Origin of the sequence: Pseudomonas sp. PAGU 2196 (assembly GCF_022179005.1) — a bacterium.
GTDB lineage: Bacteria > Pseudomonadota > Gammaproteobacteria > Pseudomonadales > Pseudomonadaceae > Aquipseudomonas > Aquipseudomonas kermanshahensis.
The window spans coordinates 1-56,516 of sequence record NZ_BNTL01000018.1 but is presented as its reverse complement, the minus strand read 5'-3'; the positions used below and the strand labels follow the sequence as shown (position 1 = coordinate 56,516).

Here is a 56,516-nt window from a genome sequence, read left to right as displayed (position 1 = left end):
TTGGAAATCTCATTGGCAGGCATTACGCGCAAAAGCCATGCCAGCACTGAACAGGCGCAAAATAGGGCTTTGGGCCTATTCCGGTTACTTCCCGCTGGGCATATGCTTGCCCGTCAGAGGCATTGCCTTGCCGCATGCGGCAACCATCAATACTGTCGGCAGCCCCTTGAACGGAGCGCAGTTGCTGGGCATCAGGGAGAGCGTCCATGAGTCAGGAAACCATGCCGGCACCCGCCGGCTTCAGTGAGCAGCAACTGCAGACCTTGTTCGCGTTGGTCAGTGACGGCATCTGGGATTGGAATGCCAACACTGGCTACGTCTACCGCAACCCAGGCTGGTACGCCATGCTCGGCTATGCCAGCCATTCCATGGCCAACTCGGTGCTCACCTGGGAAAGCGTGATTCACCCGGAGGACTACCCGCGGGTCATGGCGCATTTCGAGGCCTACATCAATCACCGCAACGAGCGCTACCTGATCGAGTACCGCTGCCGCTGCCAGGACGGCAGCTACCTGTGGATCGAAGACAGCGGCTACATCATCGCCCGCAACGACGACGGCTCGGTGGCCCGCATGCTTGGCGCCCACCGCAATATCGATGCCGGCAAGCGGCGGGTGGCCCAGCTTGAGCAGCAGAACCTGTCGCTGGAAGGCCTGGTGGCCGAGCGCACCCGCGAGCTGTCCTGGGTCAACCAGCAATTGCAGCGTCAGCTGGATGAAAACCGCGAACTGGCCGAGCGCGATGCGTTGACCCGCATCGCCAATCGGTACCGGCTGGAAAAGGTGTTGCAGCAAGAGTGCGAGCGCGCCCAGCGCTTCCGCCAGCCCTTGTCGCTTATTGCCATGGACGTGGATGACTTCAAGCCGATCAACGACCACTACGGCCATGCCCGTGGCGATGCGGCGTTGGTGCAGGTGGTCGACAACCTGCGCACCTGCCTGCGCGAGCATGACCTGCTGGCGCGCTGGGGCGGTGACGAATTCGTCATCGTGCTGCCGCAGACGGCGCTGGACGATGCGCTTGAAGTGGCCACACGGTTGCGTCAGGTGATGGAGCAGGTGGAGCCGGTTGGCGAGTGTTGCCTGACCATGAGCTATGGGGTGGTGCAGTGGCAGGAGGGTGAAGACCCGGATGATTTGCTGGCCCGCGCTGACAAAGCCCTGTATCGCGCCAAAGGCGTGGGCAAGAACGCGATAGCTGAGTGAGCTGACGATGGGTGAAATGGGGGGCGCTGAGCGAAAGAAAAAAGACCCGCTGCGCCTTGCGGCGCAGCGGGCCAAATCGGCCTCAGCCGCTTCAGTGTCAGATATGCAAGGCGTGGCCCAGTGCACGCAATGCAGCTTCCTGTACCGCTTCACCCAGTGTCGGGTGAGCGTGGATGGTGCCGGCAATGTCCTCAAGGCAAGCGCCCATTTCCAGCGATTGTGCAAAGGCCGTGGACAGTTCCGAGACCGCCACGCCAACCGCCTGCCAACCCAAGATCAGGTGATTGTCGCGCCGCGCCACCACGCGAACGAAGCCGGTTTTCGATTCAAGGCTCATGGCCCGGCCATTGGCCGCGAACGGGAACTGCGCGACGATGCAGTCCAGGCCTTGTTGGCTGGCTTGCTCCGGCGTCTTGCCGACCACCACGATTTCCGGGTCGGTGAAGCACACCGCGGCGATCGCATTCGGCTCGAAGCGCCGTGCCTTGCCGGCGATGATCTCGGCGACCATCTCGCCTTGGGCCATGGCCCGGTGTGCGAGCATCGGTTCACCCGCCACGTCGCCGATGGCCCAGACATTGCGCATGCTGGTCTGGCAGCGTTCGTCGATGGCGATGGCGGCGCCGTTCATCTTCAGTTCCAGCGATTCAAGGTTGAAGCCTTGAGTACGCGGGCGCCGGCCCACAGCCACCAGCACCCGGTCGGCCTCCAGGCGCAGTTGCTGGCCCTGGCCGTCACGGGCCAGCAGGCAACCGTTCTCGTAACCCTCGACGCTATGGCCCAGGTGCACGGCGATACCCAGCTTCTTCAGCGCCTCGGCCACCGGGGCGGTCAGCTCGCTGTCGTAGGTCGGCAGGATGCGTTCGCGGGCTTCCACCACGCTCACCGTCGCGCCCAGCTTGCGGTAGGCGATACCCAGCTCCAGGCCGATGTAGCCACCGCCCACCACAACCAGGTGCTGCGGCAAGGTTTCGGGTGCCAGCGCTTCAGTCGAGGAAATGATCGGCCCGCCCAGCGGCAGCATCGGCAGTTCGACGCTGTTGGAACCTGTGGCCAGCAACAGGTGCTCGCACTGGATGCGTTGGCCGTCGACGTCGACATGCTTGCCGTCGAGGACCTTCGCCCAGCCATGGATCACCTTGACCCCGTGCTTCTTCAGCAAGGCAGCCACCCCGGTGGTCAGGCGGTCGACGATGCCGTCTTTCCAGGCCACGCTGCGGGTGATGTCCAGGCGCGGTGAGCTGACACTGATGCCCAGTGCCGATGGCTCGGTGTAGCGCGAAGTCTGGTGGAACTGCTCGGCGACATGAATCAGCGCCTTGGACGGAATACAGCCAACGTTGAGGCAAGTGCCGCCCAACGCCTGGCCTTCCACCAGCACGGTGGGAATACCCAATTGCCCGGCGCGGATGGCGGCTACATAGCCGCCAGGGCCGCCGCCGATGATCAGCAGGGTGGTTTCGATAGTCTGTTGCATGCTCACTCCACGAACAGGCAGGCGGGTTGCTCAAGCAGGCCACGCACGGCCTGGATGAACAGCGCAGCATCCATGCCGTCGACCACCCGGTGGTCGAACGAGCTGGACAGGTTCATCATCTTGCGTATGACGATCTGGCCGTCGATCACCATCGGCCGCTCGACCATGCGGTTGACGCCGACGATCGCCACTTCCGGGGTGTTGACCACCGGTGTACTGACGATGCCGCCCAACGCGCCGAGGCTGGTTAGGGTGATGGTTGAGCCGGACAGTTCCTCGCGGCTGGCCTTGTTGCTGCGCGCGGCGGTCGCCAAACGGCCGATCTCGCTGGCATTGCCCCACAGGCTGCCGGCTTCGGCATGGCGCAGTACCGGTACCATCAAGCCATTGTCGCCTTGGGTGGCGATGCCCACATGCACCGCGCCATGGCGGGTGATGATTTGCGCTTCGTCGTCATAGGTGGCGTTGATCTGCGGGAAGTCGCGCAGGGCCACGACCAACGCACGGACCAAAAACGGCAGCAGGGTCAGCTTGCCGCGGCTGTCGCCGTGCTTCTGGTTGAGCTGCTGGCGCAGGGCTTCCAAGGCCGTGACGTCGATCTCTTCGACGTAGCTGAAGTGCGCGACCCGGCGCTTGGCGTCCTGCATGCGCTGGGCGATCTTGCGGCGCAGGCCGATGACTTGCACTTGCTCGCTGTCGGTACGCTTGGCGTAGCCACTGGGCGCTTGCCCGGCGGCAGTCTGTGGCTTGCTCATGAACGCATCGAGGTCTTCGTGCAGGATGCGCCCGGCTGGGCCGCTGCCATGCACGTAGCGCAGCTCGATGCCGGTATCCAGCGCACGCTTGCGCACAGCCGGGGAGGCCAGCGGCTTGTCGCCCGCCTGGCGCGGCACGATGGGCGCGGCTGTGGCGGTGGCTGCAGCCTGGCAGGCCGGTGCTGCGACTGCGGCACGCGCTGGCGGTGTGTTGGCTACAGGCGCGGCCACTGGCTCGACGGGCTTGGCTTCAGCGGGCTTGCCCTGCGGCGCGTCGACATGGTTGCCGCTGCCTTCCACTTCGATGCGGATCAGCTCGCTGCCGACCGCCATCACCTCACCCGGCTGGCCACCCAGGGCCAATACCTTGCCGCTGACCGGCGAAGGAATTTCCACGGTCGCCTTGTCGGTCATGACATCGGCCACCACCTGGTCTTCGGCGATCACGTCGCCGACCTTGACGAACCACTCGACCAACTCGACTTGCGCGATGCCTTCGCCAATGTCCGGCATCTTGATGACGTGCGTGCCCATTCAGACCTCCATGACCCGTTTCAATGCCGCACCTACCCGCGAAGGCCCTGGGAAGTAAGCCCATTCCTGTGCGTGAGGGTAGGGGGTGTCCCAACCGGTGACGCGCTCGATCGGCGCTTCGAGGTGATGGAAGCAGTGCTCCTGGACCAGTGCTACCAGCTCGGCACCGAAACCGCAGGTACGGGTAGCCTCGTGCACCACCACGCAACGGCCGGTCTTTTTCACCGACTCGACGATGGTCTCCAGGTCTAGCGGCCACAGGCTGCGCAGGTCGATGACTTCGGCATCGACGCCGGTTTCTTCGGCGGCCACTTGGGCCACGTAGACCGTGGTGCCATACGTCAGCACGGTAACGTCGCTGCCGGGGCGGGTGATTGCCGCCTTGTCCAACGGCACGGTGTAGTAGCCATCCGGCACGGCGCTGTGCGGGTGCTTGGACCACGGCGTCACGGGGCGGTCGTGGTGGCCATCGAACGGGCCGTTGTAGAGGCGTTTGGGCTCAAGGAAGATGACCGGGTCGTCGCATTCGATCGAGGCGATCAGCAGGCCCTTGGCGTCATAGGGGTTGGACGGCATGACGGTACGTAGCCCGCACACCTGGGTGAACATCGCTTCGGGGCTCTGGCTGTGCGTTTGGCCGCCATAGATGCCGCCACCGCAGGGCATGCGCAGGGTCAGCGGGGAGATGAACTCGCCGGCCGAGCGATAGCGCAGGCGGGCCATTTCCGACACGATCTGGTCGGAGGCCGGGTAGAAGTAGTCGGCAAACTGAATTTCCACCACCGGGCGCAGGCCGTAGGCGCCCATGCCCACGGCAGTGCCGACGATGCCGCTTTCCGAGATCGGGGCGTCGAACACGCGCGACTTGCCGTACTTGGTCTGCAAGCCTTCGGTGCAGCGGAACACGCCACCGAAGTAGCCGACGTCCTGGCCGTAGATCACGACATTGTCGTCACGCTCGAGCATGATATCCATGGCCGAGCGCAGGGCCTGGATCATGGTCATGGTAGTGGTGGCCATGGCGGTTTCCGGGTTGATGCTGTTGTTATGGTCGTTCATTTCAAACCCCCAGTTCCTGGCGTTGACGGCGCAGGTGTTCGGGCATTTCCTTGTACACGTCCTCGAACATCGAGGCCGCGCTCGGGATATGGCCGTTGGCCAGGGTGCCGTACTGTTCAGCTTCCTTCTGCGCGGCGATGACCGCAGCCTCGAACTCGGCGGTGACCGCCTGGTGTTCTTCCTCGGACCAATGACCGATCTTGATCAGGTGCTGCTTCAGGCGGGCGATCGGGTCGCCCAGCGGGAAGTGGCTCCAGTCATCGGCAGGGCGGTACTTGGACGGGTCGTCGGAGGTGGAGTGCGGGCCGGCACGGTAGGTGACCCATTCGATCAGGCACGGGCCCAGGCCACGGCGGGCGCGTTCGGCGGCCCAGCGCGAGGCGGCGTACACAGCGACGAAGTCGTTGCCGTCGACGCGCAGGGAGGCGATACCGCAGCCCACGCCACGGCCGGCGAAGGTGGTCGATTCACCGCCAGCAATGGCTTGGAAGGTGGAGATCGCCCATTGGTTGTTGACCACGTTGAGGATCACCGGCGCGCGGTACACGTGGGCAAAGGTCAGGGCGGTGTGGAAGTCCGACTCAGCGGTAGCGCCGTCGCCGATCCAGGCCGAGGCGATTTTGGTATCGCCCTTGATCGCCGAGGCCATGGCCCAGCCGACCGCCTGCACGAACTGGGTCGCCAGGTTGCCGCTGATGGTGAAGAAGCCGGCCTCGCGTACCGAATACATGATCGGCAGCTGGCGCCCCTTGAGCGGGTCGCGCTCGTTGGACAGCAACTGGCAGATCATCTCCACCAGCGACACGTCGCGGGCCATCAGGATGCTCTGCTGGCGGTAGGTGGGGAAGCACATGTCGGTGCGGTTCAGGGCCAGGGCCTGGGCGCTGCCGATGGCTTCCTCGCCCAGGCTCTGCATGTAGAAGGACATCTTTTTCTGGCGCTGGGCAACCACCATGCGGCTGTCGAAGATGCGCGTCTTGAGCATGGCGCGCATGCCTTGGCGCAGCACCTGCGGGTCGATGTCTTCGGCCCAGGGGCCGAGGGCGTCACCGTGCGCGTCCAATACGCGGATCAAGCTGTTGGACAGCTCTGCGGTGTCGGCAGCGTCGACGTCGATGGAAGGTTTGCGGACAACACCTGCATCGTTCAGACGCAGGTAGGAAAAATCGGTCTGGCAGCCTGGCCGGCCGGTGGGCTCGGGCACATGCAAACGCAGGGGGGCGTACTCGTTCATGCTTTTTACGCTCGCTCGAATGTTGTTTTTGTGAGCTCTGAAGCGGCCGCCGCTGAGTACCGGCTTGTGACTGGTAAGTCAGCGTCACCTACATCTTAGTGGCACGGCAGGAGAATTTTTCTCTCAAGTTGGTTGCCTTTGCTGACGGGCGCAGATAAACATTCCGCATAAACACAAAAAACCGGTGAATTTGTCTCATGCGCAAACTCGATCGTACCGATATCGGTATTCTCAACAGCCTTCAGGAAAACGCCCGCATCACCAACGCGGAGCTGGCGCGCTCGGTGAACCTGTCGCCCACCCCCTGTTTTAATCGGGTCAAAGCGATGGAAGAGCTGGGGGTGATCCGTCAGCAGGTGACCTTGTTGTCGCCGGAGGCGTTGGGGCTGGACGTGAATGTGTTCATCCATGTGAGCCTGGAAAAACAGGTCGAGCAGTCGCTGCACCGCTTCGAGGAAGAGATCGCCGAGCGCCCCGAGGTGATGGAGTGCTACCTGATGACGGGTGACCCGGATTACCTGCTGCGGGTGTTGCTGCCCAGTATTCAAGCGCTGGAGCGCTTTCTCGATTACCTGACGCGGTTGCCGGGCGTGGCGAATATCCGGTCGAGTTTTGCCTTGAAGCAGGTGCGCTATAAAACGGCGCTGCCGTTGCCCGCGAATGGGATGACCCTGCGCGAATAAGGGTTGCCCATTCCGGCCTCTTCGCGGGGCAAGCCCGCTCCCACAGATTGGACTGTACCTGTGGGAGCGGACTTGTCCCGCGAAGAGGCCGGCACTGACACCCCATCAGGTGCTTGATATTTTAAACACCCCCAGCCTATGTTGTTGCCAGCCTATAACAACAAGGACAAGCGTCATGACCACCCCAGGCCCGATCACCCTCGCCGAGCACCTCCAGGGCATCGATGAAATCGAATGCGTCACCCCCGACCTCAATGGTGTACCGCGCGGCAAGGTGATGACCGCCGAGGGCTTCCTCGAAGGCCGGCGCCTGCAGATGGCCCGCGGTGTATTGCTGCAATGCATCATGGGGGGGTACCCGCCGGCACGGTTCTATGGCAGTGATGATGGCGACCTGGCGCTGGTGGCCGAGCCCGCTCAAATTCATCGTCTGCCCTGGAGCGAAGACGGCCGGGCCTTGGCGATCTGCGATGCCAACGAACTGGATGGCAGGTCTTCTGCGTTGTCCACCCGCGGTCAGCTCAAGGCGGTCATCGCCCGCTATGCGGCGTTGGGCCTGGCACCGGTGGTGGCGACGGAGCTCGAGTTCTTCGTCTTCGCCCCCAACACCGACCCGCAGCAGCCGTTCTTGCCGCCACTGGGCAAGGATGGCCGTCGGGAGCTGGGCCATTCGGCGTTCAGTGTCAGCTCCAACAATGGCCTGCGGCCGTTCTTCAATGAGGTCTACCGCTGCATGGCGGCGCTTGGCCTGCCGCGTGACACCTTCATGCACGAGATGGGCATCAGCCAGTTCGAGATCAACCTCTTGCACGGTGACCCGCTGCTGCTGGCCGACCAGACGTTCCTGTTCAAACACCTGCTCAAGGAAGTGGCGCTCAAGCATGGGCTGACCGTGGTGTGCATGGCCAAGCCATTGGCGCATACGCCGGGCAGTTCCATGCACATCCATCAGAGCCTGGTGGACATCGACAGCGGCCGAAATGTGTTCAGCGATGACCAGGGGCAGCCGACCGAGACCTTTTACCACTTCATCGGTGGCCAGCAGGCGTGCATGGCTGATTTCACTGCGCTGTTCGCGCCCAACGTCAACTCGTATCAGCGACTCTGTCACCCCTACGCCTCGCCCAACAATGCCTGTTGGTCCGAGGACAACCGTGCCGCAGGGCTGCGCATCCCGGCCAGTGCGCCGGTGGCCCGGCGTGTGGAGAACCGCCTGCCGGGCGCCGACGCCAACCCCTACTTGGCCATCGCCGCCAGCCTGGCTGCCGGGCTGCATGGCATCGAGCAACGCCTGCAGCCGACCCCGGCGATTCAGGGTGAGTTCGCTGTGCCAGAGCACCTGAGCCTGCCATGCACGCTGCATGCGGCACTCGAACGACTGAAGCGCAGTGCTCTGGCGCGGGAACTGTTCGGGGCCGAGTTCATCGAAGGCTACGTCGCCACCAAGACCCTGGAGCTGAGCGATTTCTTCGACGAGATCACACCCTGGGAGCGGCGTGTGCTGGCGGCACAGGCCTGATCGCGACACAACCACTACTGGACGCGTCCCTCGTTGGCTATTTCGCTGGCAGGGGACTGCGCCGCGGCGAAATTGCTTTTATGCTAGCCAGCAAGCCAACGCCACCTGACCAGGGAGCCCGACGGGACGTATGCGAAACATCTGGAAGCCGTTTCAGTCGCTGTATTTCGCTGCCTTGATGATGCTTATCGGCTCGGGCCTGCTCAGTACCTACCTGGCACTGCGCCTGGCAGCCGATCATGTCGACAGCTTGTGGGTCGGTGCGTTGATGGCCGCCAACTACTTTGGCCTGGCCGTAGGCGGGAAGGTCGGTCACCGTCTGATCGGCCGGGTAGGGCACATCCGCGCCTATGCGACCTGCGCCGGCATTGTCTGTGCGGCGGTGCTTGGCCATGGCATGACCAACTGGCTGCCGGCCTGGGTCGGGCTGCGGATGGTGGTCGGCTTGGGGATGATGTGCCAGTACATGGTCATCGAGAGCTGGCTCAACGAACAGGCCGACGCCAAGCACCGAGGTGCGGTGTTCAGTGGCTACATGATCGCCTCTTACCTCGGGTTGGTACTCGGCCAACTGATCCTGGTGGTGCACCCTGAACTCGGCCCTGAACTGCTGATGCTGGTCGCCATGTGCTTTGCCCTGTGTCTGGTGCCGGTGGCAATGACCCGGCGCATCCACCCGGCGCCTTTGCGGCCGGCGCCGATGGAGCCCAAATTTTTCATCAAGCGCGTGCCGCAGTCACTCAGTACGGTGCTGGGCTCGGGCTTGATCGTCGGCTCGTTCTACGGCCTCGCGCCGCTGTACGCCTCCAGCCAGGGGTTGAGCACCGAGCAGATCGGCCTGTTCATGGGTAGCTGCATCTTTGCTGGGCTGGTGGTGCAGTGGCCATTGGGCTGGCTGTCTGACCGCTACGACCGCGCGGTGCTGATCCGCAGTGCTGCGGTGGGGCTGGCGCTGGCCTCTGCGCCCTTGGCGATCTTGCCCAGCGTGCCGCTGGAGCTGCTGTTTGGCATCGGCTTTGTCATCTCGTTGCTGCAGTTCTGCCTGTATCCGTTGGCGGTGGCGTTTTCCAATGACCATGTGGAGAGCGAGCGCCGTGTCTCGCTGACGGCCATGCTACTGGTCACCTATGGTGTCGGCGCCTGTATCGGGCCACTGGCTGCTGGGGTGCTGATGAAGGTATTGGGCGCGCAGATGCTCTATGCCTTCTTCGTGTTCTTCGCGCTGGTGCTGGTGTGGCGCATTCGGCCGAAAGCGGTCACCGGGCTGCACCAGGTGCAGGACGCACCGTTGGGCCACGTGGCGATGCCTGCGGCCGGCTCGCCGTTGTCGGCGGCGCTCGACCCGCGGGTCGATGAACAGACCGTGCAGGATGTGATGCAGACACCGGTGGCGGCCGAGGATACGGAAGAAGAGCAGGCGGCGAGTGAGCGAGGAGTCAAGCCTGAAGTCGAGGTGGACAGGTCGGTTTGAGGCAGTGTGGTCACCGATGAAGGAGCGTTGCTCGCTTCATCGGTGGGCCACGCGGCAGTCATTCAACCTTGATGTCGTGCAGGTGGAATCTCAAGATATCGCCCTCTTTATTACCGGCGTGCAAGAACCAGTTACGTAACGGTGGGCTGCTTCTTGAATAGCGTGCCTCCACTTGCGCGACTCTGTGGCCTTTTTTGTCTCGCAGGTAGAACTCGACATTCTCGGCGCTCTCCAGGTCGCCATCCCATGCGCCGAGCAATTCCATTTTCCACGTGTCCTGCAAAGCAGGCAGTCGGGCCAGCAGGCTGGGTGGGAAGATGCAGTTGGCAAGATCATCCCCCCACGCATACCCATACAAGCCCAGCCAGCCGTTTGAGTTCTGCTCGAGCCGGCCGCTGAGAAACTTTGGGCCTGTCGCGCAGTTGATTCTGTAATGGAGGCGGCCATTCGTTGCCTCGATGAAGGTGAAGGTGAATTCGATCGGCTTGAAGCTGACGGAGTCGCCGCGCTTGTAATCGGTGCACAGCCAGCCATCCTGGTCGGCGGAAAAAAACGGATGGGCCCATAAAGGCGTATCGACCACCCCGACTTGGCCGTATTGGCAATGCAGCGCGGCTGTGAATGTTGAACGAATCATAGTGTCCGGCTCCTGAAGGCGCCTGAAGTCGGCGCGGCGCAAGCCACACTATGCAGTCGGTCAAATAACGGTAACGGGGAATCCCTTCTGGCTACAGCGATGGGGCCGCGTAGCAGCCCCTTCGGCCTTCGCTGAAAGCCAGGCAGGCGGATCAGTAATCGTCTTTATCGAACCGACGCGCTTCGCGCTGCAGCTGATAGACGAAACTCTCGATCTTGCGCTGCGCCTGGCCGCTGAGGTTATGGAAGCGCACACCCGCGAAGGTGGTGTTGATACGCTCCTCGAAGTGCAGGTGGCGCAGCTCGACCATGGTGTCCACCAGGCCCAGCGGGTTGCCCGCCTTGAAGCGCTCGTACACCTGGCCCAGTTGCAGGCGATCCTCGACGTTGCCGTCGAAACGCAGTTTGCAGCCGGTGGCGGAGATGTCCAGCAGCTTGCCGCGCAGGGCGCCGTTGCCTTTGAGGTGGGTGCCGTCGAGGATGATGTCGACCAGTTGCGACAGCTTCAGCGCAGCCCGGAAGGCATTGCGGCGCTGATGGTAGGTCATTTCTTCAGGCATCGCGCCGCGGTAGCAGCGGTGGCCATCGACTTCACTGATGGTCAGTGGGGCGGTGCATTCCCAGGCGATGCGCACGCCATCGTGGAAGCCCTCGACGCGGAACGGTTCGCCGTTCTCGATGAATTTTTCGCCGTCGCGGGGGATCATCTCGTCCAGTGCCAGGGTATTGCTGTCGCGATCGACATGCACCACGTAGCTCTGGAAGCGCTGGCTGCGATCAGGGAAGGTGATGATCAGGGGGTCATGGCTTTCCTGCAGCTGTCGCAGGTTGGCCGCGATCTCCAAAGGCGTACTGAGCACCTTTGGCGGCTGCGGGGCATCGGCTTCATTGAACACGGCTAATCACTCTCCAGGCAAAAACGACACACGCAAGTAACGGCATTTTGCCAGTATGTGACGTGGCTTGATAGAAGTATCACACTTGGCTGAGGGCGCGCGGCTTGGCCAGCAGCGAGGTGCTGCCGCGGCTGTCGTAGAGCGACGGAGAGTCGCCACCCATGAGGATTCTGACCTGATTGTTGGTGATGTGTTGCTGCACCTGGATGATCCGGCCGTTGGTCTCGTTGACCTGCTGGCAGGTGTCCATCAGTTGCGAGAGCATGTCCAGCCGTTGCAACATCGCGTCGCCATGCTGTGACTGCGCGGCCACTGCCTGCACACCGGCGCGGTCGGCGCTGAGGCCGAGGCTGGTGAGCAAGTGGCTGCGCCGCTGCCCATGCTGCTCGAGCAAGATGATCAATGACTGCTTGCGGGCCAGGATCTGTTCCAGCAGCGCCATGTCGCGGCCATGCAGGGCAATCGCTTCTTTTTGAAGAAGGTCGAGCAGTTCCTGCATCGGGGCGATGTCATCTTCGATCAGTTGCAGCAAGGTGGTGTCGTGCATGGCTAACTCTTGGCTTTAGTAAGCGTCCGTGAAGTCAGCGCGCCGAACGGTCAGCGCTGGGCTTCGAAATCGAGCAGTTTGCTGGCAACCCGGCCGGCATCGACCTGGTAGCTGCCATCGGCGATGGCCTGTTTCAACTGGGCCACGCGGGCGCTGTTGACGACGGGCTGGTCGCGCAGCGTATCGCTGACCTTCTGCAACTGCTGTGCCTCTTGGCTGAGGTGTACTGCCTCTCCGCTGGCGCTGGTGCCTTTTGGCGCTTCTGGGCTGGCAGCGGCCTTTTCGGCGTTACCGGCCGCAGCATTGCCGCGAACGCCGCCCGTGACGGACGGAGAGTTATTCAAACGACTGAAGTCGATGACCATGATCAGAAACCCCTGGGTATTTGGACGCTTGCCTTGTTTTCGGCCAACCCGAAAGAAACTTTAGGCCCAATTGCGTAGCCGCCTGTCAGCAAGCCCGCGAACCCGTTTTCTGACACAGTTTAGGAAAAGCGGTTCCACACCGCCAGTACAATGCCGCTACATCGTCACCTCGACCTGGCCGGGGCCGGTCACCCTGGCCTTGATCACCCGTTTGGAATTCAGGTTGCGCACCCGGATCTGTTCGCTCAGGCCGCCCTTGCTTAACGCTTCGCCGGGCATGCGCACGCTCAGGCTGCCGCTGCGAGCGATGATCACCACCTGGTCGCCCTTGCGCACCACCTCCGCTTGCTCGAGGTGCTGCGGGGTAAGGACCTGGTCGATGACCGTGGGGCGCAGCATCTTCATGCCCACCGCCTGGTCCAGCTCACTGAGAAAACCTTGGCCGAGGGTGCCGACATCGCGCTCGCGCAGCGCCACGTCGCCTTCGCCTACCACGTTGTCCCGCTTGAGCGGGCGGGTGACCACCACCACGTCGCGGAACAGCCGCACCGTTGCCGGCACGAACACGGTCCACGGCGCGGCACTGTCGCAGCGGACCCGCACCGTGACCCGGCCCAGTGGCTGCGCGGGGCTTTCCAGCGACGCGTCCAGCGGCTGGCTGCACAACGGCATGCGCAAGCGCGGGTCAAGGGTGCTGACCTGGATCTCGTAACGGCCGGCGGTCTGGGTGCTGGCCAGATAATCTTCTACGGTGAATTCAAGAAACCCTTGGGTGACACCGATAAGCTGTTCAGGCAAGGTAAAAGCGTCCGCCAGCGTGCGAACGCCGGGCGCCAGCAGGCACAGCGTGGCCAGCGAGCCAGTCAGCAGGTGCGTCAATCGTCGGAAAAATGTCGTTTTCGTGTACATGGCGCTCAAAAAAAGCAAAGCCCGTGCCGACTCGGTACCTGAATTGCAACGAAAGGCTGAAACGTTAAGGAGTCTGGCATGGCGGGTGTTATGGATTCGGTCAACCAGCGCACTCAGCTGGTGGGGCAGAATCGACTGGAATTGTTGCTGTTTCGCCTCAATGGCGGTCAGCTCTACGGCATCAACGTGTTCAAGGTCAGAGAGGTGCTGCAGTGCCCGGCGCTGACCTTGCTGCCCAAGTCACACCCGGTGGTGCGCGGCGTGGCCAACATTCGTGGGGCGACCATCCCGATCCTCGACCTGTCGATGGCCACCGGGTTGGCGCCACTGCAGGAAGACACGCGCAACAGTTTTGTGATCATCACCGAATACAACACCAAGACCCAGGGCTTCCTGGTGCACTCGGTCGAGCGCATCGTCAACATGAACTGGGAAGAAATCCACCCGCCACCCAAGGGCACCGGCCGCGACCATTACCTGACCGCTGTCACCCGTGTGGATAACCGCATGGTCGAGATCATCGACGTGGAGAAGGTGTTGGCCGAAGTGGCGCCGTCGTCCGAACAGGTGTCTGCCGGGGTGGTCGATGCCGAGGTGCAGGACAAAGCCGTGCTGCTGCGGGTGCTGACCGTCGACGATTCGTCGGTGGCGCGCAAGCAGGTCAGCCGCTGCCTGCAAACCGTCGGTGTCGAGGTGGTGGCGCTCAACGACGGCCGCCAGGCGCTCAATTACCTGCGCCAGCTGGTGGAGGAGGGCAAGCGGCCGGAAGAAGAGTTCCTGATGATGATCTCGGACATTGAAATGCCAGAAATGGACGGCTATACGCTCACCGCAGAGATCCGCAGCGATCCGCGCATGCAAAAATTGCACATCGTCCTGCATACTTCGCTCTCCGGGGTATTCAACCAGGCGATGGTCAAAAAAGTCGGCGCCGATGATTTCCTGGCCAAGTTCAAGCCGGACGACCTGGCCCAGCGCGTGGTCGACCGGATCAAGGCAACGCATTGAAGCAGCCGGGAGCTCGCTCCCGGCACCAGCGATTGAAAAGAGGCGGCAAGAGTGTCTACGGGTAATTTGGATTTCGAACAGTTCCGGGTCTTCCTGGAGAAAGCCTGTGGCATCCTGCTGGGCGAGAATAAGCAGTACCTGGTCTCCAGCCGTCTCAACAAGCTGATGGAGCAACAGGGCATCAAGAGCCTGGGCGAGCTGGTGCAGCGCATCCAGGCCCAGCCGCGCAGCGGTTTGCGCGAACAGGTGGTCGACGCGATGACGACCAACGAAACCCTGTGGTTCCGCGATAGCTACCCCTTCGAGGTGTTGAAGAACAAGGTTATTCCCGAGTTCATCAAGAACAACCCAGGCCAGCGCCTGCGCATGTGGTCGGCGGCGTGCTCGTCGGGGCAGGAGCCTTACTCGATCTCGATGGCCATCGACGAGTTCGAGCGCAGCAACCTGGGCCAATTGAAGATGGGCGCGCAGATCGTCGCCACCGACCTGTCCGGTACCATGCTGAACAACTGCAAGACCGGCGAATACGACAGCCTGGCCATCGCCCGCGGCCTGTCGCAAGAGCGCCTGCAGCGCTACTTCGACCCCAAAGGGCCGGGGCGCTGGGCGGTCAAGCCGGCCATTCGCAGTCGCGTCGAGTTCCGCTCGTTCAACCTGCTCGACAGCTACGCGAGCCTGGGCAAGTTCGACATCGTGTTCTGCCGCAACGTGCTGATCTATTTTTCGGCCCAGGTGAAGAAGGACATCCTGCTGCGCATCCACAGCACGCTCAAGCCTGGCGGGTACCTGTTCCTCGGCGCTTCGGAGGCGCTGAACGGGTTGCCGGACCATTACCAGATGGTGCAGTGCAGCCCAGGGATCATCTACCAGGCCAAGTAAGGCCAGACGCGATTCCTGTAGGAGCAGCCTTGTGCTGCGAAGAGGCCGGTGCAAGTGCAGTAAATCTACTGTGGCTTCACCGGCCTCTTCGCAGCACAAGGCTGCTCCTACACGGGCCTGGATTCGGCCGTGATGGTCTGACGTCAATATTTTGTTTTGCCGCTTTTGCCGCCCGGCGATTGCCGCTTTTCCCTCCCCAAGCGGAAGCACTTTGCCGCTTTTCTGGCATCCCACCTGTCAGCATCCCCCTTGCAACCCCGTGTTTCCGGCCTTTAAGCCGGTTGGCACAGCCCTTGCTATACCTTGACCAACGACACTCCGGTCAACCTCCGAAGGTTTCCCCGACATGAGCATCAGTTTCGACAAGGCGCTTGGCATTCACGAGAAGGCCCTGGGCTTCCGCGCTCAGCGCGCCGAAGTGCTGGCCAACAACATCGCCAACGCCGACACCCCCAACTACAAGGCGCGTGACATGGACTTCTCTTCGGTGCTCGCCGCCGAGAGTGAAAAACAGCAAAGCGGCCGCTTCGCTCTGGATCGGACCAACAGCCGGCACATCGAGGCCGACGGCTTGGCCCTCAGTGACGAGGCGCTCAAGTACCGCACGCCGTTGCAGCCGTCGATCGACCAGAACACCGTGGATGCCCAGATCGAGCAATCGAACTACACGGAAAACGCCATCGGTTTCCAGGCCAGCTTCACCTTGCTCAACAGTAAATTCAAAGGGCTGGTTTCGGCCCTGCGCGGAGAGTAACCATGTCCCTTTCCAGTGTTTTCAACATTGCCGGCAGCGGCATGAGCGCGCAGAACACCCGCCTCAACACCGTGGCCTCGAACATCGCCAACGCCGAGACCGTGTCGTCGAGCATCGACCAGACCTACCGCGCCCGCCACCCGGTGTTCGCCACCACCTTCCAGAACGCACAGGGCGGCGCCAGCCAGTCGCTGTTCGAGGACCAGGGCGAAGCGGGGCAGGGCGTGCAGGTCAAAGGCATCGTCGAAGACCAGAGCAATCTGGAGGCGCGTTACGAGCCCAACCACCCCGCGGCGAACAAGGACGGCTACGTCTACTACCCGAACGTCAACGTGGTTGAAGAGATGGCTGACATGATCTCTGCCAGCCGTGCGTTCCAGACCAACGCCGAACTGATGAACACCGCCAAAAGCATGATGCAGAAAGTCTTGACCTTGGGTCAGTGATAGGAAGCCGACATGACCACGACCAATTCCACCAGTGACGTCGGCAGCGCGTACCTGACCTCGCTGCAAAAGCAGACCAGCAAGACCGATAGCAGCACCGGTACTGCCGGCAGTGCGCTGGGCAAGGATGCGTTCCTGCAGTTGCTGGTAACGCAGATGAAAAACCAAAACCCGCTCGACCCGCAGGAAAACGGCGAGTTCGTTGCGCAGCTGGCGCAGTTCAGCAGCCTTGAAAGTATGCAGACCCTGAACGACACCGTGAACTACATCGCCGGTTCGTTCCAGTCTTCGCAGGCGCTGCAGGCGTCGTCGCTGGTTGGGCGCAATGTGATCGTCCAGACCGACAAGGCCTTGGTCGACACCAGCAAAGAGTTGAAAGGGTCGGTCAACCTGACCTCATCGAGTACCGCCACGTCTGTCGGCATCTATGACAAAGACGACAAGCTGGTGCGCACCCTGGACCTCGGCTCCAAGGCCGCCGGCAAGGCCGACTTCACCTGGGATGGCCTGGACGACGACGGCGAGGCGTTGGAGGCGGGTACCTACACCTTCAAGGCCACCGCCAGTATCGATGGTGCGTCCACGGCAATGACCACCAACCTGCCGGCCACGGTCACCAGCGTGACCATGGGTACCAACGGCGCCGAAATGACGCTCAACCTCGCCGGGCTGGGCAGCGTCGCGCTGTCCAAAGTTCAAACCATTGGCATCTAGGGCCTAAGCTAACGACAGGAGTAGCACATGTCTTTCAATACCGGCCTTAGCGGCCTCAATGCAGCAAACAAGGCCCTGAACGTCACTGGCAACAACATTGCCAACGTCGCCACTACCGGCTTCAAAGCCTCGCGTGCCGAGTTCGCGGATCAGTACTCCAACTCCATTCGCGGCACCAGCGGCGGCAAGACGGTCGTCGGCACTGGCGTGAGAACCGCTTCGGTGTCGCAGATGTTCACGCCGGGTAACATCAACGGTACCGGCCAAGCCCTGGACATGGCGATCGACGGCAACGGCTTCTTCGCCTTGAATGACAATGGCTCGAAGATCTACACCCGTGCCGGCATGTTCTACAGCGACAAGGAAGGCAATGTCATCAACTCGTCGGGCGCCAAGCTGCAAGGTTATGGGGTTGATGGCAATGGCAATGTCGTCCCGGGCGCGCTGACCGACCTGAAGATCGACACGTCCAACCTGACGCCCAACCCTACCGGGCGCATCACTGAGACGCTCAACCTCAAGTCCAGCGATACCGCCCCGGCCGAGTCGCCGTTCGACCCGGGTAACGTCAAGACCTACAACTACACCTTCAACACCGATGTGTATGACAGCCAGGGCAACCTGCACCAGATGAACCAGTACTTCATGAAGGATGCGGGTACTAACTCCTGGACCATGTACACCACCATCGACGGCCGCAACCCAGCCGACCCGACGTCGACCACCCCGCTGGCAAACACGTTGCCATTCAAGAGTGACGGCACCTTGGATACTGCGGCAATGAACGCAGGTGCGGTGCAAGGTGGGCTCACCATCAACGCTGACAAAACCTTTAACCTGGACGGCTGGGTGCCGGCGCAGAAGACGGTTGCAGGTGTGTGGGCCGCCAACGGCGCCAACGCGCATGCCTCTGGGGTCAAGCTGGACATGATCGCCACCACGCAATACAACGCCGCGTCCGCCACGACCGCCAAGAGCGGGGATGGCTTTGCGACGGGTGAGTTGTCTGGCCTGAGCATCGATGCCAGCGGCAACATGTTCGCCAACTTCACCAACGGTGAGAACAAGGTGATCGGCCAGGTCGCACTGGTCAACTTCGCCAACCTCCAAGGCCTGACGCCGGTAGGCGGTACTGCCTGGAAAGAGTCCTACACATCGGGGGTGCCTGTTGTCGGCCAACCGGATACCGGGACGCTGGGGCAGATCACCGGCGGCGCGCTGGAAGATTCGAACGTCGACCTGACCGGCGAGCTGGTCAACCTGATCAAGGCGCAGAGCAACTACCAGGCAAACGCCAAGACCATTTCCACTGAAAGCACCATCATGCAGACCATCATCCAGATGAGCTGATGGTGGTTACTGTGGTGTGTTGTTTTCTGTAATTGGGGCTGCTTCGCAGCCCATCGCCGGCAAGCCAGCGCCTACAGGTTACGCGATCCCTGTAGGAGCTGGCTTGCCGGCGATGGGCCGCAAAGCGGCCCCAGATTTTTCAAAGGTTACCCCCATGAAAAGGCTGCTGCTACTAGCGCTTCTCCCCATCCTCGCCATGGCCCCCTTGCTCGCCGCCGCCCCCGCCCCCTTCTACCAATGGCAAAGCCTGACCACCGGCCGTTTCATGTGCTCGGCCACCAACCCAGGCGAAGGCTGGATGCGCTTTTCCGGCCCCTACAACAACGCCGGTTGCCGGACGTACTGAACGCTGCCTTGCCGCTGGCGGCAAACATCCGCCGACAAACTGACGGTTTTTGCCTCTCGGCGCGCTGCAACCCCTGAATTCATTGGTTTACGGACCTGGTTCGATTATTGCTTATCCCTGCTCAGTGACAGCGCGGCAGGTACGCGCATAGGAGATGCTGTGGACAAGATGCTTTACGTGGCCATGACCGGCGCCAGCCAGAACGCGCTGGCGCAGAAGGCCCATGCCAACAACCTGGCGAACATTTCCACCAACGGCTTCCAGCGCGACCTGGAGCAGGCGCGCTCGATGCCGGTGTTTGGCGACAGCTTTCCGGCGCGCGCCTTTGCCATGACCGAGCGCCCGGCCACCGACTTCAGCGAAGGCCCGATGGTCGAGACCGGCCGCGAGCTGGACGTGACTGTGACCGGCAAAGGTTTCATCGCTGTACAGGCACCGGATGGCAGCGAAGCCTACGTGCGCACCGGCAGCCTGAACATCGACGCCCTGGGCGTGCTGCGTGCCGGCAACGGCATGCCGGTGATCGGCAACGGCGGCCCGATTGCCATTCCGCCAGAGCAAAAAGTGGAAGTGGGTGAAGACGGCACCATCAGCATCCGCGCCATGGGCGAAGACCCGCGCATGATGGCCGAAGTCGACCGCATCAAGCTGGTCAACCCCGACATCAAAAGCCTGACCAAGGGCCTGGACGGCATGATCCACACCACCAGTGGCCAACCGGCGGATGCCGACGTCAACGTGCGCGTGGTGTCGGGCTTCCTGGAAGGCAGCAACGTCAACGCCGTCGAGGAAATGACCTCGGTGCTGGCGTTGTCCCGTCAGTTCGAACTGCACGTCAAGATGATGAACACGGCCAAGGAAGGCGACGAAGCCATGGCTCGGGTTTTGCAAATCGGCTAATCACATTTGAACGGGTGCCGTAAAACAGGCGCACGAGGAGAACAGCATGCTTCCGGCTCTTTGGGTCGCTAAAACCGGCCTGTCCGCCCAGGACACCAACCTGACGGTCATTTCCAACAACTTGGCCAACGTCTCGACCACCGGCTTCAAACGTGATCGCGCCGAATTCCAGGACCTGCTCTACCAGATCAAGCGTCAACCCGGCGCCCAGTCGACCCAAGACAGCGAGCTGCCTTCGGGCCTGCAGGTGGGTACTGGTGTGCGCATTGTCGGCACCCAGAAGAACTTCACCGCCGGCAGCCTGCAAACCACCGAAAACCCGCTGGACATGGCGGTCAACGGGCGTGGCTTCTTCCAGGTCTTGCAGCCGGATGGCACTGTTTCCTACACCCGCGACGGCACCTTCCACCTGAACTCCGATGGCCAGATCGTCACCGCCAACGGTTTCGCCCTGGAGCCTGCCATCGTCGTGCCGAACGACGCGCAAACCTTCACCGTCGGCCAGGACGGCACCGTGTCGATCACCACGGCCGGCAACCCGGCGGCGCAGGTCATCGGCAACATCCAGACCGCCGACTTCATCAACCCGACCGGCCTGCAAGCGATCGGTGACAACCTGTTCCTGGAGACCGCCGCCAGCGGCGCGCCGCAAGTCGGCACCCCGGGCCTGAACGGCTTCGGCACCACCCTGCAGCAGACTTTGGAGAACTCCAATGTCAGCACCGTGGAAGAGCTGGTGAACATGATCACCACCCAGCGTGCCTACGAGATGAACTCGAAAGTCATCTCCACCGCCGACCAGATGCTGTCGTTCGTCACCCAGCAGCTGTAAGCCCCTGATCCCGGCCCCGTAGCCCAGATACACCGTGAGGTAAGCGTCATGAATCGTCTGTTGTCCGTCTTCGCCCTGGGGGGAGCGGTGTTGTTGGCAGGTTGCGTCGGGCCGACGCCCAAGCCCAACGACCCGTACTATGCGCCGGTGTTGCCGCGCACCCCGTTGCCGGCGGCGGCCAACAACGGTTCGATCTACCAGGCCGGTTTCGAACAGAACCTGTACAGCGACCGCAAGGCCTTCCGGGTCGGTGACATCATCACCATCACCCTTAACGAGAAGACCTCGGCCAGCAAGAACGCAGGTTCGCAGATCCAGAAGAACAGCAAGGCCGACATCGGCCTGACCTCGCTGTTTGGCAGCACGCCCAACACCAACAACCCGTTCGGCGGCGGTGACCTGTCGCTGGAGGCCGGTTACAACGGCGAGCGCGCCACCAAGGGCGACAGCAAGGCCACCCAGGGCAACACCCTGACCGGCTCGATCACCGTGACCGTGGCCGAAGTGCTGCCCAACGGCATCATCGCCGTGCGCGGCGAGAAGTGGCTGACCCTGAACACCGGTGAAGAGCTGGTGCGCATTGCCGGCATGATCCGCGCCGATGACATCGCCACCGACAACACCGTGCCGTCCACCCGCGTGGCCGATGCGCGCATCACCTATTCGGGCACCGGCTCGTTTGCCGATGCCAGCCAGCCCGGGTGGCTGGACCGCTTCTTCATCAGCCCGCTTTGGCCTTTCTGAGTACAGATGACCATGTTCAACGTGAGGCAGCTGATTGCCGCAACCCTGCTACTGTCCTGCGCCTTCGCGGCCCAGGCCGAGCGCTTGAAGGACATCGCCAGCATCTCTGGCGTGCGTTCCAACCAGTTGATCGGCTATGGACTGGTGGTGGGGCTCAACGGCACGGGTGACCAGACCACCCAGACGCCGTTCACCCTGCAGACCTTCAACAACATGCTGTCGCAGTTCGGCATCAAGGTGCCGGCCGGTTCTGGCAACGTGCAGTTGAAGAACGTCGCGGCGGTGTCGGTGCATGCCGACCTGCCGGCATTCGCCAAGCCGGGCCAGGTGGTGGACATCACCGTCTCCTCGATCGGTAACTCGAAGAGCCTGCGCGGCGGCAGCTTGCTGATGACCCCGCTCAAGGGTATCGATGGCAACGTCTACGCCATCGCCCAGGGTAACCTGGTGGTGGGCGGCTTCGATGCCGAAGGGCGTGACGGTTCGAAGATCACCGTCAACGTTCCGTCGGCCGGGCGAATTCCTGGCGGCGCCAGCGTCGAGCGGTCGGTGCCGAGCGGGTTCAACCAGGGCAACAGCCTGACCCTGAACCTCAATCGCCCGGACTTCACCACGGCCAAGCGTATCGTCGACAAGGTCAACGAGCTGCTCGGCCCCGGCGTTGCCCAGGCTGTGGATGGCGGGTCGGTACGCGTCAGTGCGCCGATGGATCCGAGCCAGCGGGTGGACTACCTGTCGATTCTGGAAAACCTCGATATCGACCCAGGCCAAGCCGTGGCGAAAGTCATCATCAACTCGCGTACCGGCACCATCGTCATCGGCCAGAACGTCAAGGTTTCGCCGGCGGCGGTCACCCACGGCAGCCTGACCGTGACCATCACCGAAGACCCGATCGTCAGCCAGCCGGGCGCGTTCTCCAACGGCCAGACCGCCGTGGTGCCGCGTTCGCGAGTCAACGCCGAGCAGGAAGCCAAGCCGATGTTCAAGTTCGGCCCGGGCACCACGCTGGATGAAATCGTCCGCGCGGTGAACCAGGTCGGCGCGGCACCCGGCGACCTGATGGCGATCCTTGAAGCCCTGAAACAGGCCGGCGCCTTGCAGGCCGACCTGATCGTGATCTGAGGACGCCGCGCATGAACAGCAAAAGCCTGGTGTCTGGCAGCGCCGACAGTGGCGCCTACACCGACCTCAACCGCCTGAGTTCGCTCAAGCACGGCGACCGCGACAGCGAAGCCAACGTGCGCAAGGTGGCCCAGGAATTCGAGTCGCTGTTCATCAGCGAAATGCTCAAGGCCTCGCGCAAGGCCAGCGATGTGCTGGCCGACGACAACCCGATGAACACCGAGACGGTCAAGCAATACCGCGACATGTATGACCAGCAGTTGGCCGTGAGCATGTCCCGCGAGGGAGGCGGTATTGGCCTGCAGGATGTACTGGTGCGCCAGTTGACCAAGAGCAAGAGCACGGCTGGCGCCACCAGCCCGTTTCCGCGCAGCGAAGGCAGTGGCCCGGCGCTGTGGGGCAACAAGGTGGCTGAGCCTGCGCATGCCGCCGAGACCGGCGCAGCGCGCAATGACGTCGCGGCCCTCAATGCGCGGCGCCTGGCCTTGCCGAGCAAGCTCACCGACCGCCTGCTGGCAGGCATCGTGCCGTCGGCTGCGACCACCAACACCGCCAGCGTGCCGGCCCGTGACGGCCAGCAAGTGGCCAAGGCTTTTGCCGTGCCAGAAAACGGCCTGCGCATTGTCGGGCGTGCCGTGGCCCAGCCGCCGCTGGCGCCGAACAAGGCCTTCGCCGACAGCGACGCCTTTGTCGCCACCATGCTGCCGATGGCCGAGCAGGCCGCCAAGCGCATCGGTATCGACCCGCGTTATCTGGTCGCCCAGGCGGCCCTGGAAACGGGCTGGGGCAAGTCGGTCATGCGCAACACCGATGGCAGCAGCAGCCACAACTTGTTCGGCATCAAGGCCAGTGGCAACTGGCAGGGCGAGCAGGCGAGGGCGATCACCAGCGAGTTCCGCGATGGCCAGTTCGTCAAGGAAACCGCAGCGTTCCGTTCGTACGATTCCTACCAGGACAGCTTCCATGACCTGGTGAACCTGTTACAGGGCAATTCCCGCTATCAAGGTGCGCTGGACGCGGCCGATAACCCTGAGCAGTTTGCAAGAGAGTTGCAAAAAGCAGGTTATGCGACCGACCCGGGCTATGCGAAGAAGATCATCAGCATCGCCCAGCAAATGCAAGCAACCCCGCAATACGCCATGGCTGGCAGAACTACGAATCTATAAGGACTAAAACATGTCGAGTCTGATTTCGATCGGTCTGAGTGGCCTGGGCGCCAGCCAGGCGGCACTGTCGGTTACCAGTAACAACATTGCCAACGCCGCCACCAGTGGCTATTCGCGCCAGCAAGCGGTTCAGGTTGCGGGCCCTTCGCACAACATGGGCGCGGGCTTTTTGGGTACGGGCACCACGCTTTCGGATGTGCGCCGGATCTACAGCGCCTACCTGGACAATCAGTTGCAGACCGCGACCTCGCTGCAGGCCGACTCTGTGGCGTTCCAGGACCAGATCACCAGCGTCGACAAATTGCTGGCCGACCGTGATACCGGCATCAGCTCGGTGCTGACCGCGTTCTTCTCGGCGTTGCAGACCGCTTCGGCCACGCCGGGTGATGTCGCTTCGCGGCAGTTGCTGCTGACCCAGGCGCAAACCCTGAGCAACCGCTTCAATGCGGTGGGCACTCAGCTGACCCAGCAGAACGAAACGATCAACTCTCAGCTCGGCACGCTCGCAGGCCAGGTGAACAAGCTCACCAGCAACATCGCCGAGTACAACAAGCAGATCGTCGCGGCCACCGCCACCGGCAATACCCCTAACAGCCTGCTGGATGCGCGCAGCGAAGCCGTGCGCCAGCTCAACGAGCTGGTCGGGGTCACGGTGCAGGAGCGCGACGGCAACTACGACGTCTACCTGGGCAGTGGCCAGTCACTGGTCACCGGGGTCAAGGCCAACACCTTGTCGGTGCAGCCGGGCGTGGCAGACAAAAGCCAAGCCAGCCTGCGCATCAACTACGAGTCGTTCAGCTCTGACGTGACCTCGGTGGTGACCGGTGGCACGATCGGCGGCCTGCTGCGCTACCGCCAGGATGTGCTGATGCCGTCGATGAACGAGCTCGGCCGCGTGGCCCTGGTGGTTGCTGACAGCATCAACAGCCAACTGGGCCAAGGCCTGGATGCCAACGCCCAATTCGGCAGCGCGCTGTTCTCCAGCATCAACAGCGCCAGTGCATTGGCCCAGCGCAGCCTGGCTTCGTCGAGCAACAGTGCCGGGTCCGGCAACCTCGATGTGACCATTGCCGACAGCGGCGCGCTGACCACGTACGACTACGAAGTGAAGTTCACCAGCGCCAACCAGTACAGCGTGCGCCGCTCCGATGGCACCGACATGGGCAGCTTCGACCTGAACGCCGACCCGGCCCCGGTGATCGACGGCTTCAGCCTGGCGCTCAAGGGTGGTGGCCTGGCACCGGGGGACAGCTTCAAGGTGATCCCGACCCGTTCCGCGGCGGGCAATATCTCGACCATCATGACCGATGCCAACAAGCTGGCCTTTGCCGGGCCGATCAGCGCCACGGCGGGCAGCGGCAACGGGGGCAGCGGCACCATCACACAGCCGGTGCTGGGCGACTCGCTGGACATCTACGGCGGTGCCGATACAGCGCTGGTGCAGCAGGCGATTCGCGACTCGATGCCGGTGCGCGTGGTGTTCGACGCCGCCAACGGCGGTTCCCAAGGCTACAAGCTGTTCGATGCCAAGGGCACGCAGATCGGCACCGGCAGCGTCGTGCCTGGGCAGGACAACAAATTGTCCGTCGCCGTGCCAATGCTTGATGCCGCTGGTAAGCCGATCCTTGATGGCGACGGCAAGCCGCGCAGTTTCAATGTCGAGACCACCATCGGCGGCAGCCCGTCTGCCAACGACAGCTTTACCCTGTCGTTCAATGCCGACGGCAAGGCCGACAACCGCAACGCTACCTCGCTGCTGGAGCTGCAGACCAAATCGACCGTGGCCACCGGCTCTGGCGGTGGCACCAGTTTCACTTCGGCCTATGCCTCGCTGGTCGAGCGCGTGGGGGCCAAGGCCAGCCAGGCCGCCATCGACACCACCGCAACCCAGGCCGTGTTCAAGTCCGCCGCCGAAAGCCGCAGTGCGGTGTCGGGGGTCAACCTTGATGACGAGGCGGCCAGCCTGGTGAAGTTCCAGCATTACTACACCGCGTCGTCGCAGATTATCAAGGCGGCGCAAGAAACCTTTTCGACCTTGATCAACGCCCTTTAAGGAGTAGCTGGCCGTGCGTATTTCTACTGCTCAGTTTTATGAGACCAGCGCCAACACCTACTCGAAGAACTTCTCGGACACGGCCAAGACCACCGAGCAGATCACTTCCAAGTCGCGTATCCAGACGGCGGGCGATGACCCGGTCGGTGCCGCGCGCCTGCTGTTGCTGCAGCAGCAGAGCGCGCTGCTAGACCAGTACAACGGCAACATGACCACGGTCAAGAATGCCCTGCTGCAGGAAGAGAGCGTGCTCTCGACCATCAACGATGCCCTGCAGCGTGCCAGCGAGCTGGCGCTGGAGGCGGGTAACGGTGGCAAGAGCGATGCCGACCGCGCATCGATCGCCAGCGAGATCAAAGAGATCGAGGCGAACGTCTTCGGCCTGCTCAATTCCCGCGACGCCAATGGCGACTACATGTTCGGTGGCTCCAAGTCGTCAACGCCGCCTTACGTACGCAATAGCGACGGTACCTACAGCTACCAGGGTGACCAGACCCAGCTCAGCCTGCAGGTCTCCGATACCTTGAGCCTGGCGACCAACGACAGCGGTTTCAGCATCTTCGACCAGGCGACCAACAACAGCCGTACGCAGTCGAGCCTGCAGGCGCCGACCCCGGATGATGGCAAGGTGCTGTTGTCCGGTGGCTTGATGACCTCGGCCAATACCTACAACAACCAGTTCGCCGGCGGCCAGCCGTACACCATCACCTTCACCAGTGCCACCGAGTACAGCGTCAAGGATGCCACCGGCAAGGACATCACCAGCGAAACCGCGAGCAACGGCAAGTTCGACGTCAACACCGAAGGCGGCAAGATGATTTCGCTGCGCGGTGTTGATTTCGAGATCAACCTGAACCTGCAGGAAGGTGACGATGCCGACGCGGCGGTGGCGGGCCATGTGTTCACCCTCGAAGCCAAGCCCGACACCCTGAATGCCACGCGCAGTGCGGGTAACCCATCGACCGCGCAGGTTACCGGCAGCAGCATCACCGATGCCGATGCCTATCGCAGCACCTTCCCCAGCAATGGCGCGGTGATCAAGTTCACCAGTGCGACCGAGTATTCGCTGTATGCGCAGCCGTACAGTGCCGACAGCAAGCCGGTGGCCTCGGGCACGGTCGGGGCGGGTAATGCGGTTACGGTGGCGGGCGTGACCTTCCAGCTCGACAGTGCGCCTGGCGAAGGTGACCAGTTCGCGGTGACGGCCAACACGCACCGCACGCAGAACGTGCTCGACAGCCTCGGCCAATTGCGCACGGCGCTGGGCAAGCCGGTCGACAGCCCGGAGGCGCAGGCAGCGCTCAAGACGGCGACCGACTCGGCGATCTCCAACCTGGCCAGTGCCCGTGAGCGTATTGACATTACTCGCGGTTCGATCGGTGCGCGGGGTAACTCGCTAGAGATCCAGGAGCAGGAGAACATCAGCCTGGGCCTGGCCAACAAGACCACCCAGAGCGCCATTGGCGATACCGACATGGCGTCGGCGACCATCCAGCTGACCCTGCAACAGGCGATGCTCGAGGCCTCGCAGCTGGCGTTTGCGCGGATTTCGCAGTTGAGCCTGTTCAACAAGCTTTGATCTTGCTGTGAGATTTTGGGGGCGCAAAGCGCCCCCAAAATCCCTCAATACCCCCGCAAAACCCTCCAGTCTCCACACCCCCCGCCAGGCTTTCGTAGCATTTCAATGTGACCAATGAGTCAAAACGGTCATCTTCCCTGTATTCTATGCAGCAGCTGTTGCAGCATTTTGTTACCGGTTTGCATTCGAGCGAGGCTGCCAGGCCTTGCTTGCCCCCCTGTGGGGTGACGCTCCGGTATTTGGCGCCCTCAATTCATCGAGTGGTGGTCTTTGGCTGTTTTCATTGGGAAGCCAGAATGATTGGCATCAAAAGCATCGCGAGTTACGTGCCCACCGCTGGCCTGGACAACTACGTCCAGGGTGCGAAGTTCGGCAAGGACGAAGAGTTCATGTTCGGCAAGATCGGCGCGTCCTTCCTGCCGCGCAAGGCCGAAGACCAAGAAACCTCGGACCTGTGCGTCGAAGCGGCCCAGGCCCTGTTCGCCGCCAACCCTGACCTTGATCCGCAATCGATCGATGCGTTGATCGTGGTCACCCAGAACGGTGACGAAGAAGGCCTGCCGCACACGGCCGCCATCGTCCAGAGCAAGCTTGGCCTGTCGACCCGCGTGGCGGCGTTCGACGTGTCGCTGGGCTGCTCGGGTTATGTGTATGGCCTGTATGCGATCAAGGGCTTCATGGAAGCGGCAGGGCTGAAGAATGGCCTGCTGATCACAGCCGACCCGTACTCGAAAATCGTCGACCCGGAAGACCGCAACACCACCATGCTGTTCGGTGATGCCGCCACGGCCACCTGGATGGGCGAAAATGCGGTGTGGAACCTGGGCCAGGCGCGTTTTGGCACTGACGGCTCCGGCGCGGAGCACCTGAAGGTCAGCGACGGCAAGTTCTTCATGAACGGCCGCCAGGTGTTCAACTTTGCCCTGATCAAAGTGCCGGCGCACCTGCATGAGCTGCTCGACGCCAGCGGGCTGACCTCGAAGGATATCGACGCCTTCTGCATCCACCAGGGCAGTGCGGCGATTGTCGATGCTGTGGCGCGCCGCTTCGAGGAAGAAAACCCGGAGAAGTTCGTCAAGGACATGCTGGAGACCGGCAATACCGTGTCGTCCAGCGTGCCGCTGCTGCTGCAGAAGCACATGCTCGACGGTAACTGGAAGCGTGTGGCGATCAGCGGGTTCGGTGTGGGCCTGTCGTGGGGCTCGGCGATTCTCTATCGCGACTGACTTTCAGTAGCCTCAAAAAAAGCGCCCGGCGGCCACCGCCCGGCGCTTTTTTTGTGCCTGCCTGAAAACAGCGCTCCAGTTGCCTCAACTCCCCCCCCTGTGGGAGCGGGCTTGCCCCGCGAACACCGGCAAAGCTGGTGCCATCCACCGCGTTGCCTGTTTCGCGGGGCAAGCCCGCTCCCACAGGTTGGCAGTGCCATCAGGTTTTTTCTGCACAGATTTTGACGTCAAAAATTCGCCCTTAACCCCCTGATTTCACTGGGCTGGCAGCGTGCCACCATTTTTTTTTTTGAAAAACCCCTCAAGCAACCCGCGCACCCGACGATAACCATTACGAAGGTTCTCTAGGCCACACCCGGCGGTTGCCAGGGCCGGAAGCCGCTGTATCCATTCAACGAGGAATTCGTCATGGCTTTGACCGTTAACACTAACATCACCTCCTTGGGCGTTCAGAAGAACCTGAACCGTGCTTCCGACGCGCTGGGTACTTCGATGTCCCGCCTGTCTTCCGGCCTGAAAATCAACAGCGCCAAAGACGACGCCGCCGGCCTGCAGATCGGCAACCGTCTGACCAGCCAAATCAAAGGCCTGAGCGTTGCCGTGAAAAACGCCAACGACGGCATCTCCATCGCCCAGACCGCTGAAGGCGCGATGCAAGAATCGACCAGCATCCTGCAGCGTATGCGCGAACTGTCCCTGCAGTCCGCCAACGGCTCGAACAGCGATGACGACCGTACTTCCCTGCAACAAGAATTCACCGCGCTGTCGGGCGAACTGACCCGTATCGCCAACACCACCACCTTCGGTGGTCGTAAAATCCTCGACGGTTCGTTCCAGAACGTCAGCTTCCAGATCGGTTCCAGCGCTAACGAAACCATCTCGTTCGGCATGACCGACATCAGCTCGACTGGCCTGAAAGGTTCGTTCAGCGAAGCTAAGACTGATGGCCAGGCTACTGACTTGTCTGCAGTTGTAACTGGTGCTGTTGCACCGGCTGGCACCACTACCTACTCTGCAGCAGCTGTAACCTGGGCAGCGCCGCCCACCGGTGAAACCGTTGATCTGGTGCTGAATGGTGGTGCTGCCATCTCCCTGACCGATGCTGATACAGCTGCCACCGTTATCGGTAAAATCAACGCTCAAACCGCTACTACCGGTGTTGCCGCAGCTGACGACGGTACTGGCAAGATTGTAATGAGCTCCAGCTCTACCTTCACTGCAACTGCAACTAACGCCACCACGGCAGCCAACCTCGGCGGCTTCGCGGCGGCAGCGACAGTTACTGCTGGTAGCGGCTTCCCAGCAGCTATTTCCTTCAATATCAACGGTACAGCGGTTGGCGCTAACGCTGGTGATGACATGAATGACGTCCTCACCAACATCAATGCTCAAACCGCAACAACTGGCGTTGCGGCAACCCTGAGCACCGAAGGCCGTCTGCAACTGAGCTCCACCGATGGCAAAGCCATCAACCTGACCAACGGCACTGGTGCCGCTGGCCAAGGCGCCCTGGCTAAAATCGGCCTGGCTGCTGGCACCACCGAAGCCAAACTGGTCGCTGATACCTCCATCTCCCTGAACGGCACTGAAGTGAAGTTCACCAAGGGCGATACCCTGGACGGCATCATCTCGGCGATCAACACCGCGAGCACCGGCGTCACCGCCAGCAAGAACGCCGACAACACCCTGAAGCTGTTCTCGAAAGAAAACATCACCGTTGCCGACGGCAGCCAAGGTACCGGTCTGGCCGCTCTGGGCCTGGCTACCACCAACAGCACCGTAGCCATCACCCAGGAAACCACCGTTTCCAACCTGAGCATCACCACTGCTGCCGATTCGCAGAAAGCCATCCAGGCTCTGGATGCCGCTATCGCTCAAATCGACAGCCAGCGCGCTCAGCTGGGTGCTGTGCAAAACCGCTTCGACAGCACCGTTGCCAACCTGAACAGCATCTCGGAAAACTCCACCGCTGCCCGCAGCCGTGTGCAGGACGCCGACTTCGCTTCGGAAACCGCCGAGCTGACCAAGCAGCAAACCCTGCAACAGGCGTCCACCGCGATCCTGTCCCAGGCTAACCAGCTGCCGTCGTCGGTGCTGAAACTGCTGGGCTGATCCTGATCGCTAAGTAGTTTGACGAAGGGTACGGTGACGTACCCTTTCGTCTTTCCGAGAACAAGAGGTGCCAGAAATGGATATGAGCGTGAAACTGGGCCTGTCCTATCCCGCCTCCGCTGCTCCCGAAGCAACAGCGAGCAAGCGGCAAGAGAACGAGCTGGCGGCCAACGAGCCTGCCAAGCAAGAATCCCAGCCTGTAGCCCGAGAAACCCTGGAAACCGCAGTCAATGCCATCCAGGACTTCGTCAAGGCTTCAGAGCGACAACTCGATTTTTCGATCGATGACTCCACCGGCCAGGTGGTCGTCAAGGTCATCGCCCGCCAGAGCGGCGAAGTCATCCGCCAGTTGCCCTCCGAAGTGGCACTGAAGCTGGCGGAAAACCTGAAGGATGCCAACAGCCTGTTGTTCGATACCCAGGCCTGAGTTGGCACGGCTTTTGTTGTAAAGCCGCACGGACGCGTTTTCGTCGGATTTTCGACGGTCACCGATAAGGAGTGTGAAGATGGCGAGTTCTACTATTACCGGACTGGGTTCGGGTCTAAAGATCGACGAGCTTGTTGCGGCGTTGGCGGGTGCAGAAAAAGCCCCCAAGCAAACCCAGATCAATAATCAGACCGCCACCGCCACCACCACCTTGTCGGCCATCGGTACGATCAAAAGTGCGCTGGAAACGTACCGCGCGGCGCTGGTCAAGCTTAATACTGCAGCGAGCTTCAATGGTTTGTCTGGGTCGTCGTCTGACGAAGCTATCGCCAAGATCAAATTGGGTGATGGCGCGTCGTCGGGCACGTACTCGCTTGAAGTGACGCAGCTGGCAACGGCATCCAAGATTTCGACTCAGGTTTACAAGAACACCTCGACCATCATCAACGATTCGGGCGAGTCGCAAACCCTGACCATTAGCCAGGGCAATGCCACGCACAACGTGTCCATCGCTGCGGGTGCAACGCTGCAGCAGGCGCGCGACTCGATCAACGATCAGCTGCAATCCAAGGGCATCACGGCCAACATCGTCACTGACGCCAGTGGTTCACGGCTGATCTTCTCGTCGACCAAAATGGGTGATGGCACCGAGCTGACCTTGGGTGGCACCGCCGACATGGCCACCGGTGTGACGACCATTGCAGAGCCGCAGAATGCCAAGTACAAGCTCGACGGCCTCGAGCTGGAATCGGCTTCCAATACCGTAACCGGTGCGGTCAGTGGCGTGGACATCACCCTGGTCAAAGAAGGCAAGTCGAGCCTTGTGGTGGCGAGCAACAACGACACTCTGAAAACCTCGGTGCAGTCCTTCGTGACCGCTTATAACGCGTTGATGACGACCATCAATGCGCAGACCAAGGTCACCACGGGCGCCGACGACAGCAGCGCCTCGGGTGCATCGCTGACAGGCGATGCGACCATGCGTTCGCTGGTCAGCTCGATCCGTAGCGAGCTCACCCGCAGTGTGGGTACCGGTGGCCTGCGTACGCTGTCGCAGCTAGGCATCAATACCGTACAGAAGACGGGGTTGCTTGAGCTCAACAACGACAAGTGGGATGCCGCAGTCAAAACGATGGGCGCTGACATCAGTGGCCTGTTCATCGGTAAGGAAGGCCTGCTCAGTCGCATGACCGCGGCCACTGAAGAATACGCCAAGACAGGGGGTATCCTCGCGTCGCGCCAGGCGAGCCTGACCACCCAGCTCAAGCAGTTGGAAGAGTCGCAGACCGCGCTTGATCGCCGTATCGAGTCGCTGACCGACACCCTGACCAAAAAGTACAACGCCATGGACACCTTGGTGGCCAAGCTCAAGGCGACCAGCGACAGCGTAATGACCACGCTAAACGCGCTGAACAAGTCCAACAGCGACGATTGATCGCCTAAAGAAATCCAGGCCAGGGCCGATTACCTAGGTATACGGCCACTGTTCTGCCCCGTTCACTGAGGATCCCCCATGCACCCGATGAGAGCCCTTCGCCAGTACCAGAAGGTCAATTCCCACGCCCAGATCTCCGAAGCGACCCCGCACCGCCTGGTGCAGATGCTGATGGAAGGTTCGCTCGACCGTATGGCCCAGGCCAAGGGCGCGATCAGCCGCGGCGACGTGGCGCAGAAGGGTGTGATGCTGGGCAAGGCGATCGACATCATCGGTGGCCTGCGTGAAGGGCTGGACAAGGAAAAGACCGACAACCCAGACGAACTGGACCGTCTCGATAGCCTGTATGCCTACATGGCCACCCGTCTGATCCAGGCCAACCTGGACAGCGACCCCGCCATCATCGACGAAGTCGCCCAGCTGATGATCACCGTCAAAAGCGGTTGGGATGCCATCGCCACGGCCGAGCAGTGACACGCCAGGAGGCCACATGAACGCGTTGCAGCGAATCGAAGACACCCGTCAGGCCTTGAACGAGGCACTGCAAGCGCGCGACTGGGCCGCCATCGGCGAGCTAGACCTGGCCTGCAGGGCGCAGATGGACGAATTGCTGCAAGGGGCGGTGGAGGATGAGGCGGCGGTTCGGGTGAACCTCGAAGCGCTGATGGACGTTTATCGCCAACTAATCGACGTTGCAAGTGACGAACGTCAATCTTTGGTCCAGCAAATGACGAATATCAATCAAGCGAAACAGGCCACAAAGGTATACCATCTGTTCAGCTGACGCTGAGCAGAACGCAAAGCTCGGCGCCATAAATTTGACTGCTTCTAAGTTTTTGACTTTACTAGTGGCTGTTTTCGAATTTCAGACGTCCGAACACTGACCATTCAGTCGGAATGATGTCGAGCACGCCCCACAGGGCGCCGATATGACTAGGGAAGTTGCTATTGCATGTGGCGTGAAACCAAGATTCTTCTGATCGATGACGACAGCGCCCGCCGCCGCGATCTGGCGGTGGTCCTGAATTTTCTAGGCGAAGAAAACCTCGCGTGCTCGAGCCAGGACTGGCAGCAGGCGGTGGAGTCGTTGTCTTCGAGTCGGGAAGTGCTGTGCGTGCTTGTCGGTGCCGTGAATGCTCCGGGCAATCTCCTTGGGCTCGTTAAGACAGTGGCCGGGTGGGATGAGTTCCTTCCGGTGCTGCTTTTAGGTGAAATTTCTTCTGCAGAGTTGCCGGAAGAGCTTCGCCGTCGAGTCCTCTCCAACCTCGAAATGCCGCCGAGCTACAGCCAGTTGCTCGATTCGCTGCACCGTGCCCAGGTCTATCGCGAGATGTACGACCAGGCACGCGAGCGCGGGCGCCAGCGCGAGCCGAACCTGTTCCGCAGCCTGGTCGGCACCAGCCGCGCCATCCAGCATGTGCGGCAGATGATGCAGCAAGTGGCGGACACCGATGCCAGCGTGTTGATCCTCGGCGAGTCAGGCACCGGCAAAGAGGTGGTGGCGCGCAACCTGCACTACCACTCCAAGCGCCGCGATGCGCCGTTCGTGCCGGTCAACTGCGGCGCGATCCCGGCCGAGCTGCTGGAAAGCGAACTGTTCGGCCACGAGAAGGGCGCCTTTACCGGTGCCATCACCAGCCGTGCCGGGCGTTTCGAGCTGGCCAACGGCGGCACCCTGTTCCTCGACGAGATCGGCGATATGCCGCTGCCGATGCAGGTCAAGCTGCTGCGCGTGTTGCAGGAGCGCACCTTCGAGCGCGTGGGCAGCAACAAGACCCAGAGCATCGACGTGCGCATCATCGCCGCGACCCACAAAAACCTCGAAAGCATGATCGAGGATGGGACGTTCCGCGAAGACCTGTACTACCGCCTGAACGTCTTCCCCATCGAGATGGCGCCCCTGCGTGAGCGGGTGGAAGACATCCCGCTGTTGATGAACGAGCTGATCTCGCGCATGGAGCACGAGAAGCGCGGTTCGATTCGGTTCAACTCTGCTTCGATCATGTCGCTGTGTCGGCATGGCTGGCCGGGCAACGTGCGCGAGCTGGCCAACCTGGTCGAGCGCATGGCGATCATGCACCCGTACGGGGTGATCGGCGTGTCCGAACTGCCGAAAAAATTCCGCTACGTCGATGATGAAGACGAGCAGATGGTCGACCACCTGCGCAGTGATCTCGAAGAGCGCGTGGCCATCAACGGCCATGCACCGAACTTCGCCAACCCCGCGATGCTGCCGCCCGAAGGCCTTGATCTCAAGGACTACCTGGGCAGCCTGGAGCAGGGCCTGATCCAGCAGGCGCTGGACGATGCCAACGGTATCGTTGCACGCGCGGCTGAACGTTTGCGTATCCGCCGTACCACGCTGGTCGAGAAGATGCGCAAGTACGGCATGAGCCGTCAGGGTGGCGAGGAACAGGCGGAGGATTGACCCCCTTTGCGCCTGTTTCAGGCAGTCGGTAAACCCGTGTAGGAGCAGCCTTGTGCTGCGAAGAGGCCGGTGGCAGCACAGAAAGGCTCTGTGCATGCGCCGGCCTCTTCGCAGCACAAGGCTGCCCCTACACAGGTCGCACAGGTCGCGCAATACGCATCGCAGTGCGGTAAAACCCCATCTTCGGCACGGCTATTGCTACACCGCTGGCACCACACCGTTTTTATGACGGTCAGCCACGCGAGAGAGCACGATGCCCCAGGCCGCCCACGTTTCCCGAGCCCCCGTTCTGCAGGGGCATACCCCGGTCGAGCAGGAAAGCCGACAGGGTGTCGAGCAGGCTTTTGCCTTGTTCAATCAGGTCTCCAGCCAGCTAAGCCAATCCTACAGCCTGCTCGAAGCCCGCGTCAGCGAGCTCAAGGGCGAGCTGGCCGTGGTCAGCGCCCAGCGCATGGACGAACTGAACGAAAAGGAACGCCTGGCCAATCGCCTGCAGAACCTACTGGACTTGTTGCCCGGTGGGGTGATCGTGATCGATGGCCAGGGCAGGGTGCGTGAAGCCAACCCCGCCGCCTGCGAACTGCTCGGCGAGCCGCTGATCGGTGAGCTGTGGCGCCAGGTCATTGCCCGCAGCTTTGCCCCGCGCAAGGATGACGGCCACGAAGTGTCGCTGCGCGACGGCCGCCGCTTGTCCATCGCTACCCGCTCGCTGGATGCCGAACCCGGCCAACTGGTGCTGCTCAACGACCTGACTGAAACCCGTCGCCTGCAAGACCAGTTGGCGCGCCATGAGCGCTTGTCGTCGCTGGGGCGCATGGTCGCCTCGTTGGCCCATCAGATTCGCACGCCACTGTCGGCGGCCATGCTCTACGCCAGCCACCTGGCCGACAGCGAGCAAGACCTGAGCGCCGAAACCCGCCAGCGCTTCGCCGGTACCTTGAAGGAACGCCTGCACGAGCTGGAGCACCAGGTGCGCGACATGCTGGTGTTCGCCCGCGGCGAGCTGCCGCTGGGTGATCGTGTGACCCCGAAAGCACTGTTCCAGGCCCTGCAGCAGGCGGCGCAGTCGCACGTGCAAGGGCATGCCGTGCGTTGGCAGTGCGACAGCCACCTGGGCGAGCTGCTGTGCAACCGCGATACCCTGGTTGGCGCCTTGCTCAACCTGATTGAGAACGCCCTGCAAGCCAGCGAAGAACCGGCCCGGCTCAAGGTGCACGTGTTCCGTCGTGAGCAGGTGTTGCACCTGTGCGTGAGCGATGCCGGCAGCGGTATCGACGCCGATTTGCTGGGCCGCCTGGGCGAGCCGTTCTTGACCACCAAGGCCACCGGCACCGGGCTGGGCCTGGCCGTGGTCAAGGCCGTGGTGCGGGCGCACCAGGGCACCCTCAGCCTGCGCTCGAAGGTTGGGCGCGGCACCTGCGTGCGGGTCGAGCTGCCGCTGATCGATGGGCAACTGGCGGAGGCGGGCTGATGGCGATCAAGGTGCTGCTGGTCGAGGATGACCGCGTATTGCGCCAGGCGCTTGGCGACACCCTGGAAATCGGCGGCTTCGACTACCGGGCCGTGGGCAGTGCCGAAGAGGCGCTGGAAGCGGTGCTGGCCGAGGCGTTCAGCCTGGTGGTCAGTGATGTGAACATGCCCGGCATGGATGGGCATCAGCTGCTGGCGCAGTTGCGTCGCCAGCAGCCACAACTGCCGGTGCTGCTGATGACGGCGCATGCCGCAGTCGAGCGTGCCGTGGAGGCGATGCGCCAAGGCGCTGCCGATTACCTGGTCAAGCCCTTCGAACCCAAGGCGCTGTTGAGCCTGGTTGAGCGCCACGCCGCAGGCCGTGTCAGTGCAGCGGAAGAGGAAGGGCCGGTGGCCTGCGAGCCGGCCAGCCGGCAGTTGCTCGAACTGGCTGCGCGGGTAGCGCGCAGTGACTCGACCGTGTTGATCTCTGGCGAGTCGGGTACCGGCAAGGAGGTGCTGGCGCGCTACATTCACCAGCAGTCCCCGCGGGCGGCGGAGCCCTTTGTGGCGATCAACTGCGCGGCCATCCCCGACAACATGCTCGAGGCCACGCTGTTCGGCCACGAGAAAGGCGCCTTCACCGGCGCCATCGCGGCCCAGGCCGGCAAGTTCGAGCAGGCGGAGGGCGGTACCTTGCTGCTCGACGAGATTTCCGAGATGCCGCTGGCCTTGCAGGCCAAGCTGTTACGGGTGCTGCAGGAGCGCGAGGTGGAGCGGGTAGGTGGGCGTAAGCCGATCAGCCTGGACATCCGCGTGCTGGCCACCACCAACCGCGACCTGGCAGGCGAAGTGGCGGCTGGCCGCTTCCGTGAAGACCTGTATTACCGGCTGTCGGTGTTCCCCCTGGCCTGGTGTGCGCTGCGCGAGCGCAAGGGCGATATCCTGCCGCTGGCCGAGCGTTTGCTGGCACGCCATGTCAGCAAGATGAAGCACGCACCCGTGCGCCTGTCTGCCGATGCGCGGGCCTGCCTGCAGGCGCATGCCTGGCCCGGCAACGTGCGCGAACTGGACAACGCCTTGCAGCGCGCTTTGATCCTGCAGCAGGGTGGGGTGATCGAAGCGGCGGATTTCTGTCTGGCGGGCGCCATTCCATTGTCGGCCGGCGCGGCGCCGTCAGTGGCAGCCGTGGTTGCCGAAGCCAGTGGCCTGGGCGATGACCTGCGCCGCCATGAGTACCAGACCATCATCGACACCTTGCGCGCCGAACGCGGCCGCCGCAAGGAAGCCGCCGAGCGCCTGGGCATCAGCCCACGCACCCTGCGTTACAAGCTGGCGCAGATGCGCGATGCCGGGTTCGACGTCGAGGCCAGCCTCTTCGGCTGATGCATCGCACCCACAGGCACCCGCTAAATCAACAGGTTATGGGTTTTTCTGTAGGCGCTGGCTTGCCTGCGATGGGCTGCGAAGCAGCCCCTGGATTTCAGCTCCACAGCAAACATCACCAAGCCTGCTTTGCAGGGATCGCGCTAAACCAAATGGACAGGGTGGCAAGGCTGGCACCTTTGTTGCTTTACACGAGCTATCCGCCGCATGAGTGTCAAAAAAATGCGGCCGCCGGAGAGAGAAGGTCATGAGCCAAGGTGTTGAATTCAATCGTCTGATGCTGGACATGCGCGCGATGCAGGCTGATGCCATGTCGCTGCCCAAGGTGTCCGCTGCCCCCGAACTGGCCCCGGGCCAGAGCAGCTTTGCCGACATGCTCGGCCAGGCCATCGGCAAGGTGCATGAGACGCAGCAGGCTTCCACCCAGCTGGCCAACGCCTTCGAAATTGGCAAGACCGGCGTCGACTTGACCGATGTGATGGTCGCCTCGCAAAAGGCCAGCGTCTCGATGCAGGCACTCACCCAGGTACGCAACAAGCTGGTCCAGGCGTATCAAGACATCATGCAGATGCCGGTTTGAGGACGGACGTAACCCATGGCTGAAGCAGTCGTCGATAACGCCCCCGCCAAGAGCGGCCAGCCAGCGGCCAAACCGCCGCTGTTCGGCATGGCGTTTCTGGAAAACATTTCGCAGATGCCCATGCTGCGTCAGGTCGGCCTCATGGTCGGGTTGGCGGCGAGCGTGGCGATCGGCTTCGCCGTGGTGCTGTGGTCGCAACAGCCGGACTATCGGCCGCTGTATGGCAGCCTGTCGGGCATGGACACCAAGCAGGTCATGGAAACCCTGGCTGCCGCAGACATTCCCTACAACGTCGAGCCCAATTCCGGCGCGCTGCTGGTCAAGGCCGACGACCTCTCCCGTGCGCGCCTGAAGCTGGCGGCCGCGGGCGTGGCGCCGAGCGATGGCAACGTCGGTTTCGAGCTGCTCGACAAGGAGCAGGGCCTGGGCACCAGCCAGTTCATGGAGGCCACTCGTTATCGCCGCAGCCTGGAAGGCGAACTGGCCCGTACCGTTTCCAGCCTGAACAACGTCAAGGCTGCACGCGTGCACCTGGCCATCCCAAAAAGTTCGGTGTTCGTGCGTGACGAACGCAAGCCCAGCGCCTCGGTATTGGTCGAGCTGTACCCAGGCCGTGGCCTGGAAGCCGGGCAGGTGATGGCGATCGTCAACCTGGTCGCCACCAGCGTGCCAGAGCTGGACAAGTCGCAAGTCACTGTCGTCGACCAGAAGGGCAACCTGCTTTCCGAACAGCTGCAGGACACCGCCCTGACCATGGCGGGCAAGCAGTTCGACTACAGCCGCCGCATGGAAAGCATGCTCACCCAGCGTGTGCACAATATCTTGCAGCCGGTGTTGGGTAACGATCGCTACAAGGCCGAAGTCTCCGCCGACCTGGATTTCAGTGCGGTCGAGTCGACCTCCGAGCAGTTCAACCCCGACCAGCCGGCGCTGCGCAGCGAACAGTCGGTGGACGAACAGCGCGCCAGCAGCCAGGGCCCGCAAGGCGTGCCCGGCGCGCTGAGCAACCAGCCACCGGGTGCTGCGTCCGCGCCGCAAACCACGGGTGCAGCCGCCACCCCGGCCGCCGCCATCCAACCCGGCCAGCCGCTGGTTGATGCCAACGGCCAGCAGATCATGGACCCGGCCACCGGTCAGCCGATGCTCGCGCCGTACCCGGCAGACAAGCGTCAGCAAAGCACCAAGAACTTCGAGCTGGACCGCTCCATCAGCCACACTCGTCAGCAGCAGGGCCGCATGACCCGCCTGTCGGTGGCGGTGGTGGTCGACGACCAGCTCAAGATCGACCCCACCAGTGGCGAGACCACGCGTGCCCCTTGGGGTGCCGAGGACCTGGCGCGCTTTACCCGCCTGGTGCAGGACGCGGTCGGCTTCGATGCCAGCCGTGGCGACAGCGTGACGGTGATCAACGTGCCGTTTGCCGCCGACCGCGGCGAAGAAATCGCCGACATCGCCTTCTATCAGCAGCCGTGGTTCTGGGACATCGTCAAGCAAGTGCTGGGCGTGGTGTTCATCCTGGTGTTGGTGTTCGGCGTGCTGCGCCCGGTGCTCAACAACATCACAGGGGGCGGCAAGCAGGCTGCCTCGGACAGCGACATGGAGCTGGGCGGCATGATCGGTCTGGATGGCGAACTGGCCAACGACCGCGTCAGTCTGGGTGGCCCGACAAGCATTCTGTTGCCAAGCCCGAGCGAGGGCTACGAGGCACAGCTCAACGCAATCAAAGGCCTGGTGGCCGAAGACCCGGGCCGCGTGGCCCAGGTCGTGAAAGACTGGATCAACGCCGATGAGTGATAACCGAGCCGTTACCGCCAAGCTGAGCCGCGTCGACAAAGCGGCGATCCTCCTGCTCTCGCTGGGTGAAACCGATGCTGCCCAGGTACTGCGGCACATGGGCCCCAAGGAAGTGCAGCGTGTGGGCGTGGCCATGGCGCAGATGGGCAACGTGCACCGCGACCAGGTCGAGCAGGTGATGAGCGAGTTCGTCGACATCGTCGGCGACCAGACCAGCCTGGGCGTGGGCTCTGACGGTTACATCCGCAAGATGCTCAACCAGGCCTTGGGCGAGGACAAGGCCAACGGCCTGATCGACCGCATCCTGCTGGGGGGCAACACCAGCGGCCTGGACAGCCTCAAGTGGATGGAGCCGCGTGCCGTGGCCGATGTGATCCGCTACGAGCACCCGCAGATCCAGGCCATCGTGGTCGCCTACCTGGACCCTGACCAGGCCGGTGAAGTGCTGAGCAACTTCGACCACAAGGTGCGCCTGGACATCATCCTGCGCGTGTCGTCGCTGAACACCGTGCAACCGGCGGCGCTGAAAGAGCTGAACCAGATCCTCGAGAAGCAGTTCTCGGGCAACTCCAATGCTGCGCGGACCACCTTGGGCGGTATCAAGCGTGCGGCCGACATCATGAACTTCCTCGACAGTTCGGTGGAAGGTGCGCTGATGGACTCGATCCGCGAAGTCGACAACGACCTCTCGGAGCAGATCGAAGACCTCATGTTCGTCTTCAACAACCTGGCCGATGTCGACGACCGTGGCATCCAGGCGCTGCTGCGCGAGGTGTCTTCGGACGTGCTGGTGGTGTCGCTCAAAGGCGCCGACGAGCGGGTCAAGGACAAGATCTTCAAGAACATGTCCAAACGTGCGTCGGAACTGCTGCGCGACGACCTGGAGGCCAAAGGGCCGGTTCGGGTCAGCGACGTGGAAACGGCGCAGAAAGAAATCCTCACCATCGCCCGACGCATGGCCGAGGCCGGCGAGATCGTGCTCGGCGGCAAGGGTGCTGAGGAAATGATCTAACGTTGCCGGATTCTGCCGACTGGCGCAGCCCACTGTGGGAGCGGGCTTGCCCGCGAATGCGCCAGATCGGGTGATGAGGTTGTCCCTGCCGACGCATTCGCGGGCAAGCCCGCTCCCACAGGGATCGCGTTGGCTGAACGTGGTTTGAGAACATCACAGCATGTCCAGCAAAGAACATCACCCCAGCGACCTGATCCGCGCCCGCGACCTCGAGGGCGTCGATGTCTGGGCACTGCCCAGCTTCGACCCGGAACCCGAGCCGCAACCCGAGCCCGAGCCGGAACCCGAAGTCATCGAGGAAGAAGTCGAGGAAGTGCCGCTGGAAGAAGTCCAGCCGCTGACCCTCGAAGAACTCGAAGCCATTCGCCAGGACGCCTACAACGAGGGCTTTGCCACCGGCGAGCGCGAGGGCTTTCACAGCACCCAGCTGAAGGTTCGCCAAGAGGCTGAGCAGGCCCTGGCGGCCAAGGTCGGCAGCCTCGAGCGGCTGATGGTCAACCTGATGGCGCCCATTGCCGAGCAAGACACGCAGATCGAGAAAACCCTGGTGCACCTGGTCGCGCACATGACCCGCCAGGTGATCGGCCGCGAGCTGCGCAGCGATTCCAGCCAGATTACCCACGTGCTGCGCGAAGCCCTCAAGCTGCTGCCAATGGGCGCCGACAACATCCGCATTCACCTCAACCCCCAGGACTTCGAACTGGCCAAGGCCTTGCGCGAGCGCCACGAAGAAAACTGGCGGCTGCTCGAAGACGAAGCCTTGCTGCCGGGTGGCTGCCGCATCGAGACCGCTCACAGCCGTATCGACGCCAGCATGGAAACGCGCATCGAGAAGGCCGTGGCGCAGCTGTTCGACCAGCTTCACGACCACTCCTTGCACCCCGCGCCGGCCGATGTGTCGATCGACCTGGACCGCCCCGATGCGCCTTGACCGCACCAGTTTCGGCAAACGCCTGGGCAGTTACGCCGAGGCGATCGAGCTGCCGGTGCAGCCAATCGTCGAAGGCCGCCTGCTGCGCATGGTTGGCCTCACCCTCGAAGCCGAAGGCCTGCGCGCCGCAGTGGGTAGCCGCTGCCTGGTGATCAACGACGACAGCTACCACCCGGTGCAGGTCGAGGCCGAAGTCATGGGCTTTGCCGGGTCCAAGGTATTCCTCATGCCGGTTGGCAGCATCGTCGGCATCGCCCCCGGTGCGCGGGTGGTACCGCTGGACGACGGCGGCCGCTTGCCCATGGGCATGAGCATGCTCGGGCGGGTGCTGGATGGCGCCGGGCGCGCCCTCGATGGCAAAGGCGGCATGAAGGCTGAAGACTGGGTGCCGATGGATGGCCCGGTGATCAACCCGCTCAACCGCGACCCCATCAGCGTGCCGCTGGACGTGGGCATCCGCAGCATCAACGGCCTGCTCACCGTCGGCCGTGGCCAGCGCCTGGGCCTGTTCGCCGGTACCGGTGTGGGTAAGTCGGTGTTGCTGGGCATGATGACGCGCTTCACCGAAGCCGAGATCATCGTCGTTGGGCTGATCGGTGAGCGGGGCCGCGAGGTGAAGGAATTCATCGAGCACATCCTTGGTGAAGAAGGCCTCAAGCGCTCGGTGGTGGTCGCCTCGCCCGCCGATGACGCGCCGCTGATGCGCCTGCGCGCGGCCATGTATTGCACGCGCATTGCCGAATACTTCCGCGACAAGGGCAAGAATGTCCTGTTGCTGATGGATTCGCTGACCCGTTTTGCCCAGGCTCAGCGTGAGATCGCCTTGGCGATCGGCGAGCCGCCGGCCACCCGGGGTTACCCGCCGTCGGTGTTCGCCAAGCTGCCGAAGCTGGTGGAGCGGGCGGGCAATGGCGAGCCTGGTGGCGGCTCGATCACTGCGTTCTACACGGTATTGTCGGAGGGCGACGACCAGCAGGACCCGATCGCCGACTCGGCGCGGGGGGTGCTCGACGGCCACTTCGTGTTGTCCCGGCGCTTGGCCGAAGAAGGCCACTACCCCGCGATCGACATCGAAGCGTCGATCAGCCGGGTAATGCCCCAAGTGGTCGATGCTGATCATCTGCGCCAGGCGCAAAAATTCAAGCAGTTGTGGTCGCGCCTGTCGCAGAGCCGCGACCTGATCAGCGTCGGTGCCTATGTGGCCGGTGGCGACCCGGAGACCGACCTGGCGATCGCCTTGCAGTCCCGCTTGGTGGACTTTCTGCGTCAAGGCCTGGACGAGAACGTCGGCATGGCGCAGAGCCGCGATCAGTTGGGGGCGATTTTCACGCCTCCGGCGGGCGGTTGATAGGCCATGGCACTGCCCGGACGAGCCGCGCGCCTGGCGCCGGTGGTGGACATGGCCGAAGAGGCCGAGCGCAAGGCCGCCCAGCGCCTTGGGCATTTTCAGCAACTGGTGACTCAGGCGCAGGTCAAGTTGGCTGAGCTGGAGCGTTTTCGCGAGGACTACCAGCTGCAGTGGATCAACCGCGGCGGGCAGGGCGTCAATGGCAGCTGGCTGGTCAATTACCAGCGTTTTCTCGGGCAGCTGGAAACAGCCATGACCCAGCAGCGCCAGAGCCTGACCTGGCACCAGAACAACCTGAACAACGCCCGCGGCACCTGGCAGCAGGCCTATGCCCGGGTCGAGGGGTTGCGCAAGTTGGTACAGCGTTACCTGGATGAAGCGCGGCGCGCCGAAGACAAGCGCGAGCAGCGCTTGCTGGATGAGCTGTCGCAGCGCTTGCCCAGACAAAGTCACCCCTGATTTTTAATCGCCGGCGCGCGTCGCTGAGAGGGATCTGTTGGCCGTCTCGCTTGCACTCCCACCCCAGGCTGCTAAACCTTAAAGGGTTGCATCCGCCATCATCGAAGGAATCGCTAGCATGGCAGTCGAGACTGATTTTTCGCAGGACGGGAAAAAGCTGACGATCAAGGTCAAGGGTCGTTTCGATTTCGGCAAGCATCAGGAGTTTCGCGAAGCCTACGAGCGCCAGCCGGGTCGACCGGACTCGGTGGTCGTCGACCTGAAAGACACCACCTACCTCGATAGCTCTGCGCTCGGCATGTTGTTGCTGCTGCGCGATCACGCAGGCGGCGACGATTCGGACGTGCGTGTGGTGCATGCCAGCTCCGATGTGCGCAAGATCCTCGCCATCTCCAATTTCGAAAAACTGTTCGATATCAGTTGAGCCGCGTGATGGCTGCCGAACAGGCGTTGACCGTGCTGATCGCCGAAGACGGGGCCGCCGACCGCCTGTTGCTGGCGCAAATCGTCCGGCGCCAGGGGCATCAGGTGTTCACCGCAGAAAACGGCGAGCAGGCGGTGGCGCTGTTTGTCGAGCGGCGCCCGCAACTGGTGCTGCTCGATGCGCTGATGCCGGTGATGGATGGTTTCGAAGCGGCCCGGCAGATCAAGGCCCTGGCCGGCGAAGCGTTGGTGCCGATCATCTTCCTCACCTCGTTGAACGAGGAGGATGCCCTGGTGCGCTGCCTGGAGGCCGGCGGCGATGACTTCATGGCCAAGCCCTACAGCGCGGTGATCCTCGCCGCCAAGATACGCGCCATGGGCCGCCTGCGCAGGCTGCAGGCCACCGTGCTGGCCCAGCGCGACGAGATCACCCGCCACCATCACCACCTGCTCAACGAGCAGCGGGTGGCCAAGGCGGTATTCGACAAGGTGGCCCATGCGGGCTGCTTGGCTGCACCCAATATTCGCTACCTGCAATCGCCCTATGCGCTGTTCAACGGTGACCTGCTGCTGGCCGCGTTCACGCCCTCGGGGGACATGCAGGTGCTGCTGGGGGATTTCACCGGTCACGGCCTGCCCGCCGCGGTCGGCGCCATGCCCCTGGCTGAAGTGTTCTACGGCATGACAGCCAAGGGGTATGGCCTGGCGCAAACCCTGCGCGAAATGAACGCCAAGCTTAAACGCATCCTGCCGGTGGACATGTTTTGCTGTGCTGTGATGCTCAACCTGAGCGTGCAGCGTGGCTCGGTGGAGGTGTGGAACGGCGGCATGCCAGACGGCTATCGCTTGTCTGCAGGCGGCGAGGTGCTGTCGGCGCTGGCTTCGCGCCATTTGCCGCTGGGTATTCTTGCCCCTGAGCGCTTCGACGACAGCACTGAAGTGCTGCCGCTGGCAGCGGGTGAGCGCTTGCTGCTGTTGTCAGACGGCGTGCTGGACACGGCCGATGACCAGGAACGCTTGTTTGGCGTCGAGCGCTTGCAAGGGGTGCTGGCTGACAACCGAGACCCGGCCCACTTGTTTGATGAGGTGATGCAGGCCCTGGAGCGTTTCGGCGGGCAGCCTCGGGACGACATCAGCCTATGCGATATCCGCATGTTCGCGGCCGATGAGCGGGTGCCGGCGCCGATGATCTACGCTGAACGCGGTCGCCCCAGTCCGCTGGATTGGTCGCTTGGGTTCGAGCTGCGCGGCGAAAGCCTGAAGCAGTCCAACCCGGTGCCGTACTTGGTGCAGCTGTTGCAGGAAATTCACCCGCTGCGCGCGCGCACCGGCAATCTGCACAGTGTGCTCAGTGAGCTGTTCTCCAATGCCTTGGAGCATGGGGTGTTGGGCCTGGATTCGCAGCTCAAGCGCGATGTGCAGGGCTTTGCCGATTATTACCGGGAGCGAGCCCAGCGCTTGGCGGCATTGGCTGACGGCTTTGTGCGCATTGACTTGAAGGTTGAACCCCGCGCCGATGGCGGGCGTCTGATGATCGAGGTGCGTGACAGCGGCGCAGGGTTCGATGTGCAGCGGGTGCTGTCGCAGCCGCCCTCGGAGCAGGGCCTGAGTGGCCGTGGCCTGCAGCTGGTAACGCGGCTGGGCAGTAATGCGCAATGGTGCGAAGGCGGCCGCTGCGCCCGGGTAGAGTTTGTATGGTGAGCCCGCCTGTGACCCTGGGGCTGGCTCGGGCATAATCTGGCTTGATCAAGGAGTGAACAAGTGACTGAGATTCATATCGACCACAAGGTGCTCAACGACCTGCGTGAGGTCATGGAGGATGGATACCTGCATCTGGTGCAGACATTCCTGGATGACTCCGAGCGGCGCTTGAGCGAGTTGCACGCTGCCAAAAACGCCGATGAGCTGGGTTCAGCGGCCCATAGCTTCAAGGGCAGCAGCAGCAACATGGGGGCTGTCGCGCTGGCTGGCCTGTGCCAGCAACTGGAAGACCGTGTGCGCCAGCCACCGCTGTATGGCATCGAGGACCTGATCAACCGTATCGACCTGGAATATGTAGAGGTTCGGCGCTTCTACCGCGGTGAGGAGCACCGTATCTCAGCAGGCTGATGCGCGACTTGGCGCGAGTCTTGCTTTTCTTTGCCCGGATGACTTTTCAGTTTCTGGCGCGGAGACCGCTCAATGCCTGTCGCACCCAATCCTTTGTTGCAAGCAAACGCTGTTGGCAAGTCGTCGCGAGCGACCAGCTCGATGGTGGACAAGCCCTCGCAGGCGCTGGGTGACGCGGGCGGTGGCTTCGACCAGGTCATGGCCAAGCAGAAAGCGTTTGGGCAGGACGACAAGGTCGCCCAGGCCAAGCCCAAGGACAAGCCAGAAGTGGCACACGGCGGCAAGAAAGATGCTGCCGACAAGCCATCGGTTGCCGATGACGGCAACAAATTGCCAGCCGACGATCAGGCCTCAGACCCCGCTGACACGGGGCTGCGAGACGCCAGCCTGGTGGCCGGCCAGGTCACCGATGCGCAGCCCGGCGCGCAACTGATTCAAGCCCAGGCTGAGGCCGTGGCGCCCGTGCTTCAGGCTGCCACTGCACAGTCGCAAGCCAACGTAGCGCTGACGGAGGAGCCTGCCGCCGAAGAGGCGTTCGACCCCGACGCCGACCCCTTGGCCAACCTGCCAACCTTGCGCCTGGCGCTGGAGCAGAGCGCCCAGGCCAAAGGGACCACCTCGGCACACGCCGTGGACCCCTCGCAGGCTCAGGGTGATGAAGGCCGAGGAGCCGTCAATACCTTGGCGAATCTGGTCGATACCGCTGAGGGTGAGGCGGGCGAGCCAGGCGACAAGGCCTTCGGTGCACTGCTTGAAGAGGGCCTGAAGGACACCAAGAGCGCCAGCAGCGACACGCGCGTCGACGATTTCGCCGATCGCTTGGCCAGCCTGACCCAGGCGGCCACGGCGAAAACCGCCAATGCCGTGCCGGCGAATGCCAGCCCCTTGCACCAACCCTTGCCGATGAACCAGAACGCCTGGACCGAAGGCCTGGTGAATCGGGTCATGTACCTGTCCAGCCAGAACCTCAAGTCGGCAGACATCCAGCTGGAGCCCGCCGAGTTGGGGCGGCTGGACATTCGCGTCAATGTAGCGGCGGATCAGTCGACCCAGGTGACCTTCATCAGCGGCCACGCCGGTGTGCGTGATGCCCTCGACAGCCAGGTGCACCGCTTGCGCGAGCTGTTTACCCAGCAGGGCCTGGCACAGCCAGACGTCAACGTTGCTGACCAGTCACGCGGGCAACAGCATCAGCAGGCGCAGGAACAGGGCAGCAATCTGTCGGGCGTCGCGGCGCGGCAACAGGCTGGGCAGGGCGGCTCCGAACAGGTCGATAGCAGCAGGCCGGTTGAGCAGCAGGTGGTGATTGGCGACAGTGCGGTTGATTATTACGCCTGATCCGCGGTGGGCTGTGCGGGCTTCTTCGCGGGCAAGCCCGCTCCCACAGGTGTTGTGCTGGCTTTTAGGGCAGTGAGTTACTTGTGGGAGCGGGCTTGCCCGCGAAGAGGCCGGCACCGGTAAACCTGGATAAACCCCTTGGCTCCACCAAATCTGGCATAACACTTGCTCAAGCCACGTCATCCTCCTTTGAACCCCCGATGGACGACGGATTATTGGCATGGCGAAAACCGAAGCAGTAAAAGACCCCGCCACAAAAGGCAAACTCAAGCTGATCCTGCTGTTGGTGCTGGGCCTGGTGCTGGCGATCGGCCTTTCGGTGGGCGCTACCTGGTTCATCATGCACAAGAGCGAGTCCGCGCCGGCCACCGACCCGGCCGCCGCCAACGTCAAGCCTGTGGCCATCTACGAAGCCCTCACCCCGGCCTTCGTGGTCAACTTCAACCAGAACGGCCGCCAGCGCTACATGCAACTGAGCATCACCCTGCAAGCGCGCAACCAGGCTGACCTGGATGCCCTCAAGGTGCACATGCCGGTGATTCGCAACAACCTGGTGATGATGTTCTCTGGGCAGGGCTTCGACACCCTGGCCGGCAGCCCGGTAGGGCAAGAGATGCTGCGCCAGAAAGCCACCGCCGTGGTGCAGGAAGTCGCCCAGAAGGAAGTCGGCAAGCCGGTCATCGACCAATTGCTGTTCACCAATTTCGTATTGCAGTAGGAGTCCGCAATGGCCGTACAGGACCTGCTGTCCCAGGATGAAATCGATGCGCTGTTGCACGGTGTCGACGATGGTCTGGTGCAGACCGAAAGCGCTTCCGAGCCAGGCAGTATCAAAAGCTACGACCTGACCAGCCAGGATCGTATCGTCCGCGGTCGCATGCCGACCCTGGAAATGATCAACGAACGCTTCGCCCGCTACACCCGCATCAGCATGTTCAACCTGCTGCGCCGCTCGGCGGACGTGGCGGTGGGTGGCGTGCAGGTGATGAAGTTCGGCGAGTACGTGCATTCGCTGTATGTGCCGACCAGCCTCAACCTGGTCAAGATCAAGCCACTGCGCGGCACCTCGCTGTTCATCCTCGACGCCAAGCTGGTGTTCAAGCTAGTGGACAACTTCTTTGGCGGTGACGGCCGTCACGCCAAGATCGAAGGCCGCGAGTTCACCCCGACCGAGTTGCGCGTGGTGCGCATGGTCCTCGACCAATGCTTCGTCGACCTCAAGGAAGCCTGGCAAGCCATCATGCCGGTCAACTTCGAGTACATGAACTCCGAGGTCAACCCGGCCATGGCCAACATCGTCGGCCCCAGCGAGGCGGTGGTCGTGTCGACCTTCCACATCGAGCTGGACGGCGGTGGCGGCGACCTGCACGTGACCATGCCGTACTCGATGATCGAGCCGGTGCGCGAGATGCTCGATGCGGGCTTCCAGTCCGACCTGGACGACCAGGACGAGCGCTGGGTCAAGGCCCTGCGCGAAGACGTGCTGGACGTGGCCGTGCCACTGACCGCCACGGTTGCCCGCCGCCAGCTGAAGCTGCGCGACATCCTGCACATGCAGCCTGGCGATGTGATCCCGGTGGAGCTGCCCGAGCACTTGGTGCTGCGCGCCAACGGCGTGCCCTCGTTCAAGGCGCGGCTGGGTTCGCACAAGGGCAATCTGGCCCTGCAGATCATCGACCCGATCGAACGCCGCTGACGGCGTGCCGGTCGCTCACTACGAATTGAATGCCTGTCGAGGAAATCATGGCTAACGAAAACGAGATCACGTCCGCGGAAGACCAGGCCCTGGCCGACGAATGGGCGGCGGCGCTGGAGGAAACCGGTGATGCCGGCCAGGCCGATATCGACGCGCTGCTGGGCGGCGACACCGGTAACAGCGGCGCTGGCCGCCTGCCGATGGAAGAGTTCGCCAGCTCGCCGCGGCCGAACGAGAACGTCAGCCTCGAAGGCCCTAACCTGGACGTGATCCTGGACATTCCGGTGAACATTTCCATGGAAGTGGGTAGCACCGAGATCAACATCCGCAACCTGCTGCAGCTCAACCAGGGGTCGGTGATCGAACTCGACCGCCTGGCCGGCGAGCCGCTCGATGTGCTGGTCAACGGCACGCTGATCGCCCATGGCGAAGTGGTGGTGGTCAACGAGAAGTTCGGCATTCGCCTGACCGACGTGATCAGCCCCAGCGAACGTATCAAGAAGCTGCGCTGAGTGAAGGGCACGATGCGCGCCGGCGCTGCTTTTGCCGGGCTGCTCGCCAGCCAGTGGGCCTGCGCGGCGGCCAGCCCTGCGGCAACCACCGCTGCCGCGCCTGGCAGCCTGGGTGGGCAACTGGCGCAGATGGTCTTTGGCCTGCTGTTGGTGGTGGGCCTGATCTTCTTCCTGGCCTGGATGTTGCGCCGCATGCAAGGCGCAGCGGTCAAAGGTGGCCAGGTGATCGAGATCGTCGGCAGCCGGGCCATCGGCCCGCGTGACCGCCTGTTGCTGGTGCAAGTCGGCAAGGAGCAGATCCTGATCGGCCACACCCCAGGCAGTATCGAGGCCCTGCATGTGCTGGCCGAACCCGTCGAAGTGCCCGCGGCTGCCCGTCAGGCAGCGCCGGAGTTTGCCCAGCGGCTGATGGAGCTGATGGGCAAGGACCAAAAGGACAAGAAGTGATGACCGGCGTGCTGCGCATGATGTTGACCCTGGCGCTGCTGCTGGCCGCGCCATTGGCCCTGGCCGCCGACCCGCTGTCGATCCCGGCCATCACCCTGTCCAATGGGGCAGACGGGCAGCAGGAGTATTCGGTCAGCCTGCAGATCCTGCTGATCATGACGGCGCTGAGCTTTATCCCGGCGTTCGTCATCCTGATGACCAGCTTCACCCGCATCATCATTGTGTTCTCGATTTTGCGCCAGGCCCTGGGCCTGCAGCAGACGCCTTCGAACCAGATTCTGACCGGTATGGCGCTGTTTTTGACCATGTTCATCATGGCGCCGGTGTTCGACCGGGTGAACCAGGATGCGCTGCAGCCCTACCTGAAAGAGCAGATGACTGCCCAGCAGGCCATCGACAAGGCCCAGGGGCCGCTCAAGGACTTCATGCTGGCGCAGACCCGGCAGAGCGACCTGGACTTGTTCATGCGCCTGTCCAAGCGCACTGACATTGCTGGCCCTGACCAGGTGCCACTAACCATCCTGGTGCCGGCCTTCGTCACGTCCGAGCTGAAGACCGCGTTCCAGATCGGCTTCATGATCTTCATCCCGTTCCTGATCATCGACATGGTGGTCGCCAGCGTGCTGATGGCCATGGGTATGATGATGCTGTCGCCGCTGATCATTTCGCTGCCGTTCAAGATCATGCTGTTCGTCCTGGTCGATGGCTGGGCGCTGATCATGGGCACATTGGCCAGTAGTTTCGGCGGCGTTTGACGCCGTCAAGGAGAGCCACGCATGACCCCTGAAGTTGCTGTCGACCTGTTCCGCGATGCACTTTGGCTGACCACGCTGATGGTCGGCATCCTGGTGGTGCCGAGCCTGTTGGTGGGTCTGATGGTGGCGATGTTCCAGGCCGCCACGCAGATCAACGAGCAGACCCTGAGCTTCCTGCCGCGTCTGCTGGTAATGCTGGTCACGCTGATCGTCGCGGGGCCTTGGCTGGTGCAGAAGTTCATGGAATACATCACCACGCTATACACCAGCATCCCGCAGCTGATCGGTTGACACGGCCATGCTGGAGCTGACCAACGCACAGATCGGCACCTGGGTCGCCACCTTCATCCTGCCGTTGTTCCGGGTGACGGCAGTGCTGATGACGATGCCGATCTTCGGCACGCGCATGCTGCCGGCGCGGGTGCGCCTGTACGTGGCGGTGGCCATCACCGTGGTGATCGTCCCGGCGCTGCCGCCGTTGCCCGAGTTCGAGCCGTTGAGCTTGCAGGGCCTGCTGCTGTGTGGCGAGCAGATCATCGTCGGGGCGTTGTTCGGGTTCTCGTTGCAGCTGCTGTTCCAGGCCTTCGTCATCGCTGGCCAGATTGTCGCGGTGCAGATGGGCATGGCCTTCGCCTCGATGGTCGACCCGGCCAACGGCGTCAACGTCACGGTGATCAGCCAGTTCATGACCATGCTGGTCAGTGTGCTGTTCCTGTTGATGAACGGGCACCTGGTGGTCTTCGAAGTGCTGACCGAAAGCTTCACCACCTTGCCGGTGGGCAATGCGCTGATGGTCAGCCAGTTCTGGGAAATGGCCGGGCGCCTGGGTTGGGTGTTCGGTGCCGGGCTGTTGCTGATCTTGCCGGTGATTGCCGCGTTGCTGGTGGTGAACATCGCCTTTGGCGTGATGACGCGGGCGGCGCCACAGCTGAACATCTTCTCCATTGGCTTCCCGCTGACGCTGGTCATGGGCATGGGGATTTTCTGGGTCGGCCTGGCCGATATGCTTTCCCACTACCAGGCATTGGCCAGCGACGCGCTGCAATGGCTGCGTGATCTGGCAAGGGCGCGCTGAGCATGGCTGAAAGCGAGAGTGGTCAGGACAAGACAGAAGACCCCACCGACAAGCGCAAGCGCGATTCGCGTGAAAAAGGTGAGATCGCCCGCTCCAAGGAGCTGAACACGGTGGCGGTGACCCTGGCAGGTGCTGGCGGCCTGCTGATGTTCGGCGGCCACTTGGCCGAGACGCTGCTGAGCGTGATGCGCATGAACTTCAGCCTGACCCGCGACATGATCGTCGACGAGCGCGCCATGGGCGCGTTTTTGCTGGCCTCGGGCAAGATGGCGATCTGGGCGGTGCAACCCGTACTGATTCTGTTGTTCGTGATCTCGTTCGTTGCCCCGATCGCGTTGGGTGGCTTCTTGTTTTCCGGCAGCCTGCTGCAGCCCAAATTCAGCCGCATGAACCCGCTGTCAGGGATCAAGCGCATGTTCTCGATGCATGCCTTGACCGAGTTGCTGAAGGCCCTGGCCAAGTTTTTCGCGATCCTGATCGTGGCGGTGGTGGTGCTGGTCAGCGACCGTCAGGCGTTGCTGTCGATTGCCAATGAGCCGTTGGAACAGGCGATCATTCACAGTGTCCAGGTGGTGGGGTGGAGTGCGCTGTGGATGTCGGCGGGGCTGCTGCTGATCGCGGCGGCGGACGTGCCGTTCCAGCTGTGGCAGACGCACAAGAAAATGAAGATGACCAAGCAGGAAGTGCGTGATGAGTACAAGGACTCGGAGGGCAAGCCTGAGGTCAAGCAGCGTATTCGCCAGCTGCAGCGCGAGGTGTCGCAGCGGCGCATGATGGCGGCGGTGCCGCAGGCGGACGTGATCATCACCAACCCCACGCACTATGCCGTGGCCCTGCAGTACGACCCGGAGAAGGGCGGGGCAGCGCCCTTGCTGCTGGCCAAGGGTACCGATTTCATGGCGTTGAAGATTCGCGAGATTGGTGTCGAGCACAAGATCCAGATCCTTGAATCGCCAGCCCTGGCGCGGGCGATCTATTACTCCACCGAGCTTGAGCATGAGATCCCTGCGGGATTGTACCTGGCGGTGGCGCAGGTGTTGGCGTATGTGTTCCAGATTCGTCAGTACCGGTCGGGCAAGGGCAAGCGGCCGGAGCCGTTGAAGGATGACCTGCCGATTCCGCCGGATTTGCGGCGTGATGGCTGATAGGTGCTTGGCGATGGTCGTTCAGCGCCTGTGAGATCGAGCGCCGCGCGGGCGGCGCTCGATCTCAAACCCACCAAAAACCCCAAGGCAAACACCCAAATAGCAAAGTTGGAAGGCTTCTTGCAGAGCCACGCCCAGGCGCCCCCTGGGCGTCAAAGTTTTGCATCAAGAGGACTCGCGGTGGATCGCACTCAGTTAATCAACAACGCACGCCACAACCTGGCCGGTCTCGGCCGGGGCAACCTGGGTGTGCCGCTGTTGCTGCTGGTGATGTTGGCAATGATGATGTTGCCGATACCGCCGTTCCTGCTCGACGTGTTCTTCACCTTCAACATCGCGCTGTCGATCGTGGTGCTGCTGGTCTGCGTCTACGCCCTGCGCCCACTCGACTTCGCCGCATTCCCCACCATCCTGCTGGTGGCGACGCTGCTGCGCCTGGCCCTGAACGTTGCCTCCACCCGTGTGGTCATGCTCCACGGCCAGGAGGGCCATGGCGCTGCGGGCAAGGTGATCCAGGCCTTCGGTGAAGTGGTCATCGGCGGCAACTACGTGGTCGGTGCGGTGGTGTTCGCCATCCTCATGATCATCAACTTCGTGGTGGTGACCAAGGGTGCCGGGCGTATTTCCGAGGTAAGCGCGCGCTTCACCCTCGATGCCATGCCCGGCAAACAGATGGCCATCGACGCCGACCTCAACGCCGGCTTGATCGACCAGGCCCAGGCCAAGGCCCGCCGCTCCGAGGTCGCGCAGGAGGCCGAGTTCTACGGCTCGATGGACGGTGCCAGCAAGTTCGTGCGCGGCGACGCCATCGCCGGCCTGCTGATCCTGTTCATCAACCTCATCGGCGGCATGCTCATCGGCATGCTCCAGCACGGCATGCCGTTCAGCGAAGCCGGCAAGGTGTACGCCTTGTTGACCATCGGTGACGGTTTGGTGGCGCAATTGCCATCACTGCTGCTGTCCACCGCTGCGGCCATCATGGTCACCCGGGCTTCGGGCTCGGAAGACATGGGCAAGCTGATCAACCGGCAGATGTTCGACTCTCCCAAGGCCTTGGCGGTCTCTGGTGCGCTGATGATCATCATGGGCCTGGTGCCGGGCATGCCGCATGTGGCCTTCCTTAGCCTTGGCCTGATGGCCGGTGGCGGCGCTTACCTGGTGTGGAAGAAACAGCAGCAGGTGAAGGTCAAGGCCCAGGAAGAGGCGCAGCGCCAGCAGGACCTGCTGCCCTCGCCACAGCGTGCGCTGGAAACCAAGGAGCTGGGCTGGGACGACGTCACCCCGATCGACATGATCGGCCTTGAGGTCGGCTACCGCTTGATCCCGCTGGTCGACCGCAACCAGGGCGGCCAGTTGCTGGCGCGGATCAAGGGCGTGCGCAAGAAGCTGTCCCAAGACCTGGGTTTCCTCATGCCCACCGTGCACATTCGCGACAACCTCGACCTGCAGCCCAGTGCCTACCGCCTCACGTTGATGGGGGTGATCCTGGCTGAAGCGGAGATTTACCCGGACCGCGAACTGGCGATCAACCCGGGCCAGGTGTTTGGCACCCTCAACGGCATTGCCGCACGCGACCCGGCCTTTGGCCTGGAAGCGGTGTGGATCGACGTCGGCCAGCGCTCCCAGGCGCAGTCGCTGGGCTATACCGTGGTCGATGCCAGTACGGTGGTGGCCACGCACCTCAACCAGATCCTGCAAAAGCATTGTCACGAGCTGATCGGCCATGAGGAAGTGCAGCAATTGCTGCAAGTGTTGTCCAAGGCTTCGCCTAAACTGGCAGAAGAATTGGTGCCGGGTGTCATTTCCTTGTCGGGGCTGCTGAAGGTCCTGCAGGCATTGCTGTCCGAGCAAGTGCCGGTGCGCGATATCCGCAGCATCGCCGAGGCCATCGCCAACAACGCGGGCAAGAGTCAAGATACCGCCGCGCTGGTGGCCGTGGTGCGCGTCGGATTGTGTCGCGCCATCGTGCAAAGCATTGTCGGCGTTGAGTCTGAGCTGCCGGTGATCACCCTTGAACCTAGGTTGGAACAGATTTTGCTCAATAGTCTGCAAAGGGCCGGGCAGGGTCAGGAAGACGGTGTTCTTCTGGAACCGAGCATGGCCGAAAAGCTGCAGCGTTCGCTGATTGACGCGGCCCAGCGCCAAGAGATGCAAGGCCAGCCGGCCATTCTCCTGGTCGCCGGCCCGATCCGCGCCATGCTGTCGCGCTTCGGTCGCCTGGCTGTACCGAATTTGCATGTTCTGGCGTATCAGGAAATACCTGACAACAAGCAAGTCACCATCGTTGCCACCGTGGGCCCTAACGGCTGAGGTAGTGGATAATGCAAGTTAAGCGATTTTTCGCCGCCGATATGCGTCAGGCCATGAAGCTGGTCCGGGATGAGCTTGGCTCCGATGCCGCCATCATCGGTAACCGCCGCATCGCCGGTGGTGTCGAATTGACGGCCGCGCTGGACTACAAATTGTCCGCCCTGGCCCCGCGCGTACCCAACGCCGAGCTTGAAGAAGAGCTGCGCAAGACCCACACGCGCATTGCCACGGCCCAGGCTGAACTGGGCCAGCGCAGCGACACCAGCGACAACAACCGCCAATTGTTCGCCGGCCAGTCGCTGACGGCCTCCGAGCCGCTGGTCGAGCCCCACGTAGACGCCCCGGCACCTGCCGCTGCGCCGACCCCGGCGCCGGTCGACCCGCGCCTGTTCGATGCCATGCGCTCGGAGCTTTCGGGCCTGCGCGAGCTGCTGGAAGTGCAGCTCGGCTCGCTGGCCTGGAGCCAGCTGCAAGGCAGCAAGCCGCAGCAGGCCAACCTCTGGCGCCGCCTGCAGCGCATCGGCCTGTCCGGCCCGATTGCCCGTGAACTGCTCGACCTCACGACTGAGATCGAAGAGCCACGCCAGGCCTGGCGCATGCTGCTGGCGCACCTGGCGCGTATGATCGAAATCCCCGAGGTGGAGCCGATTGAAGAGGGCGGTGTGATCGCCATGGTCGGCCCGGCCGGCATGGGCAAGACCACCACCCTGGCCAAGCTGGCTGCGCGCTACGTGCTCAAGTACGGCGCCCCGCAGTTGGCGCTGGTGAGCATGGACAGCTTCCGCATCGGGGCCCAGGAGCAGCTCAAGACCCTGGGGCGCATCCTCAATGTGCCGGTGACCTACGTCGACCCGGGCCAGTCCCTGGCCCAGGCGCTGGAACCGCTGCTGCGTAAACGCGTGGTGCTGATCGATACCGCTGGCCTGCAGGCCAGCG

56 protein-coding genes are annotated in these 56,516 nt (G+C 62.6%); 47 read left to right on the top strand and 9 right to left on the bottom strand.

What is annotated here, in order from left to right; translation table 11 throughout:
• Positions 1-206: 206 nt before the first annotated feature.
• Complete coding sequence (locus MFF34_RS17055; RefSeq protein ID WP_238215427.1) at positions 207-1,205, top strand: sensor domain-containing diguanylate cyclase; 999 nt, start codon at positions 207-209, stop codon at positions 1,203-1,205.
• 97 nt (positions 1,206-1,302) lie between these two features.
• Here MFF34_RS17055 and lpdA read toward each other — a convergent pair whose 3' ends face one another.
• Genes lpdA through MFF34_RS17035 form a run of 4 tightly spaced genes read right to left on the bottom strand, consistent with a single transcriptional unit; the run spans position 1,303 to position 6,264 of the window.
• Positions 1,303-2,682 (bottom strand): dihydrolipoyl dehydrogenase, encoded by a 1,380-nt coding sequence (gene lpdA / locus MFF34_RS17050; protein WP_238215422.1) that lies wholly within the window; start codon positions 2,680-2,682, stop codon positions 1,303-1,305.
• 2 nt (positions 2,683-2,684) lie between these two features.
• Positions 2,685-3,971, bottom strand: coding sequence for a dihydrolipoamide acetyltransferase family protein (locus MFF34_RS17045; RefSeq protein WP_238215420.1), 1,287 nt, complete (start codon positions 3,969-3,971; stop codon positions 2,685-2,687).
• Complete coding sequence (locus MFF34_RS17040; RefSeq protein ID WP_027593065.1) at positions 3,972-5,030, bottom strand: alpha-ketoacid dehydrogenase subunit beta; 1,059 nt, start codon at positions 5,028-5,030, stop codon at positions 3,972-3,974.
• 1 nt (position 5,031) lies between these two features.
• Positions 5,032-6,264, bottom strand: coding sequence for a 3-methyl-2-oxobutanoate dehydrogenase (2-methylpropanoyl-transferring) subunit alpha (locus tag MFF34_RS17035; RefSeq protein ID WP_027593064.1), 1,233 nt, complete (start codon positions 6,262-6,264; stop codon positions 5,032-5,034).
• A gap of 197 nt (positions 6,265-6,461) precedes the next feature.
• Between MFF34_RS17035 and bkdR the strand changes: the two genes are divergently transcribed.
• The 3 genes from bkdR (at position 6,462) to MFF34_RS17020 (ending at position 9,937) form a co-directional block, all read left to right on the top strand.
• Positions 6,462-6,947: a Bkd operon transcriptional regulator BkdR gene (gene bkdR, locus MFF34_RS17030; RefSeq protein WP_027593063.1), complete on the top strand. Its 486-nt coding sequence runs from the start codon at positions 6,462-6,464 to the stop codon at positions 6,945-6,947.
• A gap of 277 nt (positions 6,948-7,224) precedes the next feature.
• Positions 7,225-8,466 (top strand): glutamine synthetase family protein, encoded by a 1,242-nt coding sequence (locus MFF34_RS17025; protein WP_238215472.1) that lies wholly within the window; start codon positions 7,225-7,227, stop codon positions 8,464-8,466.
• Between the two features lie 130 nt (positions 8,467-8,596).
• The gene (locus MFF34_RS17020) at positions 8,597-9,937 is read left to right on the top strand and encodes an MFS transporter (RefSeq protein WP_027593061.1); all 1,341 of its coding nucleotides are present in this window, start codon (positions 8,597-8,599) and stop codon (positions 9,935-9,937) included.
• Between the two features lie 58 nt (positions 9,938-9,995).
• On the opposite strand, the gene MFF34_RS17015 is transcribed toward MFF34_RS17020, so the two are convergent.
• From MFF34_RS17015 to flgA, 5 genes are all read right to left on the bottom strand, one after another.
• Positions 9,996-10,574 carry a hypothetical protein gene (locus MFF34_RS17015; RefSeq protein WP_238215418.1) on the bottom strand — a complete coding sequence of 193 codons (579 nt, stop codon included), beginning with the start codon at positions 10,572-10,574 and terminating at the stop codon, positions 9,996-9,998.
• Between the two features lie 151 nt (positions 10,575-10,725).
• Positions 10,726-11,469: a flagellar brake protein gene (locus MFF34_RS17010; protein ID WP_238215417.1), complete on the bottom strand. Its 744-nt coding sequence runs from the start codon at positions 11,467-11,469 to the stop codon at positions 10,726-10,728.
• A 79-nt stretch (positions 11,470-11,548) separates the two neighbouring features.
• Positions 11,549-12,016 (bottom strand): flagella synthesis protein FlgN, encoded by a 468-nt coding sequence (locus tag MFF34_RS17005; RefSeq protein WP_099428626.1) that lies wholly within the window; start codon positions 12,014-12,016, stop codon positions 11,549-11,551.
• Between the two features lie 50 nt (positions 12,017-12,066).
• The gene (gene flgM, locus MFF34_RS17000) at positions 12,067-12,381 is read right to left on the bottom strand and encodes a flagellar biosynthesis anti-sigma factor FlgM (protein WP_238215413.1); all 315 of its coding nucleotides are present in this window, start codon (positions 12,379-12,381) and stop codon (positions 12,067-12,069) included.
• Positions 12,382-12,537: 156 nt separating this feature from the next.
• Positions 12,538-13,290 carry a flagellar basal body P-ring formation chaperone FlgA gene (flgA, locus tag MFF34_RS16995; RefSeq protein WP_099428628.1) on the bottom strand — a complete coding sequence of 251 codons (753 nt, stop codon included), beginning with the start codon at positions 13,288-13,290 and terminating at the stop codon, positions 12,538-12,540.
• Between the two features lie 78 nt (positions 13,291-13,368).
• Between flgA and MFF34_RS16990 the strand changes: the two genes are divergently transcribed.
• From MFF34_RS16990 to flhF, 43 genes are all read left to right on the top strand, one after another.
• Positions 13,369-14,298: a chemotaxis protein CheV gene (locus MFF34_RS16990; RefSeq protein WP_099428629.1), complete on the top strand. Its 930-nt coding sequence runs from the start codon at positions 13,369-13,371 to the stop codon at positions 14,296-14,298.
• A gap of 51 nt (positions 14,299-14,349) precedes the next feature.
• Entirely contained in the window at positions 14,350-15,177 is an 828-nt protein-coding gene (gene cheR / locus MFF34_RS16985) for a protein-glutamate O-methyltransferase CheR (RefSeq protein WP_027593054.1), read from the top strand.
• 346 nt (positions 15,178-15,523) lie between these two features.
• A complete protein-coding gene (gene flgB, locus MFF34_RS16980; protein ID WP_099428630.1) occupies positions 15,524-15,931 on the top strand; it encodes a flagellar basal body rod protein FlgB in 408 nt (135 codons plus the stop codon).
• Between the two features lie 2 nt (positions 15,932-15,933).
• Positions 15,934-16,377 carry a flagellar basal body rod protein FlgC gene (gene flgC / locus MFF34_RS16975; protein WP_027593052.1) on the top strand — a complete coding sequence of 148 codons (444 nt, stop codon included), beginning with the start codon at positions 15,934-15,936 and terminating at the stop codon, positions 16,375-16,377.
• 12 nt (positions 16,378-16,389) lie between these two features.
• On the top strand, positions 16,390-17,091 hold the full coding sequence (gene flgD / locus MFF34_RS16970) for a flagellar hook assembly protein FlgD (RefSeq protein ID WP_238215410.1): 702 nt from the start codon (positions 16,390-16,392) through the stop codon (positions 17,089-17,091).
• Positions 17,092-17,118: 27 nt separating this feature from the next.
• Positions 17,119-18,441, top strand: coding sequence for a flagellar hook protein FlgE (gene flgE / locus MFF34_RS16965; protein ID WP_238215408.1), 1,323 nt, complete (start codon positions 17,119-17,121; stop codon positions 18,439-18,441).
• 154 nt (positions 18,442-18,595) lie between these two features.
• Positions 18,596-18,787: a hypothetical protein gene (locus tag MFF34_RS16960; RefSeq protein ID WP_238215406.1), complete on the top strand. Its 192-nt coding sequence runs from the start codon at positions 18,596-18,598 to the stop codon at positions 18,785-18,787.
• A gap of 159 nt (positions 18,788-18,946) precedes the next feature.
• Positions 18,947-19,687, top strand: a complete 741-nt coding sequence (locus MFF34_RS16955; RefSeq protein ID WP_238215404.1) for a flagellar basal body rod protein FlgF — start codon at positions 18,947-18,949, stop codon at positions 19,685-19,687.
• Positions 19,688-19,733: 46 nt separating this feature from the next.
• A complete protein-coding gene (gene flgG, locus MFF34_RS16950) occupies positions 19,734-20,519 on the top strand; it encodes a flagellar basal-body rod protein FlgG (protein ID WP_238215402.1) in 786 nt (261 codons plus the stop codon).
• Positions 20,520-20,567: 48 nt separating this feature from the next.
• The gene (flgH, locus tag MFF34_RS16945; RefSeq protein ID WP_016488460.1) at positions 20,568-21,263 is read left to right on the top strand and encodes a flagellar basal body L-ring protein FlgH; all 696 of its coding nucleotides are present in this window, start codon (positions 20,568-20,570) and stop codon (positions 21,261-21,263) included.
• A gap of 12 nt (positions 21,264-21,275) precedes the next feature.
• Positions 21,276-22,385 carry a flagellar basal body P-ring protein FlgI gene (locus MFF34_RS16940; protein WP_027593046.1) on the top strand — a complete coding sequence of 370 codons (1,110 nt, stop codon included), beginning with the start codon at positions 21,276-21,278 and terminating at the stop codon, positions 22,383-22,385.
• A gap of 11 nt (positions 22,386-22,396) precedes the next feature.
• Positions 22,397-23,551, top strand: a complete 1,155-nt coding sequence (flgJ, locus tag MFF34_RS16935) for a flagellar assembly peptidoglycan hydrolase FlgJ (protein ID WP_238215401.1) — start codon at positions 22,397-22,399, stop codon at positions 23,549-23,551.
• A gap of 10 nt (positions 23,552-23,561) precedes the next feature.
• On the top strand, positions 23,562-25,604 hold the full coding sequence (gene flgK / locus MFF34_RS16930) for a flagellar hook-associated protein FlgK (protein ID WP_238215398.1): 2,043 nt from the start codon (positions 23,562-23,564) through the stop codon (positions 25,602-25,604).
• A 13-nt stretch (positions 25,605-25,617) separates the two neighbouring features.
• The gene (locus MFF34_RS16925) at positions 25,618-27,183 is read left to right on the top strand and encodes a flagellar hook-associated protein 3 (RefSeq protein ID WP_099428636.1); all 1,566 of its coding nucleotides are present in this window, start codon (positions 25,618-25,620) and stop codon (positions 27,181-27,183) included.
• Between the two features lie 296 nt (positions 27,184-27,479).
• Positions 27,480-28,409, top strand: a complete 930-nt coding sequence (locus MFF34_RS16920) for a ketoacyl-ACP synthase III (protein ID WP_238215396.1) — start codon at positions 27,480-27,482, stop codon at positions 28,407-28,409.
• A gap of 408 nt (positions 28,410-28,817) precedes the next feature.
• Entirely contained in the window at positions 28,818-30,521 is a 1,704-nt protein-coding gene (locus MFF34_RS16915; RefSeq protein WP_238215394.1) for a flagellin, read from the top strand.
• Between the two features lie 76 nt (positions 30,522-30,597).
• On the top strand, positions 30,598-30,948 hold the full coding sequence (locus MFF34_RS16910; RefSeq protein ID WP_238215392.1) for a flagellar protein FlaG: 351 nt from the start codon (positions 30,598-30,600) through the stop codon (positions 30,946-30,948).
• A 79-nt stretch (positions 30,949-31,027) separates the two neighbouring features.
• Positions 31,028-32,383, top strand: coding sequence for a flagellar filament capping protein FliD (fliD, locus tag MFF34_RS16905; RefSeq protein ID WP_238215391.1), 1,356 nt, complete (start codon positions 31,028-31,030; stop codon positions 32,381-32,383).
• A 78-nt stretch (positions 32,384-32,461) separates the two neighbouring features.
• Positions 32,462-32,857 carry a flagellar export chaperone FliS gene (gene fliS, locus MFF34_RS16900; RefSeq protein ID WP_027593038.1) on the top strand — a complete coding sequence of 132 codons (396 nt, stop codon included), beginning with the start codon at positions 32,462-32,464 and terminating at the stop codon, positions 32,855-32,857.
• Positions 32,858-32,873: 16 nt separating this feature from the next.
• Positions 32,874-33,167, top strand: coding sequence for a flagellar protein FliT (locus tag MFF34_RS16895; RefSeq protein ID WP_099428639.1), 294 nt, complete (start codon positions 32,874-32,876; stop codon positions 33,165-33,167).
• A gap of 168 nt (positions 33,168-33,335) precedes the next feature.
• The gene (gene fleQ / locus MFF34_RS16890; RefSeq protein ID WP_099428640.1) at positions 33,336-34,811 is read left to right on the top strand and encodes a transcriptional regulator FleQ; all 1,476 of its coding nucleotides are present in this window, start codon (positions 33,336-33,338) and stop codon (positions 34,809-34,811) included.
• A gap of 253 nt (positions 34,812-35,064) precedes the next feature.
• The gene (locus MFF34_RS16885) at positions 35,065-36,282 is read left to right on the top strand and encodes a PAS domain-containing sensor histidine kinase (RefSeq protein ID WP_238215390.1); all 1,218 of its coding nucleotides are present in this window, start codon (positions 35,065-35,067) and stop codon (positions 36,280-36,282) included.
• The gene (locus MFF34_RS16880) at positions 36,282-37,646 is read left to right on the top strand and encodes a sigma-54 dependent transcriptional regulator (protein ID WP_027593034.1); all 1,365 of its coding nucleotides are present in this window, start codon (positions 36,282-36,284) and stop codon (positions 37,644-37,646) included. Before MFF34_RS16885 ends, MFF34_RS16880 begins: the two co-directional genes overlap by 1 nt.
• A 247-nt stretch (positions 37,647-37,893) precedes the next feature.
• Positions 37,894-38,226, top strand: a complete 333-nt coding sequence (gene fliE / locus MFF34_RS16875) for a flagellar hook-basal body complex protein FliE (RefSeq protein ID WP_027593033.1) — start codon at positions 37,894-37,896, stop codon at positions 38,224-38,226.
• 15 nt (positions 38,227-38,241) lie between these two features.
• On the top strand, positions 38,242-40,020 hold the full coding sequence (gene fliF, locus MFF34_RS16870; protein ID WP_238215376.1) for a flagellar basal-body MS-ring/collar protein FliF: 1,779 nt from the start codon (positions 38,242-38,244) through the stop codon (positions 40,018-40,020).
• A complete protein-coding gene (fliG, locus tag MFF34_RS16865; protein ID WP_027593031.1) occupies positions 40,013-41,032 on the top strand; it encodes a flagellar motor switch protein FliG in 1,020 nt (339 codons plus the stop codon). The genes fliF and fliG overlap by 8 nt, the downstream gene beginning before the upstream one ends.
• A gap of 160 nt (positions 41,033-41,192) precedes the next feature.
• Entirely contained in the window at positions 41,193-41,963 is a 771-nt protein-coding gene (fliH, locus tag MFF34_RS16860; RefSeq protein WP_085272502.1) for a flagellar assembly protein FliH, read from the top strand.
• Positions 41,953-43,311 (top strand): flagellar protein export ATPase FliI, encoded by a 1,359-nt coding sequence (gene fliI, locus MFF34_RS16855; RefSeq protein WP_085272503.1) that lies wholly within the window; start codon positions 41,953-41,955, stop codon positions 43,309-43,311. Before fliH ends, fliI begins: the two co-directional genes overlap by 11 nt.
• A gap of 6 nt (positions 43,312-43,317) precedes the next feature.
• Positions 43,318-43,770 (top strand): flagellar export protein FliJ, encoded by a 453-nt coding sequence (gene fliJ, locus MFF34_RS16850; protein ID WP_186679647.1) that lies wholly within the window; start codon positions 43,318-43,320, stop codon positions 43,768-43,770.
• Between the two features lie 118 nt (positions 43,771-43,888).
• A complete protein-coding gene (locus MFF34_RS16845) occupies positions 43,889-44,194 on the top strand; it encodes an STAS domain-containing protein (RefSeq protein WP_099428642.1) in 306 nt (101 codons plus the stop codon).
• 8 nt (positions 44,195-44,202) lie between these two features.
• Positions 44,203-45,894 (top strand): fused response regulator/phosphatase, encoded by a 1,692-nt coding sequence (locus MFF34_RS16840; RefSeq protein WP_238215373.1) that lies wholly within the window; start codon positions 44,203-44,205, stop codon positions 45,892-45,894.
• 60 nt (positions 45,895-45,954) lie between these two features.
• Positions 45,955-46,302 (top strand): Hpt domain-containing protein, encoded by a 348-nt coding sequence (locus MFF34_RS16835; RefSeq protein WP_027593025.1) that lies wholly within the window; start codon positions 45,955-45,957, stop codon positions 46,300-46,302.
• Positions 46,303-46,374: 72 nt separating this feature from the next.
• Positions 46,375-47,640, top strand: coding sequence for a flagellar hook-length control protein FliK (locus MFF34_RS16830; protein ID WP_238215371.1), 1,266 nt, complete (start codon positions 46,375-46,377; stop codon positions 47,638-47,640).
• A 220-nt stretch (positions 47,641-47,860) separates the two neighbouring features.
• On the top strand, positions 47,861-48,358 hold the full coding sequence (gene fliL / locus MFF34_RS16825) for a flagellar basal body-associated protein FliL (protein WP_085272506.1): 498 nt from the start codon (positions 47,861-47,863) through the stop codon (positions 48,356-48,358).
• A gap of 9 nt (positions 48,359-48,367) precedes the next feature.
• Positions 48,368-49,336, top strand: a complete 969-nt coding sequence (fliM, locus tag MFF34_RS16820; protein ID WP_027593022.1) for a flagellar motor switch protein FliM — start codon at positions 48,368-48,370, stop codon at positions 49,334-49,336.
• 47 nt (positions 49,337-49,383) lie between these two features.
• Positions 49,384-49,848, top strand: a complete 465-nt coding sequence (gene fliN / locus MFF34_RS16815) for a flagellar motor switch protein FliN (RefSeq protein ID WP_186679658.1) — start codon at positions 49,384-49,386, stop codon at positions 49,846-49,848.
• Positions 49,849-49,860: 12 nt separating this feature from the next.
• Complete coding sequence (gene fliO / locus MFF34_RS16810; RefSeq protein WP_099430875.1) at positions 49,861-50,295, top strand: flagellar biosynthetic protein FliO; 435 nt, start codon at positions 49,861-49,863, stop codon at positions 50,293-50,295.
• Positions 50,295-51,050, top strand: coding sequence for a flagellar type III secretion system pore protein FliP (fliP, locus tag MFF34_RS16805; RefSeq protein WP_238215369.1), 756 nt, complete (start codon positions 50,295-50,297; stop codon positions 51,048-51,050). The genes fliO and fliP overlap by 1 nt, the downstream gene beginning before the upstream one ends.
• Positions 51,051-51,071: 21 nt before the next feature.
• The gene (gene fliQ, locus MFF34_RS16800; protein WP_027593018.1) at positions 51,072-51,341 is read left to right on the top strand and encodes a flagellar biosynthesis protein FliQ; all 270 of its coding nucleotides are present in this window, start codon (positions 51,072-51,074) and stop codon (positions 51,339-51,341) included.
• 7 nt (positions 51,342-51,348) lie between these two features.
• Complete coding sequence (gene fliR, locus MFF34_RS16795) at positions 51,349-52,125, top strand: flagellar biosynthetic protein FliR (RefSeq protein WP_027593017.1); 777 nt, start codon at positions 51,349-51,351, stop codon at positions 52,123-52,125.
• Between the two features lie 2 nt (positions 52,126-52,127).
• Positions 52,128-53,270, top strand: coding sequence for a flagellar biosynthesis protein FlhB (gene flhB, locus MFF34_RS16790; RefSeq protein ID WP_099428646.1), 1,143 nt, complete (start codon positions 52,128-52,130; stop codon positions 53,268-53,270).
• 180 nt (positions 53,271-53,450) lie between these two features.
• Positions 53,451-55,580, top strand: coding sequence for a flagellar biosynthesis protein FlhA (gene flhA, locus MFF34_RS16785; RefSeq protein ID WP_027593015.1), 2,130 nt, complete (start codon positions 53,451-53,453; stop codon positions 55,578-55,580).
• Positions 55,581-55,591: 11 nt separating this feature from the next.
• On the top strand, positions 55,592-56,516 hold a 925-nt coding region (flhF, locus tag MFF34_RS16780), incomplete at its 3' end, for a flagellar biosynthesis protein FlhF (RefSeq protein ID WP_238215366.1).

Bases quoted from the DNA above. Each gene is read 5' to 3' on its own strand.
- fliE (WP_027593033.1), top strand. From the start codon at position 37,894: ATGAGCCAAGGTGTTGAATTCAATCGTCTGATGCTGGACATGCGCGCG.
- flgJ (WP_238215401.1), top strand. From the start codon at position 22,397: ATGAACAGCAAAAGCCTGGTGTCTGGCAGCGCCGACAGTGGCGCCTAC.
- fliI (WP_085272503.1), top strand. From the start codon at position 41,953: ATGCGCCTTGACCGCACCAGTTTCGGCAAACGCCTGGGCAGTTACGCC.
- MFF34_RS17035 (WP_027593064.1), bottom strand. From the start codon at position 6,264: ATGAACGAGTACGCCCCCCTGCGTTTGCATGTGCCCGAGCCCACCGGC.
- MFF34_RS17020 (WP_027593061.1), top strand. From the start codon at position 8,597: ATGCGAAACATCTGGAAGCCGTTTCAGTCGCTGTATTTCGCTGCCTTG.
- fliR (WP_027593017.1), top strand. From the start codon at position 51,349: ATGCTGGAGCTGACCAACGCACAGATCGGCACCTGGGTCGCCACCTTC.
- MFF34_RS16910 (WP_238215392.1), top strand. From the start codon at position 30,598: ATGGATATGAGCGTGAAACTGGGCCTGTCCTATCCCGCCTCCGCTGCT.
- MFF34_RS17045 (WP_238215420.1), bottom strand. From the start codon at position 3,971: ATGGGCACGCACGTCATCAAGATGCCGGACATTGGCGAAGGCATCGCG.
- fliL (WP_085272506.1), top strand. From the start codon at position 47,861: ATGGCGAAAACCGAAGCAGTAAAAGACCCCGCCACAAAAGGCAAACTC.
- MFF34_RS16960 (WP_238215406.1), top strand. From the start codon at position 18,596: ATGAAAAGGCTGCTGCTACTAGCGCTTCTCCCCATCCTCGCCATGGCC.
- fliO (WP_099430875.1), top strand. From the start codon at position 49,861: ATGCGCGCCGGCGCTGCTTTTGCCGGGCTGCTCGCCAGCCAGTGGGCC.
- flgM (WP_238215413.1), bottom strand. From the start codon at position 12,381: ATGGTCATCGACTTCAGTCGTTTGAATAACTCTCCGTCCGTCACGGGC.
- fliQ (WP_027593018.1), top strand. From the start codon at position 51,072: ATGACCCCTGAAGTTGCTGTCGACCTGTTCCGCGATGCACTTTGGCTG.
- flgK (WP_238215398.1), top strand. From the start codon at position 23,562: ATGTCGAGTCTGATTTCGATCGGTCTGAGTGGCCTGGGCGCCAGCCAG.
- fliS (WP_027593038.1), top strand. From the start codon at position 32,462: ATGCACCCGATGAGAGCCCTTCGCCAGTACCAGAAGGTCAATTCCCAC.
- MFF34_RS16895 (WP_099428639.1), top strand. From the start codon at position 32,874: ATGAACGCGTTGCAGCGAATCGAAGACACCCGTCAGGCCTTGAACGAG.
- bkdR (WP_027593063.1), top strand. From the start codon at position 6,462: ATGCGCAAACTCGATCGTACCGATATCGGTATTCTCAACAGCCTTCAG.
- MFF34_RS16845 (WP_099428642.1), top strand. From the start codon at position 43,889: ATGGCAGTCGAGACTGATTTTTCGCAGGACGGGAAAAAGCTGACGATC.
- MFF34_RS16940 (WP_027593046.1), top strand. From the start codon at position 21,276: ATGTTCAACGTGAGGCAGCTGATTGCCGCAACCCTGCTACTGTCCTGC.
- flgC (WP_027593052.1), top strand. From the start codon at position 15,934: ATGTCCCTTTCCAGTGTTTTCAACATTGCCGGCAGCGGCATGAGCGCG.
- lpdA (WP_238215422.1), bottom strand. From the start codon at position 2,682: ATGCAACAGACTATCGAAACCACCCTGCTGATCATCGGCGGCGGCCCT.
- MFF34_RS16840 (WP_238215373.1), top strand. From the start codon at position 44,203: ATGGCTGCCGAACAGGCGTTGACCGTGCTGATCGCCGAAGACGGGGCC.
- flgD (WP_238215410.1), top strand. From the start codon at position 16,390: ATGACCACGACCAATTCCACCAGTGACGTCGGCAGCGCGTACCTGACC.
- MFF34_RS17015 (WP_238215418.1), bottom strand. From the start codon at position 10,574: ATGATTCGTTCAACATTCACAGCCGCGCTGCATTGCCAATACGGCCAA.
- fliG (WP_027593031.1), top strand. From the start codon at position 40,013: ATGAGTGATAACCGAGCCGTTACCGCCAAGCTGAGCCGCGTCGACAAA.
- MFF34_RS16830 (WP_238215371.1), top strand. From the start codon at position 46,375: ATGCCTGTCGCACCCAATCCTTTGTTGCAAGCAAACGCTGTTGGCAAG.
- flgA (WP_099428628.1), bottom strand. From the start codon at position 13,290: ATGTACACGAAAACGACATTTTTCCGACGATTGACGCACCTGCTGACT.
- fliH (WP_085272502.1), top strand. From the start codon at position 41,193: ATGTCCAGCAAAGAACATCACCCCAGCGACCTGATCCGCGCCCGCGAC.
- fliP (WP_238215369.1), top strand. From the start codon at position 50,295: ATGACCGGCGTGCTGCGCATGATGTTGACCCTGGCGCTGCTGCTGGCC.
- flgG (WP_238215402.1), top strand. From the start codon at position 19,734: ATGCTTCCGGCTCTTTGGGTCGCTAAAACCGGCCTGTCCGCCCAGGAC.
- flhB (WP_099428646.1), top strand. From the start codon at position 52,128: ATGGCTGAAAGCGAGAGTGGTCAGGACAAGACAGAAGACCCCACCGAC.
- MFF34_RS16990 (WP_099428629.1), top strand. From the start codon at position 13,369: ATGGCGGGTGTTATGGATTCGGTCAACCAGCGCACTCAGCTGGTGGGG.
- MFF34_RS16915 (WP_238215394.1), top strand. From the start codon at position 28,818: ATGGCTTTGACCGTTAACACTAACATCACCTCCTTGGGCGTTCAGAAG.
- MFF34_RS16885 (WP_238215390.1), top strand. From the start codon at position 35,065: ATGCCCCAGGCCGCCCACGTTTCCCGAGCCCCCGTTCTGCAGGGGCAT.
- MFF34_RS16880 (WP_027593034.1), top strand. From the start codon at position 36,282: ATGGCGATCAAGGTGCTGCTGGTCGAGGATGACCGCGTATTGCGCCAG.
- MFF34_RS17005 (WP_099428626.1), bottom strand. From the start codon at position 12,016: ATGCACGACACCACCTTGCTGCAACTGATCGAAGATGACATCGCCCCG.
- fliM (WP_027593022.1), top strand. From the start codon at position 48,368: ATGGCCGTACAGGACCTGCTGTCCCAGGATGAAATCGATGCGCTGTTG.
- MFF34_RS17025 (WP_238215472.1), top strand. From the start codon at position 7,225: ATGACCGCCGAGGGCTTCCTCGAAGGCCGGCGCCTGCAGATGGCCCGC.
- flgE (WP_238215408.1), top strand. From the start codon at position 17,119: ATGTCTTTCAATACCGGCCTTAGCGGCCTCAATGCAGCAAACAAGGCC.
- fliJ (WP_186679647.1), top strand. From the start codon at position 43,318: ATGGCACTGCCCGGACGAGCCGCGCGCCTGGCGCCGGTGGTGGACATG.
- fliN (WP_186679658.1), top strand. From the start codon at position 49,384: ATGGCTAACGAAAACGAGATCACGTCCGCGGAAGACCAGGCCCTGGCC.
- MFF34_RS17040 (WP_027593065.1), bottom strand. From the start codon at position 5,030: ATGAACGACCATAACAACAGCATCAACCCGGAAACCGCCATGGCCACC.
- MFF34_RS17055 (WP_238215427.1), top strand. From the start codon at position 207: ATGAGTCAGGAAACCATGCCGGCACCCGCCGGCTTCAGTGAGCAGCAA.
- fleQ (WP_099428640.1), top strand. From the start codon at position 33,336: ATGTGGCGTGAAACCAAGATTCTTCTGATCGATGACGACAGCGCCCGC.
- fliD (WP_238215391.1), top strand. From the start codon at position 31,028: ATGGCGAGTTCTACTATTACCGGACTGGGTTCGGGTCTAAAGATCGAC.
- flgB (WP_099428630.1), top strand. From the start codon at position 15,524: ATGAGCATCAGTTTCGACAAGGCGCTTGGCATTCACGAGAAGGCCCTG.
- flgH (WP_016488460.1), top strand. From the start codon at position 20,568: ATGAATCGTCTGTTGTCCGTCTTCGCCCTGGGGGGAGCGGTGTTGTTG.
- fliF (WP_238215376.1), top strand. From the start codon at position 38,242: ATGGCTGAAGCAGTCGTCGATAACGCCCCCGCCAAGAGCGGCCAGCCA.
- MFF34_RS16920 (WP_238215396.1), top strand. From the start codon at position 27,480: ATGATTGGCATCAAAAGCATCGCGAGTTACGTGCCCACCGCTGGCCTG.